The following is a 55,947-nucleotide window of genomic DNA, read 5'->3' on the forward strand; positions in this document are numbered from 1 at the left end:
CAGTTAAGCTCTTCAGCGCCGATGGTAGTTGGGTTCGCCCTGCGAGAGTAGGACGCTGCCAGGCAAGATGAAAACTCCTGATAGGTTAATCTATCAGGAGTTTTTTGCATGTCTTGCTTTATACTTCTGGTAATTGGGGAATATAAATATTTCATATTAACATGACAATATTCATATACTGCATAGAGAAAGAAGGGAAGCATAAATGGAGCAATATTTCGATGAGCAATTTCTAACAGTCATGTTAAAAATTATAATAGCTATATTTTTGTCAGGGGCCATCGGGATGGAACGGGGTATGGGTAACCATCATGCTGGTTTGCGGACACATATCCTGGTTGGTGTAGGCTCTTGTCTTATGATGATCTTATCTTTATATGGTTTTACAGAATTCAGTGAAGAGCATGACTATGTGCAGTTCGACCCGGCTCGTATACCCTCTTACGTTATCAGTGGTATCGGTTTTCTGGGGGCGGGCACGATTCTGGTGAATGGCACTACGGTCAGGGGACTGACAACAGCAGCTTCTGTTTGGACCGTAGCAGGTCTTGGACTTGTAATTGGAGCAGGGATGTATATGGAAGCTGTATTCACTACCATCATCATCCTTTTGATTCTTATTTTCCTGAATAATTTTGAGAAGTTGTTTTTTTCTAGTAAGAAACAGAAATCATATCGCCTTGATATCGAATTGGATAATGAAGAAAGCGTCTCTCCCATCATGGAAATCCTCGAACGCCATCATTTGGCACTGACGAATATGCAAATGAAAAAGCATCATCATGAAAGCAGGATACTGCATGTCGAACTGGAAACACGTCATGCCATAAAGGAAATGGAGCTTTTTGAAGAACTGACGCAACTGACAAATATCAGATCTGTCAGTACCGGTAAAAGTTAAAACCCTTTTGAAGGGTTTTTTTCTGTTTTTGGAGGCTATGCTAGAGAGGAAGTGCTTTGCATTCCTCCTTTAAAATGTATATAATAAAGTCAAAGATAGTCAAAGTCAAAAGAAGGGAGGCAGCTTTGTGTGAGCAACAATATATCTGACATAATCGAGGCATATCTCAAGCAGATTCTCCAATCCAACGAAACGCAGGAAGTGGAAATAAAGCGCAGCGAGGTAGCTAATCGCTTTCAATGCGTACCCTCTCAGATCAATTACGTCATAAAAACCAGATTTACCGTCGAGAAGGGGTATCTGGTGGAGAGTAAGCGCGGTGGCGGCGGTTATATTCGTATAATTCGGGTAAAGCATCATACAGAAGCAAGCTTGATAGATGACGTGATTGAAATGGTGCAGCCGCATGTTTCACAGCAGACTGCCAACAGTGTGATTCAGAGACTGGCTGAAGAGGGGATCCTGACAGATCGGGAAGCAAAGATCATGCTGAGGGCCACCAGTCGGGAAACGCTGGCTTTCCCTCTTCCGATTCGGGATGAGGTCAGATCCCGTATCCTGGTTTCAATGCTGACTGCTATCAAGTATTAGTCGGATAAGGAGGCGTTAGCATGGAATGTCAAGAATGTCATATCAGACCAGCAACATTGCATTTGACGAATGTCGTCAATGGACAGAAAACAGAAATGCATGTTTGCGAACAATGTGCGAAAGAGAACGGATATGTTTCCTACGGCCAACAAGGTTATTCCCTGCATAATTTATTATCTGGTCTTTTTCATATGAATCCTTCGTCTGTTCAAGGACACAAACAATTCTCGCAAGCTCCAGCAACTCTTGCGTGTCAAAAATGCGGACTCACATATAATGAATTCACCCGATTGGGGAAATTCGGATGTGCTTCCTGCTATGAAACTTTTGAAGAAAATCTGGATCCCATCTTCCGTCGTGTGCACAGCGGCAATACGAAACATGAAGGCAAGATTCCAAAGCGTATGGGCAGTGGAATCGAGAAGAAACGGAAGATTGCTGCGTATCGGGAAAGCATGCAGCAATTCATACAGGCTGAAGAGTTTGAAAAAGCAGCAGAGCTCCGGGACAAGATACGATCTTTGGAACAGCAATCCGACGGACAGGAAGAGGGTGGGAGCTAATGTCACTTGAGAAATTCATGAGTGATGCAATCAGCCCTTGGATGAAAGAAAATGGTCCTGACTGTGATATAGTCATGAGCAGTCGTATCCGGTTGGCCAGGAACTTCGAGAATCGGACGTTTCCCTTGATTGCAAAGGCTGAGGACCTGGATGATGTGCTGAACTTTTTCCAGGAAAGTTTCCAGGATGCTTCATTCAACGATCGAGTGGATATGCAGTTCATACGCATTGCAGATCTCACACCGATCGAAAAGAAAGTGTTTGTGGAAAAACACTTGATCAGTCCGCATTTAGCAGAACATGCGGAGGAAGCAGGAGTTTTACTATCCGAAAGCGAACAAGTCTCTATCATGGTAAATGAAGAAGACCATCTGCGCATCCAGCTGTATCTACCAGGCTTCCAACTGCAAAAGGCTTTGCAGGAAGCCTTCGAAGTGGATGATTGGCTGGAGCAGAAGATAACATATGCTTTCGATGAAGAAAGAGGTTATCTGACGACCTGCCCGACGAATGTCGGAACTGGATTAAGAGCCTCGGTGATGATGCATTTGCCTGCTTTGACCATGACGCATCAAATGAACCGTTTGACACCGGCAATCAACCAGCTGGGACTTGTTGTGCGTGGTATATATGGAGAAGGCAGTGAGGCACAAGGCAATATCTATCAGATTTCCAATCAGATCACCTTGGGAAAATCGGAGCAGGATATCGTCGAGGATCTGGAGAGTGTTGTAAGCCAGTTGATCGAGCAGGAAAGGCAAGCTCGCGAAACACTGACAGAAGAGCTGAGCATCCAGCTGGAAGATAGGATTTTCCGTTCATACGGTACGCTGCATTACAGCCGGATCATTGAATCCAAAGAAGCAGCTACTTGTTTATCGGATGTTAGATTAGGCATTGATATTGGGTATATACAAGATATGCCTCAATCCATACTTAATGAATTAATGGTATTGATACAGCCAGGCTTCCTGCAGCACTATGCGAAAAGAAGCTTATCTGGCAGAGAACGAGATGCGTTACGTGCATCCCTCATCAGAGAGCGGATGCATTTAGAAAATAACTGATCGACCAAGGAGGAATTCCTATGATGTTTGGACGTTTCACGGAAAGAGCACAAAAGGTCCTTGCACTGGCACAAGAAGAAGCAGTGCGTCTTGGACATAACAATATTGGTACAGAACACATACTATTGGGTCTGGTGAGCGAAGGCGAAGGAATCGCCGCAAAAGCTCTGACGACGCTGGGATTGGAAACAGAGCGTATCCAGGAAGAGGTCGAGCAGCTTATCGGGCGCGGCCAGAAGATCACTGGTACACCTTATTACACACCACGTGCGAAGAAAGTAATCGAGCTTTCCTTGGACGAAGCGAGAAAGCTTGGGCATTCCTATGTCGGTACCGAGCATATCCTTCTTGGTTTGATCCGCGAAGGTGAAGGTGTCGCGGCACGTGTGCTGAATAACCTTGGTGTCAGCTTGAATAAAGCCCGCCAGCAAGTGCTTCAGCTTTTGGGCAGCAATGAGTCTTCTGCTGGCAAACAGCGCGGCAGTCAGTCTGCCAGAGCGAATACGCCTACATTAGACAGCTTGGCGAGAGATCTTACGGCAATTGCCAAAGAAGGCAATATCGACCCGGTCATCGGCCGTGAGAAAGAAATCGAGCGTGTCATCCAAGTCCTTAGCCGCCGTACCAAGAACAACCCTGTCTTGATCGGGGAGCCTGGTGTCGGTAAAACAGCAGTTGCTGAAGGCCTTGCACAGCAGATCATCAACAATGAGATACCGGAAATATTGCGTGATAAGCGTGTCATGACACTTGATATGGGTACTGTCGTGGCTGGTACGAAATATCGCGGGGAATTTGAAGATCGCTTGAAAAAAGTGATGGAGGAGATTCGCCAAGCAGGCAATATCATCCTCTTCATCGATGAATTGCATACACTTATCGGTGCTGGCGGAGCAGAAGGAGCGATTGATGCTTCCAATATCCTGAAGCCATCCCTTGCCCGCGGTGAACTGCAGTGTATCGGTGCCACTACACTTGATGAGTATCGCAAATACATCGAAAAAGATGCAGCGCTTGAGCGTCGTTTCCAGCCGATCCAAGTCGATGAGCCATCTGTCGAGGAATCCGTGCAGATCCTGACAGGGTTGCGTGACAGATATGAAGCCCATCACCGTGTAACGATCACGGATGAAGCCATCCGTGCAGCAGCAGAGTTCTCTGATCGTTATATCACAGATCGTTTCCTTCCAGATAAGGCGATCGACTTGATTGACGAGGCAGCTTCCAAAGTAAGACTTCGTTCTTACACAGCTCCGCCGAACTTGAAGGAGCTTGAACAGAAGCTTGAAGAAGTACGCAAAGAGAAGGATGCAGCTGTACAGAGCCAGGAATTCGAAAAAGCGGCTTCCTTGCGTGATACCGAACAGCGACTGCGTGATCAGCTCGATCAGACGAAAGATCAATGGAAAGAGAAGCAAGGCCAGGAAAGCAGTGAAGTCACTGTGGAAGACATCGCATCTGTTGTTTCCATCTGGACCGGCGTACCGGTTGCCAAGCTGACAAAAGATGAATCAGAGCGGTTGCTGAATATGGAGCAGACATTGCATGGACGTGTCATCGGACAAGAGGAAGCTGTTGTGGCTATCTCCAAAGCAATACGCCGTGCGCGTGCTGGTCTTAAGGATCCGAAACGTCCGATTGGTTCCTTCATTTTCCTAGGTCCTACTGGTGTCGGTAAAACAGAATTAGCGCGAGCTTTGGCTGATTCCATGTTCGGTGATGAAGATGCGATGATCCGTATCGACATGTCGGAATACATGGAACGTCATTCCACTGCACGTCTTGTCGGTTCTCCTCCAGGATATGTGGGGTATGAAGAGGGCGGACAGCTTACTGAGAAGGTACGTCGTAAACCTTACTCTGTTGTATTGCTTGATGAGGTGGAAAAAGCGCACCCTGAAGTATTCAATATCTTGCTTCAAGTTTTGGAAGATGGCCGTTTGACGGATTCCAAGGGTCGATTGGTCGATTTCCGCAACACGATTCTGATCATGACTTCCAATGTCGGTGCAAGTGAACTGAAACGCAGCAAATCACTTGGTTTCACAATGGATAGTGAGGATCAAAACTTCAAGGATATGAAAGCGAAAGTGACAGAAGAGCTGAAAAAAGCTTTCCGTCCGGAGTTCCTGAACCGTATTGATGAAACGATCGTCTTCCATCCGCTTGAGAAGAAACATATGAAGGATATCGTGACATTGATGGCAGATCAGCTCAAGAAGCGTCTTGCACAGCAGGATATTGAATTCACACTGACTGATGCTGTCATTGAGAAAATCGCTAATGATGGCTTCGATGCCGAATATGGTGCCCGTCCACTACGTCGTGCCATCCAGAAAAACATCGAAGATCTATTATCGGAAGAACTTTTGCGTGAGAATATCCGTAAAGGACAACAAGTGAATATCGATGTGGATAAAGAAGGTAAGTATGTCGTAACAGGCAAATGAGAATAGGGAGGTGTTCGCGCCTCCCTTTTTGCTATTATTTGTGTAATTATTTCTATAATAAAGATTTTGTTTGATATATTTCTGTAACTTTTATGCCGTAATTATCGTATAAAATGATGGAGAGGGATTTGATAGGTTTGGCAAAGAGAAAGACGAAGTATGTTTGTCAGGAATGCGGATATGAGTCCGCGAAATGGATGGGCAAATGCCCAAGCTGCAATAACTGGAATACCTTTACGGAAGAAGTCGTCACACCGGCTGGCAGCGGGGCTTTCCGTCATTCGAATACAACGACAGCTGCAAAGCCTCAGGCTATCACGGCCATTCAATCCGAAAAGGAACCCCGTGTTACCACGAACCTTCCGGAATTCAACAGGGTGCTCGGCGGCGGTATCGTTGCAGGGTCATTGGTGCTTATCGGTGGCGACCCTGGTATCGGTAAATCGACTTTGCTCCTGCAGGTCAGTGCCCAGCTGGCAGAAAAGGATTTGCCGGTATTGTATATATCAGGAGAGGAATCAGCTCGGCAGACGAAACTGCGTGCAGACCGCCTTGGTGTAAAAGCTGATCAGCTTTATGTACTATCGGAGACCAATCTGCAGGATATCACGCGGCATATCGAAGAATTGAAACCGGCATTTGTCGTTGTCGACTCTATCCAGACTGTTTACCGGGAAGAAGTCACCAGTGCACCTGGAAGCGTGTCACAGGTACGGGAATGTACAAGTGAGCTGATGCGGGTCGCCAAGACGAATGGCATACCGATCTTCCTTGTTGGCCACGTGACGAAGGAAGGTGCGATTGCCGGTCCCAGACTTTTGGAACATATGGTGGATGCCGTTTTATACTTCGAAGGGGAACGTCATCATACATTCCGGATTCTGCGAAGTGTAAAGAACCGGTTCGGAAGTACAAATGAAATGGGTATTTTCGAGATGAAGGAAGAAGGACTGAGGGAAGTGACGAATCCTTCTGAGATTTTCTTGGAGGAAAGATCCCAGGGTGCGGCAGGGTCCACGGTCGTAGCGTCCATGGAAGGGACGCGTCCTGTCCTCGTCGAAATCCAAGCGCTGATCTCTCCTACCAGCTTCGGAAATCCGCGCCGTATGGCCACGGGGACAGATCATAACCGAGTACCATTATTGATGGCGGTGCTGGAGAAGCGTGTCGGGCTGATGCTGCAGAACCAGGATGCATATGTGAAAATAGCGGGCGGAATGCGACTGGACGAGCCGGCAATCGACCTTGCTGTTGCGGCCAGTATCGCATCCAGTTTCAAGGACAAGCCGACCAAGCCGGATGATATCATGATAGGCGAGGTGGGTCTGACCGGTGAGGTAAGACGTGTCTCCCGGATAGAGCAGCGTGTCCAGGAAGCAGCCAAGCTTGGATTCAAGCGGGCGATTGTACCGAAGAAGAACCTCGATGGCTGGACCATTCCATCGAGTATCAAGGTCATTGGAGTCAACTCGGTGAGTGAAGCACTGCGGATTGTTTTGGGAGAGGATTGACCTCTCCTGAAATTGGTAATATTTTTTGACATTTCATCTATATTTATGCTACCATGTAAGATTTCCTAAATTGACGGGATTTCTAAAACATGCTACGGTTAAACTGCAATTATTTATTTTTACGTCTAATTTATTTTGTTTCAGGTAATACTTTCTGCTAGGAGGTGACAGTAATGTTAAAGCGAATCGTGCAATTATTTATTATCGTTGCAGGTGGTATGGTCGGGTTTCTCTACATTCCAAAATTGATGGATCTAGCGAACTTCACTAACATTGGTTGGCTTAATTCCCCGATCGTCGGATTGATTGGCGGAGCTATTCTATTATTCTTATTACTGTTTTGGGTGGTTGATTATATCGTCGGCTTCATCCATTGGGTCGAGGATTCACTAGTCAAGACACCTGCTGCTGATTTATTCTTTGGCAGCATCGGGCTTATCATCGGATTGGTCGTTGCGTATTTGATAACGATCCCTGTCCGCGGTATCGGTTTTGTGCTTGTATCGGAAGTGCTGCCGTTGTTTGTGACAATCTGCCTTGGATACATCGGATTTCAGGTCGGCTTCAAGCGTCGGGATGAGTTCCTGAATATGATGACACTGGCGAAAAAAGATAAGAAAAAAGCAGCGGATGAGCAAGAAGCCAGTGAAGATAAAGCAATGGCTGTCCAGCCAAAATCCAAACTGCTGGACACGAGTGTCATCATCGATGGACGTATCGCGGACATTTGTGAAACGAATTTCCTGGAAGGTACAATCGTGATTCCGCAATTCGTGTTGAATGAGCTGCAGCATATCGCAGATTCATCTGACGCATTGAAGCGTAACCGCGGCCGCCGCGGTCTTGATGTCCTGAATAGGATACAAAAAGAGATGCCGGGTGTGAAGGTCGAGTTTTATGAAGGTGACTTTGAGGATATCCCTGAAGTGGATTCCAAACTAGTCAAATTGGCCAAAGTCATCGACGGTATCGTCGTCACCAATGATTTCAATTTGAACAAAGTATGTGAGTTCCAAAATGTCCCGGTCCTGAACATCAATGATTTAGCAAATGCGGTGAAGCCGGTCGTCATTCCGGGTGAGGAATTGACAGTCCAGGTGATCAAAGATGGTAAGGAACATAATCAAGGTGTTGCTTATTTGGATGACGGTACAATGATCGTTGTCGAAGAAGGCAAGAATTACATCGGCAAGACGATCGAGGTGCTCATAACAAGTGTATTGCAGACTTCTGCCGGCCGAATGATCTTCGCAAAGCCGAAATTACTTGAAAAAGCATTGTGAAAAAGTATAACATGATAGAAGTAGACAAAAGTGATAACATGGGATGTTATCGCTTTTGTTTGGATTCGACATAATATAAGGCGGTAAAATAGATGTACTATCAAGCTATCGTGTTAGCTGCCGGGCAAGGGAAGCGGATGCAAGCCGGCCATAATAAGCAATTTCTTACAATTGGACAGAAACCGCTCATTGTCCACACGCTGACAGTTTTTGATAAAGATCCTTGGTGTACGTCCATCACGCTCGTCGTGAGCGAAGCAGATCATGACTTGATGCAGCAGCTGCTTGAGGCCCAAGTTTGGTCCACACCGATCAATCTGACAGAAGGCGGTGGCGAGCGGCAGGAAAGTGTCCTGATGGGTCTGGAAGCATTGCCGAATAAGTCCGGTATGATATTCATACACGATGGCGCACGGCCGTTTGTCACCATTGACAGGCTCCATGCGCTGGCGGAAGCATGCCAAGAGCACCGTGCTGCAATACTTGCGGTTCCTGTCACCGACACAATCAAGCTTCGCCGGGGCAATCGGCTGGAAACGATGGATCGCGGACTTCTGTGGGCTGCACAGACTCCGCAGGCTTTTGATTATCAGCTTATCTATGATGCACATGTGTCAGCTAAAGTCGAGGGTATGCTCGGAACGGATGATGCATCGCTGGTGGAACGGATCGACCAGGATGTTTTCATTGTGGAAGGCAGCTACGACAATATGAAGCTTACGACACCAGAGGATTTATACAAAGCAGAAGCATTTCTAAATGGCAAATAAAGTGAGGTCACATTATGTTTCGAATTGGACAAGGATTTGATGTACATGCATTTGCAGAGGGCAGACCTTGTATCATCGGCGGAATCACGATCCCCCATGAACTAGGATTGCTCGGTCACTCAGATGCGGATGTACTATTACATACAGTGGCGGATGCCTGTCTTGGCGCTCTGGCACTGGGAGATATCGGCAAGCATTTCCCGGATACCGATCCTGCCTTCAAGGATGCAGACTCGGAAGTATTGCTGCGGCATGTATGGCAGCTAGTGAAAGAAAAAGGATATAAACTAGGTAACCTGGATTGTACAGTAATTGCGCAAGCACCGAAGATGGCGCCATATATCGATCAGATCCGCGAGAATATAGCGGGGATGCTTGAAGCAGAACCTAGTCAGATCAATGTAAAAGCAACGACAACGGAACAGCTTGGCTTTACTGGCCGAAAAGAAGGAATCGCTGCCCAAGCAGTCGTCCTTTTGCAGCAAGCCTAACATAATTGAAGGGGAGTTATTTTTATGTCAAAACCTGTACGCGTACGCTATGCTCCAAGTCCGACTGGACATTTGCATATCGGAAACGCAAGAACAGCATTATTCAACTATTTGTACGCCCGTCATCATGATGGTAAGTTCATCGTTCGTACAGAAGATACAGATGAAAAGCGAAATGTGGAAGGCGGAGAGGAAAGCCAGTTCAGCTATTTGAAATGGCTTGGCATCAAGTGGGATGAAGGTGCCGATATCGGCGGGGAATATGGACCGTACCGTCAGCTCGAGCGTCTTGATATTTACAAGAAATATGTAAATGAATTGCTTGACCGCGGTTTGGCATACAAATGCTACGTAACGGAAGAGGAATTGGAAAAAGAGCGCGAAGAACAAAAAGCAAACGGACAAGTGCCTAAGTATTCTGGTGCCCACCGTGATCTGACGCCGGAGCAAGAAAAACAATTTGAAGCAGAAGGCAGACAGCCGAGCATCCGTTTCCGTGTGCCGGAAAACAAAACTTATAAGTTCAATGATATCGTACGTGATGAAATCAGCTTCGAGTCCAGCGATTTCGGTGACTGGGTCATCGTGAAGAAGAACGGTATTCCAACGTATAACTTCGCAGTTGCAGTCGATGATCATTTGATGGAGATTTCCCATATCCTTCGAGGTGAAGAGCATATCTCCAACACACCGAAACAGCTTATGATTTATGAAGCATTCGGCTGGGAGCCGCCGCAATTCGGACATATGACATTGATTTTGAATGAAAACCGCAAAAAGCTTTCCAAGCGTGATGAGCATATCTTGCAGTTCATCGAGCAATATAAGAACTTAGGATACTTGCCGGAAGCGATGTTCAACTTCATCAGCTTGCTTGGCTGGTCACCAGTCGGCGAAGAAGAAATCTTCACGAAAGATGAAATCATCAAGATCTTTGATCCGAATCGCCTATCCACTTCTGCTGCCATTTTCGATCCGCAGAAGCTAAAATGGATGAATAACCAATACATCAAAGCAGAAGATGCTGGCCGCATCGAGAAATTGACGCTGCCGCATTTGATTCAATCCGGCAAACTTCCTGAAAACATGGAAGATTCCCGTCGCGATTGGGCTGCTGAGCTTATTGCGCTTTACAAGGAACAATTGAATTATGGCGCGGAGATTGTCGAGCTGACAGAACTATTCTTCCAAGATGAGATTTCATATGATGAAGAAGCGATGAACGTGCTTCAAGATGAGCAAGTGCCGGAAGTATTGAAGGCATTCTCTGAACAGCTTACAGCATTGGAAGCATTCGAACCGGATGCAATCAAAGGTGCGATCAAAGCGACACAGAAACAAACTGGTCAAAAAGGCAAGAAGCTCTTTATGCCTATCCGCGTAGCAACAACAGGTGTCACACATGGTCCGGAACTACCGAACTCGATTCACCTGTTAGGTGAAACTGTTGTGCAGAATCGCCTGCGTGCAGCAATCGAACAGCTGACAAAGTAAAACATTCACATTTTCACTGAAATATAATATAGTAGTACTACACATTTGAACGTAGAAGAGGAGAAGTACGCATCCGCCTTTCCATGCAGAGAGAGCCGCATACGCTGCGAGTGGCTTTGGAGAGCTTATGCTGAAATGCACCTCGGAGTCTTTTGCCGAACTTATAGTAGGCAAAAGCGGTTCTCGCCGTTATCTGAGTCAAGCTGGGGAATGCCATGGGCTTTCCTAAATAGAGTGGAACCGCGCAAAAAGCGTCTCTGTCATTGTACAGTGACGCTTTTTTTCGTGAAACGATAGCAGCGGAAAGGGAGGAGAAAATGGGATTTTTCAAGATGCTGAAAGAAGATGTCATGGTTGTATTCGACCAAGATCCTGCCGCGCGGACATATTTGGAAGTCATCCTTACGTATTCCGGCGTGCATGCTGTTTGGGCACATCGGTTCGCTCACCAATTGTATAAGCATAAATTCTACTTCCTTGCCCGCACTGTTTCACAAGTGAGTCGTTTTTTCACCGGTATTGAGATACATCCGGGAGCAACCATTGGCAGGCGTTTCTTCATCGATCACGGTATGGGTGTCGTCATCGGGGAAACATGCGAAATCGGCAACAATGTTACGATCTTCCAAGGTGTGACTTTGGGAGGCACAGGGAAGGAAAAAGGCAAACGGCATCCGACTGTCAAAGATAATGCGCTCATTGCAACAGGTGCAAAAGTGTTGGGTTCGATCACGATCGGAGCCAATTCGAAGATAGGTGCAGGGTCGGTCGTCTTGCATGATGTTCCGGAATGTTCGACAGTCGTCGGCATCCCTGGGCGTGTCGTCATCAAAGATGGGGAGCGTATCAGAAGAGACCTCAATCATCAGGATTTGCCAGATCCAGTTGCGGAGAAACTAAGGAAAATGGAAGAAGAAATAAAAGAACTGCAGCGGGAACTAGCCGCTGCCAAAGGAGAGACGCAGCATGTCGGTAAAAATTTATAATACATTGAGCCGGAAAAAGGAACCATTCGTTCCGATTGAAGAAGGTAAGGTAAGCATGTACGTATGCGGACCTACTGTATATAACTACATTCATATCGGGAACGCAAGGCCGCCGATTGTATTCGATACCGTGCGCCGTTACTTGGAATACCGCGGATATGATGTGAATTACGTGATGAACTTCACCGATGTGGATGACAAAATCATCAATGCGGCAAAAGAAATGGGTGAAGATGTATATGCGGTAGCAGAGAAATTCATCCAAGCCTATAAGGAAGATACATCTGCGCTGGGAGTGAAGGAAGGAGCACTTCACCCGCGCGTTACGGATAGTATGGGAGAGATCATCGATTTCGTCCAAGGGCTGATCGACAAAGGCTATGCCTATGTATCGGAAGGTGACGTTTATTTCCGTACAAGAGCTTTTGATGGATATGGTAAGTTATCTCACCAGTCCATCGATGAATTGCGTTCAGGTGCCCGCATTCGTGTCGGCGAGCAAAAGGATGATCCACTTGATTTCGCTTTATGGAAAAATGCGAAGCCAGGTGAAATCTCTTGGGAAACACCATGGGGTGAAGGACGCCCGGGCTGGCATATCGAATGCTCGGCTATGGTGAAGAAGCACCTTGGTGATACGATCGATATCCATGCTGGCGGAACAGATCTCACTTTCCCGCATCATGAAAATGAGATAGCGCAATCTGAAGCACTTAATGGTAAGTCTTTTGCGAACTATTGGATGCATAACGGACACATCAATATCGATAACGAGAAAATGTCCAAATCACTTGGCAACTTCATCCTGGCGCATGACTTGATCAAGCAGCATGATCCGCAAGTATTGCGATTCTTCATGCTGAGCGTACATTACCGCAACCCGATCAATTTCACGGATGAATTGCTGGAGAGTGCAAAAACAGGATTGGCACGAATCAAGAATGCCTATGATAACTTGCAGCATCGAAAAGCTGCCAGCACGAACCAAGATGGTAATGCGAATGATGTGACAGCGACGATCCAAGGGCTCACAGCCCGATTTGAAGAAGAGATGGATGATGATTTCAACACAGCCAATGCTGTATCCGTCTTGTTTGATTTAGCGAAGGAAGCGAACGTCTACTTGCAGCAGGAACAAACATCCGAACAAGTCATCGAATCCTTCACCAAAGCATTCGAAGAACTCGGCGGCGTGCTCGGTATCACTTTTGCTGCTGAAACAGAATTATTGGATGATGAAATTGAAGATTTGCTCACGCAGCGAGTGGAAGCCCGCAAAAATCGCGATTTCCAGGAAGCGGACCGTATTCGCGATCTGCTTAAGGAGAAAAACATCATCCTGGAGGATACATCGCAAGGTACGCGCTGGAAAAGAGGCTAAAACATGGACGTGAAACAAATGAAAAGTCTGGCGCTTGCTTATATGGGGGACGCTGTATATGAGATCTATGTCCGCAGACATCTTCTGCAAAAGGGAGAAGTCAAACCAAACCAGCTGCATCACGCAGCAGTCACCTTCGTTTCTGCCAAGTCGCAAGCGAAGGTGATGCATGATTGGCTTGAGAAGGACATGCTGTCGGAGGAAGAACAGGCAGTCTTTCGGAGAGGGCGTAATGCCAAATCAGGTACGGTCCCTAAAAATACGGATGTGCAGACTTACAGATATAGTACAGGCTTTGAAGCGCTTATAGGGTATCATTATTTGCTGGAAGATACAGATCGTCTCGAGGCCCTTATAGAAGCGGCTATCACACATGTGGAAGAAAGGAGTCAACAGCATGGCAGATGAATGGATAATCGGGAAGAACCCAGTCACGGAAGCATTGCGGTCCGGCCGTTCAATCAATAAAATCATGGTTTCAGAGCATCTTCAGCCAAAAACATGGCAGTCGATTCAGGAACTGGCGAAAGCAAGCGGTACAATCGTCCAGAAAGTACCGAAAAGAAAATTGGATCAATTAATCGAGGGGGCGCACCAAGGGATTGTTGCTTCGGTTGCAGCTTATGAGTACAGCACGGTGGATGACTTATTCCGCGTAGCAAAGGAGCGTGGGGAGGAGCCGTTTTTCATCATCCTTGATGAAATGGAAGACCCGCACAACCTTGGGTCCATCCTGCGAACTGCAGATGCAGTCGGCGCCCATGGTGTCATCATACCGAAACGTCGTTCAGTCAGCTTGACTGCTACAGTTGCCAAGACTTCCGCCGGGGCAATCGAATATATCCCGGTGGCACGCGTGACGAACCTGGCACAAACGATCGATCATTTGAAGGAGCGGAATGTATGGGTTGCTGGTACAGCGGCAGAAGGTGCGATTGATTATCGCCGTCTTGATGCAGTGGGAGCGATCGCCCTCGTCATCGGAAATGAAGGCAAGGGCATCAGCCGGCTTGTCCGGGAGAAGTGCGACTGGACAGTCTCATTGCCGATGACTGGTAAAGTAACTTCCCTCAATGCTAGTGTCGCGGCTAGCCTGCTTATGTATGAAGTCAATCGTCAGCGTCATCCGCTGGGAGAATAAACATGGTCATATTGGTGGTCGATGGCTATAACGTCATCGGGGCATGGGAAGAACTGCATGCACTCCGCGACACGGATTTTGAACAGTCACGCCGGCTGCTGATCGAAAAGCTGGCTGAGTATCAAGCTTACACAGGTCACCGCGTCATCATCGTGTTTGATGCGTACCATGTAAGAGGTTTAGAAAAAAAATACGAAAACTTTAAAGTTGAAGTTGTTTATACGAAAGAAAAAGAGACGGCGGATGACCGTATCGAAAAATTGATTAAAACGTTGAAAAATGTAAAAACACAAGTCTACGTCGCAACAAGCGATTATGCCGAGCAGCGCACTATATTTGGGCAAGGTGCACTCCGTAAATCGTCCAGGGAACTATATCTGGAAATCAAGCAGATCGAGCGGGAGATCGACGAGGAAATCGAAGGATACAATAGTCGACAATTTCAGCCAAAAATCCCCCTGAAACCGGAAGTGCGGGATATGCTCGAAGCATGGCGCAGAAGGAAGAAATAGCCAAAGTAGTATATTGACGGTTATTTGGACCGCCTGTATAATGACCCTATAAATTCGCGGTATATATGGTCAGGGGGATTCCTTAAGTGACAATCGTCAAACAGCGGATAGAAGACCAGGATTACGCAGTGATGGAAGATAGTGTTCTTGTAGATTTAGTTAAAGCAGGTCATGTTGATGCCCTAGATTTTCTGATTAACAAGTATCGAAATTTTGTCAGGGCGAAAGCTCGTACGTATTTTCTGATTGGAGCCGACCGGGAAGACATTGTCCAGGAAGGGATGATCGGCCTTTATAAGGCCATTCGTGATTTTAACGGGGAGAAGCTTGCTTCTTTCAAAGCATTCGCCGAACTCTGTGTGACAAGGCAAATCATCACAGCGATCAAGACAGCGACCAGACAGAAGCATATTCCGCTCAATTCTTATGTTTCGCTGGACAAGCCTATCTATGACGAGGAATCCGACAGGACACTGCTCGATATCATCGTCAGTTCAAAAGCGGGAGATCCGCAAGATGTCCTGATCAACCAGGAGCGCTTCCTCGACATGGAGGAGAAAATGGCGCAGCTGCTCAGTGAATTGGAGAGACAAGTATTGGCTCTTTATCTGGACGGCAGATCTTATCAAGAGATTTCTGAGGAATTGAAGCGGCATGTCAAATCTATCGATAACGCTTTGCAGCGAGTGAAGCGAAAGCTCGAGCGATATCTTGAGATCAGCGAAGTGACGTTATAGCTGCGTTGACAACCCATTTCATGCGTGCTACAGTAAAATTGTGTCAAAATACCCGAGAGGGTGGAGATTTTTGCGTAAAACTATTACTTTGGCGTGCTCGGAATGCTTGAGCCGCAACTATTCCACTGCTAAAAGTGGAAATCAATCACAGCGCTTAGAGACTAGGAAATTCTGCAAACGATGCGACAAGCATACAGTGCATCGGGAGACAAAATAGACAACAATGCCTGTCGGCGAAAGTTTGGGGGTAGTACCATGAATCCTGTTACATTTTTGAAGAATGTCTCTAAAGAGATGAAGAAAGTTAGCTGGCCAACTGGTAAAGAGCTATATCGATATACAGTGGTAACAGTTTTGACTGTCGTGTTTGCTGCTATATTCTTCGGTTTAGTTGATTTAGGGATCTCTGAGATTTTAAATTTATTCTTTTGAATAATGCCCGCTGATATATGCTATAATGATATTAAATATTGCTCGTAGAAAAAACCCGTTTCGTACGGGTTTTTTAAATTGGTCTTTTTGCCCAGTATCGACAATAACTAAACCAAAGGGAGGGAAGGACAAGCGTTTGTCCTGACAGCATGGAAAAAAGATGGTATGTCGTACACACCTATTCTGGATATGAAAATAAAGTAAAAGCCAACCTTGAGAAAAGACTCGATTCCATGGGAATGGAAGATAAGATCTTCCGCGTCGTCGTTCCAGAGGACGAAGAGACGGAAATCAAGAACGGTAAACGTAAAACAGCGATGAAGAAAGTCTTCCCTGGTTACGTGTTGACAGAAATGGTCATGACCGATGATTCTTGGTATGTGGTTCGAAACACACCAGGCGTAACTGGTTTCGTCGGATCCACTGGTTCAGGATCCAAACCCACACCGCTTTTGGAGGAAGAAGTCGAAGTGATCCTCAAACGGATGGGTATGGAAGAGACACTGACAGAATTCGATTTCGAAGAGAAGGAAAGTGTCCGCGTCACGGATGGACCGTTCAATGACTTTACCGGAACGATTGAAAATATCGATATGGATAAACAGAAAGTCAAAGTCCATGTGAATATGTTCGGTCGGGAAACACCTGTAGAGCTTGATTTCTCCCAAATCGAGAAATTATAATTCCGCATCCGGAATTTATCTGGAAGCCCCTTGCATTGTTTGAAAATAAATGCTAGAATCTTAATGTTAATGACTATAGCCTATAATATATAGCTATACAGACATGTTGAGTGGGAGGGTGAGAAACCCTATTACCACATCACGGACTTAAGGAGGTGTGTCTCGTGGCTAAAAAAGTAATCAAAGTTGTAAAATTGCAGATCCCTGCAGCTAAAGCGAATCCAGCTCCACCAGTTGGACCGGCACTAGGTCAAGCAGGTGTGAACATCATGGGATTCTGTAAGGAATTTAACGCCCGCACGCAAGAGCAAGCTGGCTTGATCATTCCAGTTGAAATCACGGTATTCGAAGACCGTTCATTTACATTCATCACTAAAACTCCGCCTGCTGCAGTCTTGCTTAAGAAAGCAGCTGGTATCGAATCAGGTTCAGGCGAACCGAACCGTAACAAAGTTGCTACAGTTAAACGCGATGTAGTAAAAGAGATTGCGGAATCCAAAATGCCTGACTTGAATGCTGCAAACGTTGAATCAGCAATGCGTATGGTTGAAGGTACTGCTCGCAGTATGGGAATTGTCATCGAAGACTAATCCTGATTCAATCATAGAAACTGACGAGGTTGCGTGAATGGAGTATACCATTTCGCAGCCTTTTTAAAAGCCGGCATTTCCCGGCTGTCAGCGGACGCTCGTCCGCTCCGCTTTAACAAGTGGGAGGTCCTACCGTTAAAACCACAATCCGAGGAGGAAAAGGAAATGGCTGTAAAAAGCAAAAAGAAACAAGAAGCACTTAAGCTTGTTGATCGTACTGCATTGTACGAAGTAAAAGAAGCTGTTGAGCTTGTCAAAAAGACTGCTACTGCTAAATTTGACGAAACAATCGAAGCGGCTTTCCGTTTGGGAGTAGACCCTAAGAAAGCTGACCAGCAAATCCGTGGCGCAATGGTATTGCCGCACGGTACTGGTAAATCCCAACGTGTATTGGTGTTCGCTAAAGGCGATAAAGCAAAAGAAGCGGAAGCTGCTGGTGCTGACTTCGTTGGCGAACAAGATCTAATCGCGAAAATCAACGGAGGCTGGTTCGATTTCGACGTTATCGTCGCAACTCCGGACATGATGGCTGAAGTTGGTAAATTGGGCCGTGTGCTAGGACCAAAAGGTCTTATGCCGAACCCGAAAACCGGAACTGTTACATTCGACGTAGAAAAAGCTATCCAGGAAATCAAAGCTGGTAAAGTTGAATACCGCGTTGACAAACAGTCCAACGTTCATGTACCAATCGGTAAGGCTTCCTTCTCTGAAGAGAAATTGGAAGAAAACCTTGTTGCATTGATCGAACAACTTATTAAAGTTAAACCGCAAGCTTCCAAAGGCCTTTACATGAAGAACGTAGCAATCGCTTCTACTATGGGTCCTGGAATCAAAGTTGACGTAGCACCATTCCGTTAATTGTCTGTTGACATCTAATTGGAAACACTATATAATCAACTGTGGTTAAAACCTAATAAACGTTATACCTAAGACAGCAGGTGCCCACCAGGGCTTAATCTCCTGCCGAGGTGTGTGAGATATAAAGGCAGTCTGTTCCGACTGTTCCTTGTGATCATGCCTCCATGTCGAATGGAGGCATTTTTCATGTTAACTCCAGGTATAATGGTGAACAAGCTAACAGGAGGTGGAACATATGTCCAAGATCATCGAACAAAAGCAACAGGTTGTAACGGAAATCGCTGAGAAATTCCAAGCGAGCCAATCTACAATCGTAGTAGACTACCGCGGTCTTACTGTTTCTGAGGTAACTGAACTTCGTAAACAGCTTCGTGAAGCTGGTGTGGATTTCAAAGTTTACAAAAACACATTGACTCGCCGTGCTACTGAAGTTGCTGGTTTGACAGAATTAGACGAGAACTTGACAGGCCCGACTGCTATTGCATTCTCTAACGAAGATGTAATCGCTCCTGCTAAGATCTTGAACGACTTCGCGAAAAAGAACGAAGCGCTAGAAATCAAAGCTGGTGTCATCCAAGGCAACGTGGCTTCTGTAGAGCAAATCAAAGAACTTGCAGATCTACCGAACTACGAAGGTTTGCTTTCTATGTTGCTTAGCGTGCTTCAAGCACCAGTTCGCAACTTCGCATACGCTGCGAAAGCAATCGCAGAACAAAAAGAAGAGCAAGGCGCTTAAGGCAGCCTGAGACTTCCAAACAAAATAAAACATTCCCCAAGGAGGAAATATCATGTCTAAAGAGACAATCATTGAAGAGATTAAAGGTATGTCCGTTCTAGAATTGAACGATCTTGTTAAAGCTATCGAAGAAGAATTCGGCGTTACTGCTGCAGCTCCTGTAGCTGTTGCAGGTGGCGGAGCTGCTGAAGCTGCTGAAGAGAAAACTGAATTTGACGTTGTTCTTACAAGCGCTGGCGCTTCTAAAATCAAAGTTGTTAAAGCTGTACGCGAAGCAACTGGCCTAGGTCTTAAAGACGCTAAAGATCTTGTAGATAACGCTCCTGGAAACATCAAAGAAGGCGTTTCTAAAGCTGATGCTGAAGAACTTAAAGCTAAACTTGAAGAAGCTGGAGCTTCTGTAGAAGTTAAGTAATAACAAGAAAGCTCGCCCTCGGGCGAGCTTTCCTTTTATCTATTTCTCCAAAGGCAATCGTGGATGGATCTCGAAAAAAAGAAGGTGACCAATTATGTCGGATCATTATTATACCAATCAGCCGCAATCCAAAAGTGCTCCTGCTACATGGCGATTCACTTTGAAAGGCCATGAACTTGTATTCACATCGGATAGCGGGGTATTTTCCAAAAAAGAAGTGGATTTCGGGTCCAGGGTTTTGATTGATATCTTCAGGGAACCAGAAATAGAAGGAGATATACTGGATCTTGGCTGTGGATATGGACCGATAGGTATATCATTTGCAAAAGCATTCACGGAGCGTAGTATTTTGATGAGTGATGTCAATGAACGGGCTGTATCACTAGCAAAGCAGAATGCGGAAGCAAATGGAGCTGATAACACACAATTTTATGTGAGTGATCGCTTAACCGCTTTTTCGGACCGCAAATTCGCGGCAATTGTCACCAACCCTCCAATCCGGGCAGGCAAGAAGGTTGTACATCAGATTTTTGAAGAGAGCTATCAGGCGCTGCTTCCTCAAGGAGAGCTCTGGGTTGTCATTCAAAAGAAACAAGGTGCCCCATCTGCTCAGGAAAAATTGAATCAGCTCTTTGGTTCATGTGAAATCGTGAAAAAAGAAAAAGGCTATTATATTCTGCTGGCCAAAAAAGATTGACTCGCATAAAAGCTTGTGGTAGTATTGTAAAATGCCAATAGATAACGATACTCGGAGAGGATTCTAATTTTCTTGGAGAATCGTGTTTAAACTGTCGGCCGTTTGGCAAGACTGCTATCAATATTATGTTTTGTCTTCGTCGATATTATCTAAATATGTATGATCAGGGTTTTGTCGCCATTCGGAGGAGCTAGCAAGCTGAATTTTTAACGGTTTTTATGAAAAAACCTTTTTCGCTTTTAGCTTATAGGCGGCGCAGGAAGGACAGCCGAGATGTCATGCTGTTGAATCTATACCACTTTCTGATTTTTGTTAAACAGGAAGGAAAGCCCGTTTCATTACAACATTCACATTACATTCGTATTTATGCGAATGCTTTTCTATGTAAACAGAAGATGTGAACAATGCAAATATTGCGGCGATTCATTTATGTTAGCTACAATATATAATTTATTGCTTGGAAAGTCAATCGGATTTCCGGCAATTAAGGCAGACCTTCATCCGAAAAGGTCGGTCGAAAATGTGGATCACAGCAGGGTAATTCTGCTGCAGGATGTTGATTTACTGCAGTCTCCAAGATTGCAGCTTGAATACATTACTAATGTTTGATTTGAGGGGTGAAGCTGTTGACAGGTCAAGTAGTTCAGTATGGACGACACCGCCAGCGCAGAAGCTATGCACGTATTAGTGAAGTGCTAGAGTTACCGAATCTTATCGAGATTCAAACCGCTTCTTATGAATGGTTCTTAGAAGAAGGATTACGAGAGATGTTCCAGGATATTTCCCCGATCGAGGATTTCGCGGGTAATTTATCGCTGGAATTTGTCGACTATAGCCTTGGCGAACCGAAATATCCAGTAGATGAAGCGAAAGAAAGAGACGTTACCTATAACGCTCCGCTTCGCGTGAAAGTCCGCTTGTTGAACAATGAGACAGGCGAAGTGAAAGAACAAGAAGTATTCATGGGTGACTTCCCATTGATGACAGATACAGGTACGTTCATCATCAACGGTGCTGAACGCGTTATCGTATCACAGCTTGTTCGCTCCCCTAGTGTTTATTTCAGTGAAAAAGTTGACAAAAACGGAAAACGCGGCCACACAGCGACTGTTATTCCTAACCGTGGCGCATGGCTTGAATTTGAAACGGATGCTAAGGATGTAGTCCATGTCCGTATCGACCGTACGCGTAAACTTCCTATCACTGTGCTGCTTCGTGCACTTGGTTTCGGAAGTGATCAGGAAATCATCGACCTTGTAGGTGAGAATGAGTACCTGCGCAACACATTGGAAAAAGATAACACGGAAACTACCGAGAAAGCATTGCTTGAAATCTATGAGCGTCTTCGTCCGGGCGAGCCGCCTACAGTGGAGAATGCGAAGAGCTTGCTTGTTTCCCGCTTCTTCGATCCAAAACGTTATGACTTGGCGCATGTAGGCCGTTATAAAATGAACAAGAAACTTCATATCAAAAACCGTCTGTTCAACCAGACATTGGCGCAGCCAATCGTCGATGAAGAGACTGGCGAAGTACTTGCACAAAAAGGCGATAAGCTAGATCGCCGTCTGCTTGATAAGATCCTTCCTCATCTTGACGGTACAAATGGCAAGTTCGGTGAGAACATCCTTGAACCGCATGATGGTGTAGTGCAAGATCCAATCATGGTTCAGACAATCAAAATCGTCGACCCGACTGATCCAGAAGGCGAACGTACGTTGAACGTCACTGGTAACGCTACAGTCGACGACAGCGTGAAGAACCTTGATCCTGCTGACATCGTGGCAGCAGTAAGTTACTTCTTCAACTTATTGTATGAAGTTGGCGACACAGATGACATCGATCACTTGGGTAACAGAAGATTGCGTTCTGTCGGTGAATTGCTGCAAAACCAATTCCGTATTGGTCTTTCCCGTATGGAACGTGTTGTGCGCGAGCGTATGTCCATTCAGGATACATCCGCCATCACACCGCAGCAGCTGATCAATATCCGTCCAGTGATTGCATCCATCAAAGAGTTCTTCGGAAGCTCTCAGCTTTCCCAGTTCATGGACCAGACAAACCCGCTTGGTGAATTGACGCACAAACGTCGTCTTTCTGCTTTGGGACCTGGTGGTTTGACTCGGGAACGTGCTGGTTTCGAAGTTCGTGACGTACACTATTCCCACTATGGAAGAATGTGTCCGATCGAAACACCAGAGGGTCCGAACATCGGTTTGATCAACTCCCTTTCCACTTATGCGAAAGTGAATAAATTCGGCTTCATCGAGACGCCTTACCGTCGTGTCGATCCGGAGACAAACCTTGTAACGGAACATATCGATTACCTTACTGCCGATGAGCAGGATAACTATGTCATCGCACAGGCAAACTCTCCGCTGACAGAAGATGGCGGCTTCGTAAACGAAGAAGTCGTTGCTCGTTTCCGTGAAGAGAACACAATCGTATCCCGTGAACGTATCGACTATATGGACGTATCACCGAAACAGGTTGTTTCTGCTGCGACAGCATGTATCCCGTTCTTGGAAAATGATGACTCCAACCGCGCACTGATGGGTGCGAACATGCAGCGACAAGCAGTACCGTTGATGCAGCCTGAAGCACCGATCGTAGGTACTGGTATGGAATATGTATCCGGTAAAGACTCCGGTGCAGCTGTCATTTGCCGTGCTGAAGGTATCGTGGAGCGCGTTGAAGCGAAAGAAATCATCGTGCGCCGTGTAACGGAAGTCGGCGGCAGTGAAGTGAAAGGCGATACTGATCGCTATCGTTTACAGAAATTCAATCGTTCCAACCAAGGAACTTGCTATAACCAGCGTCCGATCGTAAGTGTCGGCGACCGTGTGACTAAAGGCGAAATCCTTGCTGATGGACCTTCCATGCAGGACGGAGAGCTTGCGCTTGGCCGTAACGTACTTGTTGCCTTCATGACATGGGAAGGTTACAACTACGAGGATGCCATCATCATGAGTGAGCGTCTTGTGAAGGACGATGTGTACACATCCATCCATATCGAGGAATATGAGTCTGAAGCACGTGATACGAAGCTTGGACCAGAAGAAATCACACGCGATATCCCGAACGTAGGGGAAGACGCACTGAAGAACCTTGATGAACGCGGAATCATCCGTGTTGGTGCCGAGGTTTCCGATGGTGATCTGCTAGTTGGTAAAGTGACGCCTAAAGGTGTGACGGAACTATCTGCAGAAGAACGTCTATTGCATGCGATCTTCGGTGAGAAAGCTCGTGAAGTTCGTGATACATCCCTTCGTGTACCTCACGGTGCTGGCGGTATTGTATTGGATGTCAAGATCTTCAACCGTGAAGATGGCGATGAGTTACCTCCAGGTGTAAACCAGCTTGTACGTGCTTATATCGTTCAGAAACGTAAGATTTCTGAAGGGGATAAGATGGCCGGACGTCACGGTAACAAAGGTGTTATCTCTAAGATCCTTCCAGAAGAGGATATGCCGTTCATGCCGGATGGCACACCAGTCGATATCATGCTTAACCCACTAGGGGTACCATCTCGTATGAACATCGGACAGGTGTTTGAGCTTCACTTGGGTATGGCAGCTCGTGCATTGGGTATCCACGTTGCAACACCAGTATTTGATGGTGCGCGTGAAGAAGATGTATGGGAAACGCTTGAAGAAGCGGGTATGCCTCGTGATGCGAAAACGATCCTTTATGATGGAAGATCCGGTGAACCTTTCGATAACCGCGTTTCTGTCGGTGTATCGTACATGATCAAGCTTGCGCACATGGTTGATGACAAGCTGCATGCACGTTCTACAGGTCCTTATTCACTTGTTACGCAGCAGCCGCTTGGTGGTAAAGCACAATTCGGTGGACAGCGTTTCGGTGAGATGGAGGTTTGGGCACTTGAAGCATACGGTGCAGCATATACCCTGCAAGAGATTCTTACAGTTAAATCCGATGACGTGGTTGGACGTGTTAAAACATATGAATCCATCGTCAAAGGTGATAACGTACCAGAACCTGGTGTACCAGAATCATTCAAAGTATTGATTAAAGAGCTTCAGAGTCTTGGTATGGATGTTAAGATCCTAAACGGCGACGAAGAAGAAGTAGAAATGCGTGAACTTGAAGATGAAGACGAGACGCAAGCACCTGACCGCATCAACCTTGATGTACAGGAAGGCTAAGCGCCCAAACATCGACTGCAGGGCAGTAACGGGATACTAAAAGGGAGGTAGGCCCCTTGATAGATGTAAATAATTTTGAGTTTATGAAAATAGGTTTGGCTTCACCTGATAAGATTCGATCTTGGTCTTATGGAGAAGTTAAAAAGCCGGAAACGATTAACTATCGTACGTTGAAGCCTGAAAAAGATGGTTTGTTCTGCGAGCGCATCTTCGGTCCTCAAAAGGACTGGGAATGTCATTGCGGTAAATACAAACGCGTCCGTTATAAAGGCGTCGTATGTGATCGCTGCGGCGTGGAAGTCACCAAAGCCAAAGTACGCCGTGAGCGTATGGGACACATCGAGCTAGCAGCTCCTGTGTCTCACATTTGGTACTTCAAAGGTATTCCAAGCCGTATGGGTCTTGTATTGGATATGTCTCCTCGTGCACTGGAAGAAGTCATTTACTTCGCAGCGTACATCGTGACAGATGCTGGTGATACAGCACTTGAGAAGAAGCAGCTTCTTTCTGAGAAAGAATACCGCCTCTATCGTGAAAAATACGGTAATACATTCCAAGCTCAAATGGGTGCAGAAGCGATTCGCAAGCTTCTTTCCGACATCGACTTGGAAAAAGAAGTGGAAGCACTTCGCGAAGAATTGAAAACAGCACAGGGTCAGCGCAGAACACGTGCGATCAAACGCTTGGAAGTAATGGAAGCATTCCGTCATTCCGGTAACGAACCTTCTTGGATGGTATTGGATGTACTTCCGATCATCCCTCCAGAGCTTCGTCCGATGGTACAGCTTGATGGCGGACGTTTCGCTACATCTGACTTGAACGACCTTTATCGCCGTGTTATCAACCGTAACAACCGTCTGAAGCGTCTTTTGGACCTTGGTGCGCCTAGCATCATCGTTCAAAACGAAAAACGCATGCTGCAGGAAGCGGTTGATGCGTTGATCGATAACGGACGCCGCGGTCGTCCTGTCACAGGTCCTGGTAACCGTCCATTGAAATCTCTTTCTCATATGCTGAAGGGTAAACAAGGACGTTTCCGTCAGAACTTGCTTGGTAAACGGGTAGACTATTCCGGACGTTCCGTAATCGTCGTAGGTCCGCATCTGAAGATGTATCAGTGTGGTCTTCCGAAAGAAATGGCACTTGAGCTATTCAAACCATTCATCATGAAAGAATTGGTTGAAAAAGGTCTTGCGCATAATATCAAATCTGCAAAACGGAAAATCGAACGTTTGCATCCGGAAGTATGGGATGTACTCGAAGAAGTTATCCGTGAGCATCCAGTACTCTTAAACCGTGCACCTACGCTTCACCGACTGGGTATCCAGGCATTCGAACCGACATTGGTAGAAGGCCGTGCGATCCGTCTTCACCCGCTAGTATGTACAGCATACAACGCTGACTTCGATGGTGACCAGATGGCAGTCCACGTACCTTTATCCGCTGAAGCTCAAGCAGAGGCACGTATCCTTATGCTTGCTGCGCAGAACATCTTGAACCCGAAAGATGGTAAACCAGTCGTAACACCATCCCAGGATATGGTACTAGGTAACTACTACCTTACTCTTGAGCGTGAAGATGCGATTGGCGAAGGTAAAGTCTTCAAAGATGTCAACGAAGCAATGCTTGCTTACCAGAACGGCTATGTACACTTGCACACTCGTGTAGCAGTGGATGCCGGTTCATTGAACAACGAAACATTCACTGAAGAGCAAAACAATCAAATCCTGCTTACAACAGTAGGTAAACTTATCTTCAATACAATCTTGCCGAGCTCGTTCCCATACATGAACGAACCAACTCGCGAGAACTTGGAAGAAAAAACACCTGCACACTACTTCGTCGAGAAGGGTGCGAATATCAAAGAGGAGATCGCAAAACGCGATATTATCTCCCCGTTCAAAAAAGGCTTCCTGGGCGATATCATTGCCGAAGTGTTCAAACGCTTCAAAATCAGTGAAACGTCTAAAATGCTTGACCGCATGAAGGACCTTGGATTCAGTTATTCGACTAAAGCAGGTATCACGGTTGGTATCTCCGATATCGTCGTATTGAAAGAGAAAACGGAAATCCTTGATGAAGCACAATCCCGTGTGGATAAAGTGCTGAAACAGTTCCGTCGTGGTTTGATCACGGAAGAAGAACGTTATGACCGTGTCATTTCCATCTGGTCCAAAGCGAAGGATGACATCCAGGAGCGCCTGATGAAATCCTTGAGCAACCGCAACCCGATCTTCATGATGAGTGACTCTGGTGCCCGTGGTAACGCATCTAACTTCACGCAGCTTGCTGGTATGCGTGGTTTGATGGCCAACCCGGCCGGACGGATCATCGAGTTGCCGATCAAATCCAGTTTCCGTGAAGGTCTGACAGTACTAGAGTACTTCATCTCTACACACGGTGCGCGTAAAGGTCTAGCCGATACAGCACTGAAAACTGCTGATTCCGGTTACTTGACTCGTCGTCTTGTTGACGTGGCGCAGGATGTTATCATCCGTGAAGAGGATTGCGGAACGGACCGCAGCTTGAGAGTCCGTGCGCTTACTGAGGGAACTGAAATGATCGAACCGTTGTATGACCGCCTTGTAGGCCGTACTGCGTTCGAAGATGTGAAGCATCCTGAAACAAGCAACGTGATCATCGCTAAAAACGAATTGATCGATGAAGATACAGCAAGACAGATCGTAGATGCAGGCATCGAAGAAGTTGCCATCCGTACTGTATTCACATGTAACACGAAACATGGTGCATGTAAGAAATGTTACGGCCGCAACCTTGCAACTGGCAGTGACGTGGAAGTTGGCGAAGCAGTCGGTATCATCGCAGCACAATCCATCGGTGAGCCTGGAACACAGCTTACAATGCGTACGTTCCACACAGGTGGGGTAGCCGGTGATGATATCACACAAGGTTTGCCGCGTATCCAGGAGTTGTTCGAAGCCCGTAATCCTAAGGGTCAGGCTGTCATCTCTGAAATCAAGGGTACAGTCATCGAGGTCAATGATGTAAAAGAAAAACAAGAAGTAACGATTCAAGGTACGGTCGAAACGAAGACTTACACAGCTCCATATGGTGCACGTTTACGTGTAGCTGAAGGTGACGCGATCGAAGCTGGGCAGGAACTCACAGAGGGTTCTGTCGACCCGAAAGAACTGCTTCGTGTCCGCGGTGTAGCCGGCGTTCAACAGTATCTATTGAAAGAAGTGCAGAAAGTATACCGTATGCAAGGGGTAGAAATCGGCGATAAACACGTGGAAGTAATGGTTCGCCAGATGCTTCGCAAAGTACGCGTCATCGATTCTGGTCAAACGGATGTATTGCCAGGATCACTTCTTGAGATCCATCAGTTCAAAGAAGCAAACCGTGAAGTCTTGCGAGAAGGTTTCCAGCCAGCGAGCGGTAAACCAGTATTGCTTGGTATCACGAAAGCTTCCCTTGAAACGGATTCCTTCTTGTCTGCTGCTTCCTTCCAGGAAACAACACGTGTCCTTACCGATGCAGCGATCAAAGGTAAGCGTGATGAGCTTCTCGGCTTGAAAGAGAATGTCATCATCGGTAAACTTGTCCCAGCCGGTACAGGTATGCCGCAATACCGTAAGATCAAAGCGAAGCTTGACACACCTGAAGAAATGACAGAAGGCCAGGAAATCGAATCTGTAACACCGTAACGGTGCCCTAATACACAAGGAAACTAAATAAATATCGGAAGCACCGTAAATCTCTCATGAAGGTGATTGACATCAGCTGATATGAGTGATACTATATTCAAGGTGCTTCCGATTCTCCTTGTTTACTTTGGAGGATATGAATATGTCTTATGAAAAAGTAGCGCAAGCTAATGCGGGAATCGTTATCGGAACCAAACAAACACTTAAGGCTATGAAGCAAGGCCAAGTGAATTCAGTTGTCATTGCAGATGACGCTGCCGAGCATATTACCAGCCAGGTGAGAAAGCTGGCAGAAGAATTAGGCATACCAGCGATCCAAGTCGATTCCATGAAGCGACTAGGTGAAGCTTGTGGCATAGATGTAGGGACAGCTACTGTGGCGATTAAGAAATAGTTTTGACGCAGCTGATGCTAGCTCAGCTCGTGAAAGCTTTGTTTTTTGCCCAAAAATGAACCACCTGGATGTGTGGTATTACAAAAAGCTTTGAAAGGAGGAAAAAACATGCCTACTATTAACCAATTAGTACGCAAAGGTCGCGTAAGCAAAACAAAGAAATCTGACTCTCCAGCATTGAACAGAGGGTACAACAGTTTCAAGAAATCATTGACTAACCAGTCTTCTCCACAAAAACGTGGTGTTTGTACTCGTGTTGGTACAATGACTCCGAAGAAACCGAACTCCGCATTGCGTAAATATGCACGTGTGCGTTTGACAAACGGAATCGAGGTTACTGCCTACATTCCTGGTATCGGACACAACTTGCAAGAGCACAGTGTTGTTTTGATCCGCGGCGGACGTGTAAAAGACTTACCGGGTGTACGTTACCATATCGTACGTGGTGCGCTTGATACTTCAGGTGTTGACGGCCGCGCACAAGGTCGTTCCAAATATGGTACGAAACGCCCTAAAAAATAAGACTCAACTAATATAACCATCATCGGAAAGGAGGAGAACATATGCCAAGAAAAGGTCCTGTTGCTAAACGTGACGTGTTGCCAGATCCATTGTACAACTCTAAATTGGTAACTCGTTTGATCAACCAAATCATGGTTGACGGACAACGCGGTAAAGCACAAAAGATTCTTTATGCAGCATTTGAACTAGTTAAAGAACGTAGTGGAAACGAACCAATGGAGGTTTTCGAACAATCCATGAAAAACGTCATGCCTGTACTTGAAGTACGTGCGCGTCGAGTAGGTGGTTCCAACTACCAAGTTCCTGTTGAAGTACGCCCAGAGCGTCGTCAAGCACTAGGTCTTCGTTACATTGTTAACTACTCCCGTCTACGCGGCGAGAAAACAATGGAAGAGCGTCTTGCTAACGAAATTCTTGATGCTTCCAACAACACAGGTGCTTCAGTTAAAAAACGTGAAGATATGCATAAAATGGCGGAAGCGAACAAAGCGTTTGCTCACTACCGCTGGTAAGATATATCTGAATTTCACTCTAGGAAGGAGAAATACCACATGGCTAGAGAGTTCTCCTTAGAAAATACGCGTAATATCGGTATCATGGCTCACATTGATGCCGGTAAGACAACTGCAACAGAGCGTATTCTATTCTATACAGGACGTATCCATAAAATCGGAGAAACTCATGAAGGTGCTTCTCAGATGGACTGGATGGAGCAGGAGCAGGAGCGTGGTATCACTATCACATCCGCTGCAACAACTGCTCAATGGAAAAACCACCGTATCAACATCATCGATACACCAGGACACGTAGACTTCACAGTTGAAGTAGAACGTTCCCTGCGCGTACTTGATGGTGCGGTAGCAGTACTTGATGCACAATCCGGTGTTGAGCCGCAAACTGAAACAGTTTGGCGTCAAGCTACAACTTACGGTGTACCACGTATCGTGTTCGTTAACAAAATGGATAAAACAGGTGCAGACTTCCTTTACTCCGTTAAAACGATGCATGAACGTTTGGGTGCGAATGCACACCCGATTCAACTTCCAATCGGTGCAGAAGATGATTTCGAAGGAATCATCGACCTTATCACTTTGGAAGCTCATTTCTACCTTGACGATCTTGGACAAAATTACGAGACTCGTGAAATCCCTGCTGACATGCAAGATCTTGTGGATGAATATCGCACAAGCTTGATCGAAGCAGTAGCGGAACAAGATGAAGATCTTATGGAACGCTACCTTGAAGGGGAAGAGATCTCTAACGAAGAGCTTAAACAAGCTGTTCGTAAAGCGACTCTATCTGTTGAATTCTACCCAGTATTCTGTGGTTCAGCATTCAAAAACAAAGGTGTTCAGCTTCTGATCGACGGTGTTGTCGATTACTTGCCTGCACCAACTGACGTACCAGCTATCGAAGGTATCGTTCCTGGTACTGAAGAGAAGATCGTACGTAAATCCAGCGACAGCGAGCCATTCAGTGCACTTGCTTTCAAAGTTGCAACTGACCCGTTCGTTGGTAAACTTACTTTCTTCCGTGTGTACTCCGGTACATTGGAAGCAGGTTCTTACGTGAGAAACTCTACGAAGGACAAGCGTGAGCGCGTAGGCCGTATCCTGCAAATGCACGCTAACACTCGTGAAGAGATCTCCAAAGTTTACGCTGGTGATATCGCAGGAGCAGTTGGTTTGAAAGATACTACGACTGGTGATACGCTATGTGATGAAAAATCTCTAGTTATCCTTGAGTCAATGGTATTCCCAGAACCAGTTATCTCTGTTGCGATCGAACCTAAAACAAAAGCGGACCAAGATAAAATGTCCGTTGCCCTTGGTAAACTTGCTGAGGAAGACCCTACATTCAGAACTGAAACAAACCCTGAAACTGGTCAGACTATCATCTCCGGTATGGGTGAGCTTCACTTGGATATCATCGTTGACCGTATGCGTCGCGAGTTCAAAGTAGAAGCAAATGTAGGTGCTCCACAGGTGGCTTACCGCGAAACATTCCGTGCAGCTGCTGAAGTCGAAGGTAAATTCGTACGTCAGTCCGGTGGTCGCGGTCAGTTCGGACACGTTTGGATCAAATTCGAGCCAAACGAAGAAGGCGCTGGTTTCGAGTTCGAAAACAAAATCGTTGGTGGTGTCGTTCCTCGTGAATACATCCCATCTGTTGAAGCTGGTATCAAAGAAGCGATGGAAAACGGTGTATTGGCTGGTTATCCGCTAATCGACGTAAAAGCATCCCTATTTGATGGAAGCTACCACGATGTCGATTCCAACGAGATGGCCTTTAAAGTTGCAGCTTCCATGGCGCTTAAAAACGCTAAGAACAAATGTAACCCAGTCATCTTGGAACCACTTGTAAAAGTGGAAGTTGTCATCCCAGAAGAATACATGGGAGACATCATGGGAGACATCACTTCCCGTCGCGGACGTGTAGAAGGTATGGATACACGTGGGCCTGCTCAAGTAGTTAATGCATTCGTGCCGCTTGCTGAAATGTTCGGTTACGCAACAGCGTTGCGTTCCAACACACAAGGTCGCGGAACTTACACAATGACATTCGACCACTATGAAGAAGTGCCGAAAAGCGTTGGAGAAGAAATTATCAAGAAAAACGCTGGTCAATAATTGATTTTTTGACAGTAATCAAGTATAACTTGTATTGGAAGCATGCGTGCGCGTGCGCATGTTTCCGGTATACAAGAAACATACTATCTATTACATGAGATATTTCCATATTTAAGGAGGAATTACTAATGGGTAAAGAAAAATTCGACCGCTCCAAATCCCACGTTAACGTTGGTACAATCGGACACGTTGACCATGGTAAAACAACACTAACTGCAGCAATCACAACTGTACTTCACAAGAAATCCGGTTCTGGTCAAGCTATGGCTTACGATCAAATCGATGGTGCTCCAGAAGAAAGAGAACGTGGAATCACAATCTCTACAGCACACGTTGAGTACGAAACTGAGTCCCGCCACTATGCACACGTTGACTGCCCAGGTCACGCTGACTATGTTAAAAACATGATCACTGGTGCTGCACAAATGGACGGAGCTATCCTAGTAGTTTCTGCTGCTGATGGCCCAATGCCACAAACTCGTGAGCACATCCTACTTTCCCGTAACGTAGGTGTACCTGCGATCGTTGTATTCCTTAACAAATGTGATATGGTTGACGACGAAGAGCTTCTTGAGCTTGTTGAAATGGAAGTTCGCGATCTTCTAAGCGAATATGACTTCCCTGGTGACGATGTACCAGTTATCAAAGGTTCTGCTCTTAGAGCGCTAGAAGGCGACGCTGATTACGAAGCGAAAATCTTCGAACTTATGGATGCGGTTGATGAGTACATCCCAACTCCAGAACGCGACAAAGAAAAACCATTCATGATGCCAGTTGAGGATGTATTCTCCATCACTGGTCGTGGTACAGTAGCTACTGGCCGTGTTGAGCGCGGTGAAGTAAGAGTCGGTGACGAAGTTGACATCATCGGTCTTAACGAAGCTCCTAAGAAAACAACTGTTACAGGTGTAGAAATGTTCCGTAAGCTTCTTGATTACGCTGAAGCTGGTGACAACATCGGTGCGCTACTTCGTGGTGTATCACGTGATGACATCAACCGTGGACAAGTACTTGCAAAGCCAGGTACAATCACTCCACACACAAAGTTCAAAGCTGAAGTTTATGTTCTTTCTAAAGAAGAAGGTGGACGTCACACTCCATTCTTCACTAACTACCGCCCACAGTTCTACTTCCGTACAACTGACGTAACTGGCGTAGTTCACCTTCCAGAAGGTACTGAAATGGTAATGCCTGGCGATAACACAGAGATGTCTGTTGAGCTTATCTCTCCAATCGCTATCGAAGATGGTACTCGTTTCTCTATCCGTGAGGGTGGACGTACTGTTGGATCAGGCGTTGTATCTGTTATCGAAGCGTAAGCTGATATAACAATATAGAAGAAACAGACAGCAGACGTGCTGTCTGTTTTTTTTATGCATACAAGCAGACCAAACATTGGCAGCACCAGTTAAATGTAAAAAATGCTGAAATCACTTGAAAACCTTATGCTGGGTATGTATAATACATAAAGTGTCATCTTATGGGGGATTGCAGTTTAATAGGCTGTAAACTTAGATAAGACTTGCATTGACCGCGTTTTTTCTATATAATTATAATGTTGGTCATTTAAAGGCGATGATGCGGGAGGTTGTTGGCACACCAGGCCCCTTTGCCATGGCAGGGTGGTCAAGTTAATTTCCGCTGAGAATGTCCTAAATAATAAGGGCGATAAAGGAGGGAAAATAATGGCAAAAGAGAAAATCAGAATCCGTTTGAAAGCATACGATCACAGAATCCTGGATCAGTCTGCAGAAAAAATCGTAGATACAGCGAAACGCTCTGGTGCGAACGTATCAGGTCCGATCCCGCTTCCTACAGAGAAATCTGTATACACAATTCTACGTGCGGTGCACAAATACAAAGACTCTCGTGAGCAGTTCGAAATGCGTACTCACAAACGTCTTATCGATATCGTTAGTCCTACACCGCAAACAGTCGATTCTTTGATGAGACTTGACTTACCGTCCGGTGTGGACATCGAAATTAAACTATAATTTTACACAAAATAGGAGGTGTAACGGATGACGAAAGGAATCTTGGGACGCAAGATCGGCATGACACAGCTTTTCACTGAATCTGGTGAACTTCAGGCTGTAACAGTTATCCAAGCTGAACCAAACGTAATTCTTCAAAAGAAAACTGTTGAAACTGACGGTTACAACGCATTGCAACTAGGTTTTGCTGATCAGAAAGCAAACAACTCAAACAAACCTGCAAAGGGCCATGCTGAAAAAGCAAACACAACACCTAAGCGCTACATTCGTGAATTCCGTGACGCTGCTCTTGACGAACACGAAGTTGGGCAAGAGGTTAGCGTAGAGATTTTCGCAGCTGGAGACGTTGTAGATGTAACAGGTACTTCTAAAGGTAAAGGATTCCAAGGTGCGATCAAGCGCCATAACCAATCCCGCGGACCTATGTCACACGGTTCCCGCTACCACAGAAGACCAGGTTCAATGGGTGTTATTGACCCAATGCGCGTTTTCAAAGGTAAAGCACTACCAGGACAAATGGGCGGAGAGCAAGTTACTGTTCAAAACCTTGAAATCGTTAAAGTTGACGCTGAGCGCAACCTTATCCTTGTTAAAGGTAACGTGCCTGGTGCGAAAAAATCTTACGTGAAAGTATCAAGTGCCGTTAAAGGTAACTAATTCACAATACGAAGGGAGGATATATCATGCCTAAAGTAGCATTATTCAACCAGAGCGGGTCTCAAGTCGGTGAAATCGAATTGAACGATTCCGTTTTCGGTATCGAGCCACACACACATGTATTACACGAAGCAGTACTAATGCAGCGTGCTTCCATGCGTCAAGGTACGCATAAAGTAAAAGGACGTTCTGAAGTACGAGGCGGCGGAAGAAAACCATGGCGTCAAAAAGGTACTGGCCGTGCACGTCAAGGATCCATCCGTTCACCACAATGGGTTGGCGGTGGAACAGTCTTCGGACCGACACCACGCAGCTACAGCTACAAACTACCTAAAAAAGTTCGTCGTCTAGCGCTTAAATCAGCACTATCTTCTAAAGTACAAGAAGAAAACATCGTAGTATTGGAGAGCCTTGCATTCGACGCTCCTAAAACGAAAGATGTCGTTGCTATGCTTAATGCACTTAACGTTGATAAAAAGGTATTGATCGTTACTGCAGACAGAGACGAAACTGTCACACGTTCTGCTAACAACCTTAAAAACGTTAAAGTGTTGAAACAAAGCGAAGTTAACGTTCTTGACTTGCTTACGCATGATAAGCTGATCTTGACGAAAGAGGCAGCTGAAAAAGCAGGGGAGGTGCTTGCATAATGAGAGAACCACGTGATATTATTAAGCGCCCTGTAATTACGGAACATTCTTCCGACCTAATGGTCGATAAGAAATACACTTTCGAAGTTGACAAACGTGCCAACAAAATCGAAATCAAACAAGCGGTTGAAGTAATCTTTGGTGTTAAAGTGGAACAAGTGAACACTCAAAACCTTAAAGGTAAATTCAAACGTCAAGGTCGTTACGGCGGATACCGTCCAGACCGTAAAAAAGCAGTAGTGACACTATCTGAAGACAGTAAAGAAATCGACTTCTTCGAAGGTGTTTAAGAAATAATAGAGAAGGAGGGAAACAACGATGGCGATTAAAAAGTATAAACCGACCACTAACGGACGTCGTAATATGTCTGTTTCGGATTTTGCTGAAATTACAACTGACAAGCCTGAGAAATCATTGCTTGCACCGCTTCACAAACGTGGCGGACGTAACAACCAAGGTAAATTGACAGTACGTCACCAAGGCGGCGGACACAAACGTCAATACCGTATCATCGACTTCAAACGCGACAAAGATGGAATACCAGGACGCGTTGCTACAATCGAGTACGATCCAAACCGTACTGCGAATATTGCTCTAATTCACTATGTAGATGGTGAAAAACGCTACATCCTTGCTCCAAAAGGCTTGGAAGTAGGAACGGAGATCCTTTCTGGAGAAGGTGCTGACTTCAAAGTAGGTAATGCTATGCAGCTAGCTACTATCCCAGTTGGTACGATCATCCACAACATCGAATTGAAACCAGGCCGCGGTGCTCAGCTAGCTCGTTCTGCTGGTGCACAAGCTCAAATCCTTGGCCGTGAAGGTAAATATGTCCTTGTACGCCTAACTTCTGGTGAAGTACGCCTAGTACTAGGTACTTGCCGTGCTACAATCGGTCAGGTTGGTAACTTGGAACATGAACTAATCGTAGTTGGTAAAGCAGGACGTTCTCGCTGGTTAGGCAAACGCCCTACAGTTCGCGGATCTGTAATGAACCCGAATGATCACCCACACGGTGGTGGTGAAGGACGCGCTCCAATCGGACGTAAATCACCAATGTCTCCTTGGGGTAAACCGACACTTGGTTATAAAACACGTAAACGTAACAAGCAGTCCGATAAATTTATCGTACGTAAGCGTAAAAAATAATGTGGTAGCAAGGCGGGGATTCTCACCCGTCTCCATATCGCAAAGGGAGGTTTATGTATGGGTCGCAGTTTGAAAAAAGGACCTTTCGCAGATGACCATTTGCTAAAGAAAGTCGACAAATTGAACGAAGACGACAAGAAACAAGTTATCAGAACTTGGTCCCGTCGTTCCACTATTTTCCCAACATTCGTTGGACACACAATCGCTGTGTATGATGGCCGCAAACACGTACCTGTTTATGTTACTGAAGATATGGTAGGTCATAAACTTGGTGAATTCGCGCCAACTCGCACGTACAGAGGACACGCAGCCGACGACAAGAAAACAAAACGCTAAGAGGGGAGGCAATCCTAAATGCAAGCAAAAGCTATGGCAAAATCAGTACGCATTGCTCCTCGTAAGGTCCGCTTAGTCGTTGATTTAATTCGAGGAAAAAATGTCGGAGAAGCTATTGCAATCCTGCGTCACACTCAGCGTGGTGCATCATTGGCAGTAGAGAAAGTACTTCGTTCTGCAGTTGCTAACGCAGAACACAATTATGAAATGGACACGGATAACCTTGTTATCTCTGAAGCATTCGTTAACGAAGGTGCTACATTGAAACGTTTCCGTCCACGCGCTCAAGGCCGCGCAAGCCAAATCAACAAACGTACTAGCCACATCACAGTGGTTGTTACAGAAAAGAAGGAGGGTTAAGCAGTGGGTCAAAAAGTACATCCGATAGGTCTTCGCGTCGGCGTCATCCGTGACTGGGAATCCAAATGGTACGGTGGCAAAGATTACGCTGATTTGCTACATGAAGACATCAGAATTCGTGATTATCTAGAACAACGTTTGAAAGATGCTGCACTTTCTAAAGTGGAAATCGAACGTGCTGCTAACCGTGTAAATATCTCTATTCATACTGGTAAACCTGGTATGGTAATCGGTAAAGGCGGTTCTGAAGTAGAAGCACTTCGTAAAGCATTGAACAGCCTGACTGGCAAACGTGTTCACATCAACATCGTAGAAGTGAAACGTGTAGATCTTGATGCTAAATTGGTAGCAGACAACATCGCTCGTCAACTTGAAAACCGTATCTCATTCCGTCGTGCTCAGAAACAAACATTGCAACGCGCAATGCGTGCTGGTGCCAAAGGTATCCGTACACAAGTTTCCGGTCGTCTAGGCGGAGCAGATATCGCTCGTGCAGAATCTTACAGCGAAGGAACAGTTCCACTTCATACTCTACGTGCTGACATCGACTACGGCACAGCTGAAGCTGATACAACTTATGGTAAGCTTGGCGTTAAAGTATGGATCTATCGTGGCGAAGTCCTTCCAACTAAAAACAACCGATAAGGAAGGGGGAAAAGCATTATGTTAATGCCTAAACGCGTAAAATATCGTAGACAACACCGTGGTAAATTGAATGGCCGTGCAAAAGGCGGTACTGAAGTCGCTTTTGGTGAATATGGTTTACAAGCTCTTGATCCAGCTTGGATCACTAGCCGTCAAATCGAATCTGCCCGTATCGCTATGACTCGTTACATGAAACGTGGCGGTAAAGTATGGATCAAAATCTTCCCGGATAAGCCATACACTAAAAAACCTCTAGAGGTCCGAATGGGTTCCGGTAAAGGTTCTCCTGAAGGCTGGGTAGCTGTAACTAAACCTGGTAAGATCATGTTCGAAATTGCTGGAGTATCTGAAGAGGTGGCTCGCGAAGCATTGCGTCTTGCTTCTCATAAACTGCCAGTAAGAACTAAGATCGTAAAACGTGAAGAAATTGGTGGTGAAATCAATGAAGGCTAATGAAATCAAAGAACTGACCACTGCCGAAATTGAACAAAAAGTTAAGTCTCTTAAAGAAGAACTTTTCAACCTGCGCTTCCAATTAGCTACTGGACAGCTTGAGAATACTGCACGTATTCGCACAGTCCGTAAAACAATTGCTCGCATGAAGACAGTTGTTCGTGAAAGAGAATTAAGCGTAAATAACTAAATTCCGAGAGGAGGTTCGCGACATGAGTGAACGTAACAATCGTAAAGTCTACGTTGGACGTGTTGTATCCGATAAAATGGATAAAACAATCACTGTTCTTGTTGAAACCTACAAAACTCACAAGCTGTACGGCAAGCGCGTTAAGTATTCTAAAAAACTAAAAGCGCATGATGAAAACGGTACAGCAAAAACTGGTGACTTGGTTCGTATCATGGAAACTCGTCCATTATCCGCAACGAAACGTTTCCGTTTGGTTGAAGTAGTAGAAGAAGCAGTAATTATCTAATTAAAGATCGCTCGGAATGATTCCGAAGGGAGGTAACACTCGTATGATTCAACAAGAGACTCGTTTGAAAGTCGCTGATAACTCTGGTGCTCGTGAAGTCCTAACTATTAAAGTTCTAGGCGGATCTGGCCGTAAAACAGCTAACATTGGTGACGTAATCGTTTGTACGGTGAAACAAGCAACACCTGGTGGCGTTGTCAAAAAAGGTGAAGTTGTGAAAGCAGTAATCGTACGTACGAAAAGCGGCGTTCGTCGTAAAGATGGTTCTTACATCAAATTCGATGAGAACGCAGCTGTTATCATCAGAGATGACAAGAGCCCAAGAGGAACTCGTATCTTCGGACCTGTTGCACGTGAATTGCGTGACTCTAAGTTCATGAAGATCGTATCCCTTGCTCCTGAAGTATTGTAAAACACTTAATGCCTTGTTAAGGAGGTGCAGTACACATGCATGTTAAAAAAGGTGACAAAGTTAAAGTAATCACTGGTAAAGATCGTGGTAAAGAAGGTACCATCCTTGAAGCTTATCCGAAGAAAGACCGTGTTCTTGTCGAAGGCGTAAACATCGTCAAAAAACACGCGAAACCTTCCCAGGATAACCCGCAAGGCGGAATCCTTGAAATCGAAGCAGCCATTCACGTTTCTAACGTAATGCTGATCGATCCGAAAACTGGAGAGCCGACTCGCGTAGGCTACGAAGTGAAAGACGGCAAAAAAGTCCGTGTCGCTAAGAAATCCGGTCAAGCTATCGATAAATAATTTCTTCTGAAAGGAGGGCTACTCGATGAATGAATTGAAACAAAGATACCAAGGTGAAATTTCTCCATCCCTAATGGAAAAATTCAGCTATAAATCTGTTATGCAAGTACCAAAGATCGAAAAGATCGTTGTAAATATGGGTGTCGGTGACGCCGTTCAAAACTCAAAAGCACTTGATTCTGCAGTAGAGGAATTGGCTTTGCTTGCTGGTCAGCAGCCAATCATCACGAAAGCGAAGAAATCCATCGCTGGATTCCGTCTTCGTGAAGGTATGCCAATCGGAGCGAAAGTTACATTGCGCGGAGAGCGTATGTACGAATTCCTTCAAAAGCTAATCGCAGTTTCCCTTCCACGTGTACGTGACTTCCGTGGTATCTCAAACAAAGCGTTTGACGGTCGTGGAAACTACACGCTAGGTGTTAAAGAACAGCTAATCTTCCCAGAAATCAATTACGATAAAGTAAGCAAAGTACGTGGAATGGACATCGTTATCGTAACTACAGCCAACACTGACGAAGAAGCTCGTGAGCTACTTACTCAGCTAGGCATGCCTTTCCAAAAATAAAGGTAAAAAGGAGGGAATATTGTGGCTAAAAAATCTATGATCGCGAAACAACAGCGCCCACAGAAATTTAAAGTACAAGAGTATACACGCTGCGAACGTTGCGGACGTCCACACTCTGTACTACGTAAATTCAAACTATGCCGTATTTGTTTCCGTGAACTAGCCTATAAAGGTCAAATTCCTGGCGTCAAAAAAGCAAGCTGGTAATCCCCTAAATCAGGGAAGGAGGTAATGATTAATGGTTATGACAGATCCTATCGCAGATATGCTAACTCGTATTCGTAATGCAAATACTGTTCGTCATGAAAAACTGGAGCTTCCTGCGTCCAAGTTGAAAAAGGATGTTGCTGATATCCTTAAACGTGAAGGCTTTATTCGTGACTACGAATTCGTAGAAGATGACAAACAAGGTGTTCTACGCATCTTTTTGAAATATGGTAAAAACGACGAGCGTGTTATCACTGGTATCAAACGTATCAGTAAACCTGGTCTTCGTGTTTACGCAAAATCAACTGAGATCCCACGCGTTCTTAACGGACTTGGTATCGCAGTAGTATCAACTTCCAAAGGCGTATTGTCTGATAAAGAAGCACGTGAGCAAGCCGTTGGCGGCGAAGTGCTAGCATACGTTTGGTAATCCATAACATTAAGTAAGGAGGTGCACATATGTCCCGCGTAGGTAAAAAGATTCTTGAAATCCCTGCAGGTGTTGAAATCAAAAACGATAACAACACATTGACTATCAAAGGTCCTAAAGGTGAATTGACTCGTACTTTCCACCAAGATATGGTGATTAAAATCGAAGAGAACGTTCTTACTGTTGAACGCCCATCTGACAGCAAAGAACACCGTGCTCTTCACGGTACTACTCGTGCCGTTATCGGAAACATGGTGCAAGGCGTACACACTGGTTATGAGAAAGCTCTTGAAATCATTGGTGTAGGTTACCGTGCTACAAAACAAGGCAACAAAGTCGTGATCAACGCTGGTTATTCCCACCCAGTTGAAGTTGAACACCGTGATGGTATTGAAATCGAAGTTCCTGCTAACACTCGCGTAGTTGTTAAAGGTATCGATAAGGAAGCAGTTGGCGCAGTTGCTGCTAACATCCGTGCAATCCGTCCTCCAGAGCCTTACAAAGGTAAAGGAATCCGTTACGAAGGCGAATTCGTACGTCGTAAAGAAGGTAAAACAGCGAAATAAGGCATTTCGTTAAACCAGAAAGGAGTGACCTGAATGATTACAAAAGTTGCAAAAAACGAAACGCGTAAAAGAAGACATAATCGTGTTCGTAAAAGCATTTCAGGAACATCTGAGCGTCCTCGTTTGAACGTTTTCCGTTCTAACAAGCACATTTACGCACAGTTGATCGATGATACAACTGGTAAAACACTTGCGAGTGCTTCTACTAAGGATGCTAGCCTTAGCCTAGAATCCACTAGCAACTTGGAAGCAGCTCAAAAGGTCGGAGAAGCAGTTGCGAACCGTGCTAAAGAAGCTGGCGTAACAACTATCGTATTTGACCGCGGAGGCTACCTTTACCACGGACGTGTTAAAGCATTGGCTGACGCAGCTCGTGAAGCTGGTCTTAAATTCTAATCTAAAAAGGAGGGACACAACTTGCGTACAACAATTGACCCGAACAAACTTGATCTTGAAGAACGCGTAGTAACGGTTAACCGTGTTGCTAAAGTAGTAAAAGGTGGTCGTCGTTTCCGTTTCGCTGCTCTTGTAGTAGTAGGCGACAAAAACGGCCATGTAGGTTTCGGTACTGGTAAAGCACAAGAAGTACCAGAAGCGATCCGTAAAGCTATCGAAGACGCGAAGAAAAATCTTATTACTATACCTATCGTTGGTACAACTATTCCACATGAAATCATCGGTGAATTCGGCGCCGGCAACATCTTGATGAAGCCTGCTGCAGAAGGTACTGGAGTTATCGCCGGTGGACCTGTACGTGCGGTACTTGAGCTTGGTGGTATCGGAGATATCCTTTCTAAATCACTTGGTTCTAACACACCAATCAACATGGTTCGTGCAACACTTAACGGCCTTAGCAGATTGAAACGTGCAGAAGAAGTTGCGAAACTTCGTGGAAAGTCTGTAGAAGAACTGTTAGGATAAGGAGGGAAAGCACATGGCTAACAAATTAGAAATCACCCTCACGCGCAGTACGATCGGAAGACTAGAAAAACAGCGCAAAACTGTTCAAGCTCTAGGCCTTAGAAAGATTCGTCAGTCAGTTGTTTTGGAAGACAATCCAACTGTTCGCGGCATGATCAACAGAGTTTCTCATCTAGTATCAGTTAAAGAAGTATAATGATTTAAATGTTAAAGAGGAGGTGCCATTATGAAACTTCATGAATTGAAGTCAGCAGAAGGATCACGTAAAACTCGCAATCGTGTAGGTCGCGGTATGTCTTCAGGTAACGGTAAAACATCCGGCCGTGGACATAAAGGACAAAATGCACGCTCTGGCGGCGGTGTACGTCTAGGTTTCGAAGGTGGCCAAATGCCACTATTCCAACGTCTTCCTAAACGTGGATTCACAAACATCCATCGTACTGAGTACTCAATTGTCAACCTTGAAACCCTTAACCGTTTCGAAGAGGGAACAGAGGTAACTCCAGAGCTTCTACTTGAAAGCGGAGTTGTAAGCAAATTGAGAGCCGGTATCAAAGTTCTAGGTAACGGGAATATCGAAAAGAAACTTACTGTTAAAGCTCACAAGTTCTCTGCTTCTGCTAAAGAAGCGATCGAGGCAGCGGGCGGTCAAACAGAGGTGATCTAATGTTTCGTACAATCTCCAATTTTATGCGTGTAAAAGATATACGAAATAAAATCATCTTCACATTGCTAATGTTGATCATCTTCAGAATCGGTACGTTCATACCTGTTCCATTTACCGATCGTTCCGCGATCGACTTCATGAACCAGCAGAACGTATTCGGATTTCTGAATACATTTGGCGGAGGTGCGTTGCAGAACTTCTCCATCCTCGCGATGGGTATCATGCCATACATCACTGCCTCGATCATCATGCAGCTTCTGCAAATGGATGTCATCCCGACATTCAGTGAGTGGAAAAAGCAAGGCGAGATGGGACGTCGTAAGTTGGCACAGGTGACGCGTTATGCGACTATCGTGCTAGCGTTAATACAGGCGGTAGGTATGTCCATCGGATTCAACCAATTATCCGGCGGCATGCTCATTTCCGATCCAAGTTTTTATAAGTTCGCTGTCATTACTATCGTATTGACTGCGGGAACAGCATTCTTGATGTGGTTAGGAGAACAGATCACTGCCCATGGTGTAGGTAATGGTATTTCCATTATCATCTTCGCAGGTATCGCTGCTGCAATCCCTAATGGTTTGAACCAGATTTGGGAGCAGTACTTCAGCAATCCTGGGGATGATTTATTCCTGAACGTCGTGATCGTTGCAATCATCGCTATCGTGATCATTGCCGTAATTGTTGGTGTGATTTATATTACACAGGCACTTCGTAAAATTCCGATCCAGTATTCCAAGCGTACTTCCAATCGTTCTCAAGTAGGCGGCCAGTCCACCCACTTACCGATTAAAGTAAACGCCGCTGGAGTAATCCCTGTAATTTTCGCAGTTTCCTTTATCTATGCTCCGCGTACAATCGCGAGTTTCTTTGAAGGAAATGTAGCAACTACGATCGAGAACGTATTCGATTATACGCAACCAATTGGGATGGTAATCTATGTAGTCCTGATTCTTGCGTTTAGTTATTTCTACACATTTGTTCAGGTCAATCCGGAACAAATGGCAGAGAACTTAAACAAGCAAGGTGGCTACATCCCGGGTATTCGCCCAGGAAAAAGCACGGAAACGTACCTCACCAGTGTGATGTATCGTTTAACCTTCGTTGGGTCTCTCTTCTTGGCTGCTATAGCTGTATTGCCTATTATCCTAGGCTCTATTGCTAACTTGCCGACTTCTGTCCAAATCGGAGGAACGAGCCTGCTGATCGTGGTAGGGGTAGCGTTACAGACGATGAAGCAGTTAGAAAGCCAGTTAGTGAAGCGTCATTACCGAGGCTTCATGAAATAGAGAACAGTCTATAAACAGACGAGAGCGAGGGGAATTTCGTTGAACTTGATTCTTATGGGTTTGCCAGGTGCCGGTAAAGGTACGCAGGCAGATAAGATTGTTGATAAATATAGCATCCCTCATATCTCAACAGGAGATATGTTCCGAGCTGCAATAAAAGAAGGAACGGAGCTTGGACATGAAGCGAAAAGCTACATGGACCAGGGGAAACTAGTTCCGGATGAAGTAACGATTGGTATAGTCCGCGACCGTTTGGGCAAGGATGACACCAAAAACGGATTTTTACTTGACGGTTTTCCTCGTACGCTTGCTCAGGCAGAAGCGCTTGACGCATTGCTGGACGAATTGAATGCTAATGTAGATTACGTCTTACATGTAGAGGTTCCGCAGGAGAAATTGGTGGAGCGTTTATCTGGCAGATGGGTTTGTCCGACATGCGGCACTACGTATCATACTGTTTTCAATCCTCCGAAAGAAGAAGGGGTTTGTGACAAGGATGGTACTGCGCTGATCCAGCGAGACGACGATAAGCCGGAAACGGTGAAAAAACGTCTAGAAGTCAATATCGATCAGCAAAAGCCGATATTGGACTTTTACAACGATAAGGGCTATCTTGTAACAGTGAACGGTGACCAAGCAATCGATCAGGTCTTCCACGACATCGATCAGCGCTTGCATAATCTTCGCTGATACAGGTGTGCAAACTATACTCTTTTAGTACGGGTGGAATTGCTCTTTAGGCTCGGGGTAGCGTAAGGATGCATTCTATCCCTTGATAGAGTATAATAGACCTCGTGGTAGAGTTGAAACGATTTTGCGTTTGCAATTCGTTCAAGCTTCCATCATCGGAACCGTGCCTTACTGATATCCTGACGCTAATTGACAAGGCTGAATATGAACAATCATGAAACAAATTGTGATTCAATTTGTGGACTTAATATAGATTCCCTAACATGCAGCTTTTCTAACCTGGACTTCCAGGCAGAAAAGTGGTAGAATATGCTCCTTGTTTGCAGCATATGATGCTAACTTACGCACAGCTTCGAATAAGCTATGATGAAGGTGATCATGTTTGAGCGAAACGGATGCAAGTCCACGGATCGGTCAGGTTGTTCGTATCGCACATGGGCGAGAAGCAGGTAAGCTTGCGATTGTCATTCGAATAATTGACAGTCGTTTTGTGTTGCTTGCCGACGGAGAGAAACGACGATTCGATTCACCTAAGCGCAGGAGCTTTGCGCCATGTGGATCCTTGAGACTTATGTATCCCCGGACGTCCGCTGCAGCCTTCTAGAAGCTGGTCGCGTAACCAATGGTAAACTGCGATTTGCGATATCTACTTATGTCAATCATACCGTGAAGAGATTTGAAGAAGGGAGATAGACCGATGGCGAAAGATGATGCAATTGAAGTAGAAGGAACTGTCACCGATACATTGCCTAATGCGCAATTCAAGGTGGAGTTAGAGAATGGCCACACCGTTTTAGCACATGTTTCCGGTAAAATTCGTATGCACTTCATTCGAATTCTTCCTGGAGATAAAGTAACGGTAGAGCTTTCCCCTTACGACTTAACTAAAGGACGTATTACGTACCGTTATAAATAATTTGACTAGCTCCGATACTAAAGGAGGAATAGATGATGAAGGTAAGACCATCTGTAAAGCCAATTTGCGAAAAATGTAAAGTCATTCGTCGTAAAGGCAAAGTAATGGTAATCTGTGAAAATCCTAAGCATAAGCAAAAACAAGGATAATACAAGGAGGTGCACGTAGCTAATGGCACGTATAGCAGGTATTGATATTCCACGCGACAAACGCGTTGTTATTTCCCTAACATACATCTATGGTATTGGTAAAAACACAGCGCAAAACGTATTGAAAGAAGCTGGTGTTTCTGAAGATACACGCGTTCGCGATCTTACAGAAGACGAACTATCCAGAATCCGTCAAGCAATCGATGGCTACACTACTGAAGGTGATCTTCGCCGTGAAGTTTCCCTAAACATCAAACGTTTGATCGAAATCGGTTCTTATCGTGGTCTTCGCCACCGTCGCGGATTGCCGGTTCGTGGTCAGAAAACGAAGAACAACTCTCGTACTCGTAAAGGCCCACGCCGCACAATCGCTAACAAGAAAAAATAAGTAAGGAGGTAAGTGAACATGGCTCGTAAACAACAAACTCGTAAACGTCGTGTGAAAAAGAATATCGAAACTGGTATTGCTCACATTCGTTCTACTTTCAACAACACAATCGTTACGATTACTGATGTACAAGGTAACGTAATCAGCTGGAGCAGTTCAGGTTCCCTTGGTTTCAAAGGTTCCCGTAAATCTACTCCATTCGCTTCACAGATGGCTGCTGAAGCTGCTGCTAAAGGTGCTGTAGAAAACGGCATGAAGACTTTGGAAGTAACAGTTAAAGGCCCTGGTGCTGGTCGTGAAGCTGCGATTCGTTCCCTTCAGGCTGCAGGTCTTGAAGTAACAGCGATCCGTGACGTTACTCCAGTTCCACATAACGGCTGCCGTCCGCCAAAACGTCGTCGCGTATAAGTTTTTCCTGCTTGCTGTATAGAATTTGTATCCCTGTCTATAATGGGTTATGATAGCTTAAAAGCGATCACGTCATACAGTAAGAACCGTATCGTCTAGATGCAGAAACGGGAACCGCAATATGGGGAATTTCGGTTAGGAGCAATTCTAACCGGGGTTTCGACGTTTTAAAGGAGGGCTTTATAAATGATCGAAATTGAAAAACCAAAGATTGAAACGGTTGAGATCAGCGATGATGCTACATTTGGAAAGTTCGTTGTAGAACCGCTTGAGCGTGGATATGGTACTACACTAGGAAACTCCTTGCGTCGTATCCTATTATCCTCACTTCCTGGCGCTGCTGTAACATCCATTCAAATTGATGGCGTGCTACATGAATTCTCTACGATTGAAGGCGTAGTAGAAGACGTGACATCCATCATTTTGAACTTGAAGAAACTGGCTCTCAAAATCTACTCTGATGAAGAAAAAACATTGGAGATCGATGTACAAGGTGAAGGGAAAGTAACTGCTGCTGACATCACTTTCGATAGTGATGTAGAAGTACTGAATCCGGATCTTCATATCGCGACATTGGGCAAGAATGCTCACTTCCATATGAAGCTTACGGCAGAACGCGGCCGCGGCTACCGTCCAGCTGATCAGAATAAACATGAAGATCAGCCGATTGGTGTCATTCCGATCGATTCCATCTTTACGCCAGTTTCAAAAGTGACGTATCAAGTGGAGAACACACGCGTTGGCCAGTTGGCTAACTTCGATAAACTGACGTTGGATGTATTTACTGACGGCAGTATCCGCCCTGAAGAGGCAGTGTCTCTTGGTGCTAAGATTTATACGGAGCATTTGAACATCTTCGTAGGTCTTACTGACGAAGCACAAAATGCTGAAATCATGGTGGAAAAAGAAGAAGACCAAAAAGAAAAAGTTCTTGAGATGACTATTGAAGAATTGGACTTGTCTGTTCGTTCTTACAACTGTTTGAAACGTGCTGGTATCAACACGGTACAAGAGCTTGCTAATAAATCTGAAGAAGATATGATGAAAGTGCGTAACCTAGGACGTAAATCATTAGAAGAAGTTAAAAAGAAACTAATCGATTTAGGACTTGGCCTTCGTAAAGAAGACTGATCCTGCCTAGCGGAGCATTTGACACCAGGAAAGGGAGGGATAACCTATGGCTAGAAAGTTAGGACGTACTACTGATGCTCGTATGGCACTTTTGCGTAACCTTGCAACTGATCTTATCGTTCACGAAAGATTGGAAACAACGGAGGCGAAAGCGAAGGAGCTTCGTTCTGTAGTAGAAAAAATGATCACTCTTGGCAAACGTGGAGATCTTCACGCTCGTCGTCAAGCTGCTTCTTTCTTGTACGGTACGAAAGCAGACGAGAACCAAGATGCAGTACAAAAACTATTCAGCGATATCGCCGGACGTTACGAAGAGCGTCAAGGAGGTTACACACGCGTGTTGAAACTTGGACAGCGTCGTGGTGACGGTGCCGCTATGGCAATCATTGAATTAGTATAATGTAATAACAAGGGCAGGAAAATCTCTACCACGAGGTGTATTCCGGCCCTTTTTCTTTTTGCATACAAAGCAAGCGCTGACGCCAGCGCTTGCTTTTCTTTTTTGTCTGGATTCTTTATACTAACTATAGAAATGACAGGAACGGACAAAGACGTTTGAGTATTTCCCCGGAAATAGTCGGGTAATGATGAAGGAGCACGAATTACATGTACGCGATTGAATTCAAGAATGTTTCTTTCCGCTATGAGGAAGAGCAGCCATATGTACTTCGCAATGTCAGCTTTCAAGTGGAAGCTGGTGAATGGTTGGCGATCATCGGCCACAATGGCTCGGGTAAGTCGACGATTGCCAAGCTGATGAATGGATTATTATTTCCCACTGAAGGGGAAATCCTGATCAATGGCTTACCGCTTAAAGAAGAGAATATTTGGGAGATAAGGCGACAGGTAGGCATGGTATTCCAAAACCCGGATAACCAATTCGTCGGTACGACCGTTCGTGATGATGTGGCCTTCGGCTTGGAAAACCGCGGTGTTCCCCGTGCCGAAATGATGGAGCGGATCAACTCCTCCCTGGAGCAAGTCCGCATGGCGGATTATCTGCTGCACGAACCGCATCGTCTATCCGGCGGTCAGAAGCAGCGCGTTGCAATCGCGGGTGTACTGGCCATCTCTCCAAGTGTCATCATTCTGGATGAAGCAACGGCGATGCTCGATCCTCTCGGCCGCAAAGAGATACTTGATACAGTCCATCATGTGCAAGCTGCTCAGCAGCTGGGGCTGATAACAATCACGCATGATTTGAATGAAGTGATGCAAGCGCATCGTGTGCTGGTCATGAACAACGGGGAAATATGGACGACTGAGGTACCAAGGGAATTAGTGAAGAAGCAGGGTGAGCTGCAGCAGATCGGCTTGGATGTGCCATTTGTCACGCAGCTGACGAATGCTTTGCAAAAACAAGGTGTCAGCCTGGCTGAACAGCCGATCGATCACGAGGAGTTGCTGGATGCATTATGGACATTACATTTGAACAAGTAGATTATACGTATCAAGCCAACTCCCCGTTTGAACATAAGGCGCTGAAGGGCTTATCCTTCCACCTGCCAAGCGGAAGCTTCACAAGCATTGTTGGACACACCGGCAGCGGTAAATCGACGCTCCTTCAGCATCTGAATGGCTTAGTCAGACCCACTGGCGGAAGTGTCCGGATCGGTGAGCATACGCTTGAACCGAATAAAAAGCCAAAACAAGCTAAACTGCTTCGCCAGCAAGTCGGAGTGGTATTCCAGTATCCGGAGCATCAGTTGTTTGAAGAAACGGTGGAGAAAGATATCGCCTTCGGCCCGCGCAACTTCGGGGTATCGGAAAGGGAAATCCAAAAACGCGTAAAAGAAAGTGCAGAGGCAGTAGGTTTAGATCTATCGTTACTTAGCAGATCTCCATTTGAGCTGAGCGGAGGTCAAATGCGCCGTGTCGCAATTGCGGGTGTGCTTGCTGTGCGGCCGCGAGTGCTGGTGCTGGATGAACCTACCGCAGGCTTGGATCCCCGGGGCCAAAAGGAAATCATGGACATGTTCCATCGGCTGCATCATGAGCAGCAGCTGACCACGATCTTGGTGACACACAGCATGGAAGATGCCTTACGATATGCTGACCATATGCTAGTGCTTGATAAAGGGGAGAAGTACATGGAAGGCTCTCCTGTGGAAGTATTTCAAAAACGGCAAGCTCTCCAGCAAGTCCAGCTTGATGTGCCGGAAATATTCCAGTTCCTTCAGAAAGCATCTGAACGTTTTGGCAAGCCGGCAGTTTATGAAGGGGAAGATATGGACAGGCTTGCAAGGCAGCTGGCAGATATGGCAGGTGATAATGCATGAATAATCTGCTGATCGTCGGACAGTATGTGCCGACTAATAGCATCGTTCACCGGATGGATCCGAGGATCAAGATGCTGATCATCTTCTTTTATGTCATCTTCATCTTCTTTGCCAATAACGTTGTCAGTTATGCATTGTTCACGGTTTTCGCAGTCGGAGGGACGCTTTTGACGAAAGTGCCATGGCGCTTCATAGCCAAAGGACTGACACCGATATGGTTCTTGATTATCTTTACGTTCGTCCTGCACTTATTCGTAACAAAGGAAGGCACTGTATTGGTGCACATATTCGGATGGCCGATCTATAGCGGAGCACTGGAACAAGGAGCTGTAATTTCTCTGCGTTTCTTTTTGCTCATCTTGCTGACATCCCTTTTGACGTTGACGACAACGCCGATCGAAATAACTGACGGCGTCGAGTCCTTGCTCGGTCCGCTGCGCCGATTCAAGTTCCCGGTTCATGAACTTGCGCTGATGATGTCCATTTCACTGCGATTCATTCCTACCTTACTGCAGGAAACAGAAAAGATATCGAATGCACAAGCATCCAGGGGCGTGGATTTCCGCACAGGGCCATTCAGGGAGCGTGTGCGGGCTGTAATCCCACTGCTGGTGCCTTTGTTTGTCAGCGCCTTTAAACGGGCAGAGGAGCTTGCTATGGCGATGGAGGCTAGAGGTTACCGCGGCGGGGAAGGACGGACGAAGCTTCGGGAACTGCGTGTGATGAAGCGGGATGTTGCGGCACTCGTCATTTTCATTATAATCACGGCTGCAGCCTTGTTAACGAGAGATTATAGTTAGGTTAGGAGTTACAAAGATGACGCAACAACGAATGAAGGCGACTGTCAGCTATGATGGTACGCATTTTTCAGGCTTCCAAGTGCAGGAGAAAAATCGCACGGTCCAAGGCGAGCTCGAAAAGGCGCTTATGAAGATACACAAGGGACAGCCTATCAGGATCCAGGCATCGGGCCGCACAGATGCAGGTGTACATGCCAGAGGGCAAGTCATCCATTTCGATACAGAACTGCGCATGGGGGATTACAACTGGCGCAAGGCACTCAATACCTTGCTGCCTGATGATGTGCGCATCACGGATATAACAGAAGCCGAAGAAGGATTCCATGCACGTTACACAGCAAAGAAGAAGCAATACAAGTACTTTGTGCACAACGCTCCTGAACAAGACGTGTTCAAACGTCATTATGTACATCACGTACCTTATCAACTGGAGCTTGGCAGGATGCAGCGGGCAATCAAAGCAATCGAGGGGACACATGATTTCAGTGCTTTTTGCTCCAGCCGTACAGGGGTCAAAGGTGATAAAATCCGGACCATCTATGAAGCAACATGTGAAAAGCGGGATGATATGCTTGTCTTCACCTTCACAGGCAGCGGTTTTCTGTATAATATGGTGCGAATCTTGGCGGGTACCCTCATCGATATCGGAAACGGGCGCAAAGAGCCTGAGGACATGGCTGGAATCATAGAATCCAAGGATCGGCATCAAGCCAGCAAAACGGCTGCTGCCAGCGGTCTGTGCCTCTGGAAAGTAGATTACTGAAAACTTTTTTGTAAAACAACGCATTCGGGTGTTACATGCCCTTGACATGTAGGTCTGTGATGATATACTATGGTTTATGGCATTTTATTTCTATACCACGATTAGCCCCGGAAGACTAATTGTGTAGAATAATAAATGAACGATTCAATCGAAAAAATGGAGGAAATGACATGCGTACAACATTCATGGCGAACGAAAGCAATATCGAACGCAAATGGCTTGTTGTGGATGCAGAAGGCCAAACTCTTGGTCGTCTTGCAAGTGAAGTTGCTGCTATCCTACGTGGTAAGCACAAACCAACTTACACTCCACATGCCGACACTGGTGATAACGTAATCATCATCAACGCTGAGAAAATCGAACTTACAGGTAACAAACTTGCTGACAAGATCTACTACCGTCACTCTAACCACCCAGGTGGTTTGAAACAACGTACAGCTGATGAAATGCGTACAAAATACCCTGAGCAAATGCTTGAGCTTGCTATCAAAGGCATGCTTCCAAAGGGTCCACTTGCACGTAAAATGATCAAAAAGCTTCACGTATACCGTGGCGCTGAACACAAACACCAAGCACAACAACCAGAAGTTTACACACTTCGCGGTTAATAAAAAAGGAGGTAAACGATAGTGGCACAAGTACAATACTACGGCACCGGTCGCCGTAAAAGCTCTACTGCCCGCGTACGTCTAGTACCAGGCACAGGTCAAGTAACAGTAAACAACCGTAGTGCGGAAGATTACTTCCCATACGAAACACTTCGTACAATCATCAACCAACCTCTAGTTGCAACAGAAACTGCTGGCAACTACGATGTCCTTGTAACTGTACAAGGTGGTGGATTCACAGGACAAGCAGGTGCTATCCGTCACGGTGTTTCCCGTGCGCTTCTTGAAGCGGATCCGGAATACCGCGGAACACTTAAAAAAGCTGGCTTCCTAACTCGTGACGCACGTATGAAAGAACGTAAAAAATACGGTCTTAAAGGTGCACGTCGCGCTCCACAGTTCTCAAAACGTTAATTTTGGAATATGGACGAAAGACTCTCAACCATTTGGTTGGGAGTCTTTTTTTGTGTTTATCGCAGCTCAGTGGATTGTTCCTTCTCACTTCGAAACTTTTTTCACCAAAAGCCGTAGATGTAATGAAAGGAGGTATGGATGTGCATTTTTTACCAAAGAAAGACAAGCTCATCGGATGTCTAATATGGGTACCTGTCATCTATGTGTTAATCATTATAGTCATCGAAGTAATATCTTCAATAATTAAGGGGGAGTTCGAGCCCAACCTAATCCTGTTTATCATAGCCTATGTACTTATGGGAGCTTTATTATCATCCATCTGGTTTCATACATACTATACAATCACAGGGTCACTTCTGAAAATGAGGTACGGTATCTTTAAGAAGACGATCAGAATTCATGAAATAAAGGCTATCAGTGCAGCGAGAATCGCCACAAGACCGCCAGCATTATCCTTCGACAAGATTGTTCTTCACTATGGAAGGCTTGGGATCACAACAGTTTCCCCACTCGAAAAGACCGAATTTGTCAGACAGCTGGTGGAAATCAATAAGGATATGGAAGTAAGGATAAAATTGAAAGACCTATAGAGATGGAGATAATTTCAAAATGTCGGCAGTGTGTTAACTTTGGCGCGCATGCTTTCATCATTCAGTCAGCATTCGGTTACATAAGGCCATGCAAAAGCCTTGAATCATATAACGCCTGATAATTTCCCTGCCATCAATGATAATGCTGTTGTCTTGAAGCAGTTTATTGAAGTCGGTGATGGACAGCTGTGAAGAGGCATGGTAAGTTTTCTCGGGAAAATGCTGATGCATCAGTTCCGCTAACTGTTTCTCATTCAAGAAACCTTGTTGATGTGCAGCTTGATTTGCTATTACTGTCTCGATAAAGTCAATATCTGATAAACAAAGTCCCTGAGCTTGCAGCCATTCAGATGCAGTCATTGCAATTCCTCCTTTACTAGCAACATAACATAACTTATTTAGAAGACAAGGAGTTTTATATGAGCTTTTCAACCGAACAATTGGACTTATTAAACCTTGATTCCGTCATTTATTTTCAGGCGCCAGCTTCCCATCGGCTGCGTATAGCAACTTCACATTTTGAGAAACATACCAACCTGCTTATTCTTAGGGAATTTATTCGTTCTGTATTTCCTGAACATGTAAGTATATCGATGACAGGCATTGTTAGTTATCATATCGGATCAAAACGGGTTCGGGAGATGCAGTATTTAAAGAATACTATCAAGCTGTCCAATTGGAAGGAAAAATACGTGTTAAATGATGAAGGAACAAAAATTGTCTTCACGACTGTGAAAAACATAACTACAAATGATGTGTATGCGTTGTGTAAACAAACTGCTCAAGGCCGGAAGTGCTCCAATCTTATGTTCTATACGGAAGATCGGGTGTTATACATCAGTGCTGATGTATTTGATTTGGTCATGACAGATACAAAGGAATTGGAGCAACTCTGTACAAAGTTCCACCCATGGATTGATACATATTATCCCAATATCAAATCAGTATAAAGTTCTTGTTTCAGTTTTAAGAACATCTGGTAACTTGAATGGGAGATACTTAATCCAAGGGATGAGAAAAGAGAGCTAAAGGGACAAATCAAAACTAGTGATTTACTCCTTATTTTTTGCTTAAATGTTTAGCTTCATGCTGAGGTGATATAGAGATAAACGATCATTGCAGTAATGAAGGGAGTTTTATCTATGAAGACGGTTGCGACGGTAGGGGGAGTATTTGGTATCATCGCTTCACTTTTAGCTATGCTGTTCACTTTGATCGACGATTCATATACTGTCGGCAATTTTGGTTTGCTTGGAATTGCTGCTGGTATTCTTGGTATCGTCGGTGCAGTATTGCTAAATAAGAAACCGAAACTTGCAGGAGCGCTGCTGATTGTAGCGGCGGCAGTTGGGATTTACGGAGTGCTATTATACTTTCTTGTGCCTGGGGCATTGATGCTTATCGCGGCATTTGTGAAAATGAGCGGCAGAAGGGAAAGTTACTGAAGAAGGCATACCGATTGGGGTATGCCTTCTTTTGGTTATGTATTTGCTTGTCGCTTAATTTCAGCTTTCAATCTTTTTTCAGGTGCGAAATCTCTTTCCCAGTTTTCCGGTTTGATTATTTTCCCGTCACTTTCCCGATACTTGGCAACACCGTTATGCAGCTTACCCATATTCGCTTCATGGACAATATCAAACAGCGGCTCCGGCTCAATGCCAAGAATGGCAAAGGACCCATTGTTAAAATAGGCTTCATCAATCAATGCATCGGCCTGGGCGACAAGGATGTCATCTACAGGCTTCTTTGCATCACTTATTTTGGATTTGGCACTCTCTAATCCTGTTAGGAATTGTTCATAGAGCTTTTCGAACTCAGTTATGCTTCCACCCGCAGAGGCATATAGAAATTCAATTAATTCCTCTCCCGACCATACTGTACGATTCAATGCATTCTCCTTGCTCATGGGAGTTGGTTTGTCGTTATGTAAATGATTGAAAGCTTTATGAAACTCTTTCACTTGGTTGTATTGTTTTGTCATCTTGTTTCATTTCCTTTCTGCATTTTGCGTATTCTTTCTTTTTCTACATATGTAATCAATAAGCTATATTCCTCTTTATATTATCATCTAGTAAAAAGAAGGGAAGCAGCTTTGCCTAAAGAAAGATAGCAAAAGAGGGAGAGCAATCCTCCCTCTTCTATATTAATATCCGTATCCGTAGTTGTAATAAGGGTATGGATAAGGGTAGTACGGATAAGGATAGTATGGGTAAGGGCGAGGGCGGTTGTAATAAGGCGGATAAAGAAAGCTGCTGCCGATGAGTCCGCCTACAACGCCGCCAAGAAATGGTGCGCCGTAGCCATAACCGAAACCAGGGCGGCCATAGCCGAATCCGGGACGGCCGAAGCCACCGAAACCAGACCCAGGGCGGCGTCGGTATTCATCCGTGTAAACTGGATAGGAATAGGCAACTTGCTCGTCACCTTGATATGGTACAAGAGTTTGATTTTGTTCTTGCATGAAAAACACCTTCCTTTCTGTGCCAGTGTATGACGGGCAAGAGCGGAAGGCGCAGGACAGGAGCCTAGAATATGTGCGTTTTTTTAATTGCTGAGCATGGCTACGATTGGAATGAGTAATGCAAGCATCGGAACGAAAGCCCATATCCAGCTGTGGCTGGATCCTTTGTTTTCTTCCTTCAGTTTTTCCACTTCCAGTTCGAGTAGTCGAATACGCTGTTCCAAATCTTCGTTCATTCTCCATCCTCCTTTGGCTTGTCTGTCGCTTCCCCATAAAAAGGGCCTCTGTTACCATTGTAGTAAATCAGAGGCTTTTTATGCTTAAGCGATCACAGCGGTTGTAACGGCACCGTATCCGTTTCCGCTGCCAGCATTCTGGATGGATCGTTTATAAGATGTATAGGAAATGTAAAGAGCTATTGTTGCTCCGATCAAGGACAAAATCAATCCTATATAAGATATGACGGTTGCGATGAACTCATATCTTTCCTCTTCGATAATGACATTGTTATCATTGTTCAACTGATCATCGCTCCTTTCTCACGCTAGCTTATGCAT

The 55,947-nt window shown here is 45.4% G+C and carries 73 protein-coding genes, 1 pseudogene and 2 other annotated features; of the genes and pseudogenes, 69 read left to right on the top strand and 5 right to left on the bottom strand.

Translation table 11 applies throughout. The annotated features are described in order from the left end of the window. Positions 1-286 precede the first annotated feature (286 nt). The 67 genes and pseudogenes from SFC66_RS16300 (at position 287) to SFC66_RS16630 (ending at position 52,929) form a co-directional block, all read left to right on the top strand. Complete coding sequence (locus tag SFC66_RS16300) at positions 287-901, top strand: MgtC/SapB family protein (protein WP_411219788.1); 615 nt, start codon at positions 287-289, stop codon at positions 899-901. Positions 902-1,030: 129 nt separating this feature from the next. Then, entirely contained in the window at positions 1,031-1,492 is a 462-nt protein-coding gene (locus SFC66_RS16305) for a CtsR family transcriptional regulator (protein ID WP_411219789.1), read from the top strand. A 20-nt stretch (positions 1,493-1,512) separates the two neighbouring features. Further along, positions 1,513-2,055 (top strand): protein-arginine kinase activator protein McsA, encoded by a 543-nt coding sequence (gene mcsA, locus SFC66_RS16310; protein WP_411219790.1) that lies wholly within the window; start codon positions 1,513-1,515, stop codon positions 2,053-2,055. Beyond that, on the top strand, positions 2,055-3,122 hold the full coding sequence (gene mcsB, locus SFC66_RS16315) for a protein-arginine kinase McsB (protein WP_411219791.1): 1,068 nt from the start codon (positions 2,055-2,057) through the stop codon (positions 3,120-3,122). Before mcsA ends, mcsB begins: the two co-directional genes overlap by 1 nt. A 20-nt stretch (positions 3,123-3,142) precedes the next feature. Continuing rightward, complete coding sequence (gene clpC, locus SFC66_RS16320; RefSeq protein ID WP_411216370.1) at positions 3,143-5,572, top strand: ATP-dependent protease ATP-binding subunit ClpC; 2,430 nt, start codon at positions 3,143-3,145, stop codon at positions 5,570-5,572. A gap of 137 nt (positions 5,573-5,709) precedes the next feature. Beyond that, on the top strand, positions 5,710-7,083 hold the full coding sequence (radA, locus tag SFC66_RS16325) for a DNA repair protein RadA (RefSeq protein ID WP_411219792.1): 1,374 nt from the start codon (positions 5,710-5,712) through the stop codon (positions 7,081-7,083). Between the two features lie 173 nt (positions 7,084-7,256). Next, positions 7,257-8,366, top strand: coding sequence for a PIN/TRAM domain-containing protein (locus SFC66_RS16330; RefSeq protein ID WP_411219793.1), 1,110 nt, complete (start codon positions 7,257-7,259; stop codon positions 8,364-8,366). A 92-nt stretch (positions 8,367-8,458) separates the two neighbouring features. Further along, the gene (gene ispD, locus SFC66_RS16335) at positions 8,459-9,136 is read left to right on the top strand and encodes a 2-C-methyl-D-erythritol 4-phosphate cytidylyltransferase (protein ID WP_411219794.1); all 678 of its coding nucleotides are present in this window, start codon (positions 8,459-8,461) and stop codon (positions 9,134-9,136) included. 14 nt (positions 9,137-9,150) lie between these two features. Then, a complete protein-coding gene (gene ispF / locus SFC66_RS16340; protein ID WP_411219795.1) occupies positions 9,151-9,627 on the top strand; it encodes a 2-C-methyl-D-erythritol 2,4-cyclodiphosphate synthase in 477 nt (158 codons plus the stop codon). A 24-nt stretch (positions 9,628-9,651) separates the two neighbouring features. Next, entirely contained in the window at positions 9,652-11,121 is a 1,470-nt protein-coding gene (gltX, locus tag SFC66_RS16345) for a glutamate--tRNA ligase (RefSeq protein ID WP_411219796.1), read from the top strand. 43 nt (positions 11,122-11,164) lie between these two features. Further along, positions 11,165-11,383: a binding site (T-box leader), on the top strand. Next, complete coding sequence (gene cysE, locus SFC66_RS16350; RefSeq protein WP_486388644.1) at positions 11,379-12,107, top strand: serine O-acetyltransferase; 729 nt, start codon at positions 11,379-11,381, stop codon at positions 12,105-12,107. It overlaps the preceding feature by 5 nt. Continuing rightward, positions 12,088-13,488: a cysteine--tRNA ligase gene (gene cysS, locus SFC66_RS16355; RefSeq protein WP_411219797.1), complete on the top strand. Its 1,401-nt coding sequence runs from the start codon at positions 12,088-12,090 to the stop codon at positions 13,486-13,488. The genes cysE and cysS overlap by 20 nt, the downstream gene beginning before the upstream one ends. Before the next feature lie 3 nt (positions 13,489-13,491). Further along, positions 13,492-13,896: a Mini-ribonuclease 3 gene (locus SFC66_RS16360; RefSeq protein WP_411219798.1), complete on the top strand. Its 405-nt coding sequence runs from the start codon at positions 13,492-13,494 to the stop codon at positions 13,894-13,896. Then, positions 13,886-14,629 carry a 23S rRNA (guanosine(2251)-2'-O)-methyltransferase RlmB gene (rlmB, locus tag SFC66_RS16365; protein WP_411219799.1) on the top strand — a complete coding sequence of 248 codons (744 nt, stop codon included), beginning with the start codon at positions 13,886-13,888 and terminating at the stop codon, positions 14,627-14,629. The genes SFC66_RS16360 and rlmB overlap by 11 nt, the downstream gene beginning before the upstream one ends. A gap of 2 nt (positions 14,630-14,631) precedes the next feature. Next, positions 14,632-15,141 (top strand): NYN domain-containing protein, encoded by a 510-nt coding sequence (locus SFC66_RS16370; protein WP_411219800.1) that lies wholly within the window; start codon positions 14,632-14,634, stop codon positions 15,139-15,141. Between the two features lie 86 nt (positions 15,142-15,227). Continuing rightward, positions 15,228-15,878, top strand: coding sequence for an RNA polymerase sporulation sigma factor SigH (gene sigH / locus SFC66_RS16375; protein ID WP_411219801.1), 651 nt, complete (start codon positions 15,228-15,230; stop codon positions 15,876-15,878). A 70-nt stretch (positions 15,879-15,948) separates the two neighbouring features. Next, entirely contained in the window at positions 15,949-16,095 is a 147-nt protein-coding gene (rpmG, locus tag SFC66_RS16380) for a 50S ribosomal protein L33 (RefSeq protein WP_095224630.1), read from the top strand. Positions 16,096-16,133: 38 nt separating this feature from the next. Continuing rightward, positions 16,134-16,310 (top strand): preprotein translocase subunit SecE, encoded by a 177-nt coding sequence (secE, locus tag SFC66_RS16385; protein ID WP_411219802.1) that lies wholly within the window; start codon positions 16,134-16,136, stop codon positions 16,308-16,310. A 149-nt stretch (positions 16,311-16,459) separates the two neighbouring features. Then, a complete protein-coding gene (gene nusG / locus SFC66_RS16390) occupies positions 16,460-16,993 on the top strand; it encodes a transcription termination/antitermination protein NusG (protein ID WP_038565138.1) in 534 nt (177 codons plus the stop codon). A gap of 164 nt (positions 16,994-17,157) precedes the next feature. Continuing rightward, positions 17,158-17,583, top strand: coding sequence for a 50S ribosomal protein L11 (gene rplK / locus SFC66_RS16395; protein WP_038565141.1), 426 nt, complete (start codon positions 17,158-17,160; stop codon positions 17,581-17,583). Positions 17,584-17,748: 165 nt separating this feature from the next. Next, complete coding sequence (gene rplA / locus SFC66_RS16400; RefSeq protein ID WP_095224633.1) at positions 17,749-18,441, top strand: 50S ribosomal protein L1; 693 nt, start codon at positions 17,749-17,751, stop codon at positions 18,439-18,441. A gap of 49 nt (positions 18,442-18,490) precedes the next feature. Further along, positions 18,491-18,637 (top strand) — a sequence feature (ribosomal protein L10 leader region). Positions 18,638-18,676: 39 nt separating this feature from the next. Next, on the top strand, positions 18,677-19,177 hold the full coding sequence (rplJ, locus tag SFC66_RS16405) for a 50S ribosomal protein L10 (RefSeq protein ID WP_411219803.1): 501 nt from the start codon (positions 18,677-18,679) through the stop codon (positions 19,175-19,177). A 52-nt stretch (positions 19,178-19,229) separates the two neighbouring features. Beyond that, entirely contained in the window at positions 19,230-19,592 is a 363-nt protein-coding gene (gene rplL / locus SFC66_RS16410; protein WP_411219804.1) for a 50S ribosomal protein L7/L12, read from the top strand. A gap of 94 nt (positions 19,593-19,686) precedes the next feature. Next, positions 19,687-20,289: a class I SAM-dependent methyltransferase gene (locus tag SFC66_RS16415; RefSeq protein WP_411219805.1), complete on the top strand. Its 603-nt coding sequence runs from the start codon at positions 19,687-19,689 to the stop codon at positions 20,287-20,289. Positions 20,290-20,915: 626 nt separating this feature from the next. Then, positions 20,916-24,455, top strand: a complete 3,540-nt coding sequence (rpoB, locus tag SFC66_RS16420) for a DNA-directed RNA polymerase subunit beta (protein ID WP_411219806.1) — start codon at positions 20,916-20,918, stop codon at positions 24,453-24,455. 56 nt (positions 24,456-24,511) lie between these two features. After that, positions 24,512-28,123, top strand: coding sequence for a DNA-directed RNA polymerase subunit beta' (gene rpoC / locus SFC66_RS16425; protein WP_411219807.1), 3,612 nt, complete (start codon positions 24,512-24,514; stop codon positions 28,121-28,123). A 142-nt stretch (positions 28,124-28,265) separates the two neighbouring features. Next, positions 28,266-28,517: a 50S ribosomal protein L7ae-like protein gene (locus SFC66_RS16430; RefSeq protein WP_411219808.1), complete on the top strand. Its 252-nt coding sequence runs from the start codon at positions 28,266-28,268 to the stop codon at positions 28,515-28,517. 108 nt (positions 28,518-28,625) lie between these two features. Beyond that, positions 28,626-29,039: a 30S ribosomal protein S12 gene (rpsL, locus tag SFC66_RS16435; RefSeq protein ID WP_038565163.1), complete on the top strand. Its 414-nt coding sequence runs from the start codon at positions 28,626-28,628 to the stop codon at positions 29,037-29,039. A 41-nt stretch (positions 29,040-29,080) separates the two neighbouring features. Next, the gene (gene rpsG, locus SFC66_RS16440; RefSeq protein ID WP_411219809.1) at positions 29,081-29,551 is read left to right on the top strand and encodes a 30S ribosomal protein S7; all 471 of its coding nucleotides are present in this window, start codon (positions 29,081-29,083) and stop codon (positions 29,549-29,551) included. Positions 29,552-29,590: 39 nt separating this feature from the next. Then, positions 29,591-31,669, top strand: coding sequence for an elongation factor G (fusA, locus tag SFC66_RS16445; protein ID WP_411219810.1), 2,079 nt, complete (start codon positions 29,591-29,593; stop codon positions 31,667-31,669). Between the two features lie 128 nt (positions 31,670-31,797). Further along, positions 31,798-32,988, top strand: a complete 1,191-nt coding sequence (gene tuf, locus SFC66_RS16450) for an elongation factor Tu (protein ID WP_411219811.1) — start codon at positions 31,798-31,800, stop codon at positions 32,986-32,988. A gap of 366 nt (positions 32,989-33,354) precedes the next feature. After that, the gene (gene rpsJ, locus SFC66_RS16455) at positions 33,355-33,663 is read left to right on the top strand and encodes a 30S ribosomal protein S10 (protein WP_038565171.1); all 309 of its coding nucleotides are present in this window, start codon (positions 33,355-33,357) and stop codon (positions 33,661-33,663) included. 27 nt (positions 33,664-33,690) lie between these two features. Continuing rightward, positions 33,691-34,320 (top strand): 50S ribosomal protein L3, encoded by a 630-nt coding sequence (gene rplC, locus SFC66_RS16460; protein WP_411219812.1) that lies wholly within the window; start codon positions 33,691-33,693, stop codon positions 34,318-34,320. A 26-nt stretch (positions 34,321-34,346) separates the two neighbouring features. Then, positions 34,347-34,970, top strand: a complete 624-nt coding sequence (gene rplD, locus SFC66_RS16465; protein ID WP_411219813.1) for a 50S ribosomal protein L4 — start codon at positions 34,347-34,349, stop codon at positions 34,968-34,970. After that, positions 34,970-35,260 (top strand): 50S ribosomal protein L23, encoded by a 291-nt coding sequence (gene rplW / locus SFC66_RS16470; RefSeq protein WP_038565180.1) that lies wholly within the window; start codon positions 34,970-34,972, stop codon positions 35,258-35,260. The genes rplD and rplW overlap by 1 nt, the downstream gene beginning before the upstream one ends. Before the next feature lie 28 nt (positions 35,261-35,288). Next, positions 35,289-36,119 carry a 50S ribosomal protein L2 gene (gene rplB / locus SFC66_RS16475; protein WP_411219814.1) on the top strand — a complete coding sequence of 277 codons (831 nt, stop codon included), beginning with the start codon at positions 35,289-35,291 and terminating at the stop codon, positions 36,117-36,119. A 57-nt stretch (positions 36,120-36,176) separates the two neighbouring features. Further along, entirely contained in the window at positions 36,177-36,455 is a 279-nt protein-coding gene (gene rpsS / locus SFC66_RS16480; protein ID WP_038565186.1) for a 30S ribosomal protein S19, read from the top strand. Positions 36,456-36,473: 18 nt separating this feature from the next. After that, entirely contained in the window at positions 36,474-36,815 is a 342-nt protein-coding gene (gene rplV, locus SFC66_RS16485) for a 50S ribosomal protein L22 (protein ID WP_093728576.1), read from the top strand. A 3-nt stretch (positions 36,816-36,818) separates the two neighbouring features. Beyond that, a pseudogene (rpsC, locus tag SFC66_RS16490) lies at positions 36,819-37,485 on the top strand (30S ribosomal protein S3). After that, positions 37,479-37,913 (top strand): 50S ribosomal protein L16, encoded by a 435-nt coding sequence (gene rplP, locus SFC66_RS16495; RefSeq protein WP_411219815.1) that lies wholly within the window; start codon positions 37,479-37,481, stop codon positions 37,911-37,913. Before rpsC ends, rplP begins: the two are co-directional and overlap by 7 nt. Continuing rightward, on the top strand, positions 37,903-38,103 hold the full coding sequence (gene rpmC / locus SFC66_RS16500) for a 50S ribosomal protein L29 (protein ID WP_038565198.1): 201 nt from the start codon (positions 37,903-37,905) through the stop codon (positions 38,101-38,103). Before rplP ends, rpmC begins: the two co-directional genes overlap by 11 nt. A 22-nt stretch (positions 38,104-38,125) precedes the next feature. Further along, on the top strand, positions 38,126-38,389 hold the full coding sequence (rpsQ, locus tag SFC66_RS16505; RefSeq protein WP_038565201.1) for a 30S ribosomal protein S17: 264 nt from the start codon (positions 38,126-38,128) through the stop codon (positions 38,387-38,389). A 43-nt stretch (positions 38,390-38,432) separates the two neighbouring features. After that, on the top strand, positions 38,433-38,801 hold the full coding sequence (gene rplN / locus SFC66_RS16510; RefSeq protein ID WP_411219816.1) for a 50S ribosomal protein L14: 369 nt from the start codon (positions 38,433-38,435) through the stop codon (positions 38,799-38,801). Positions 38,802-38,836: 35 nt separating this feature from the next. After that, on the top strand, positions 38,837-39,148 hold the full coding sequence (gene rplX / locus SFC66_RS16515) for a 50S ribosomal protein L24 (protein ID WP_411219817.1): 312 nt from the start codon (positions 38,837-38,839) through the stop codon (positions 39,146-39,148). A gap of 25 nt (positions 39,149-39,173) precedes the next feature. Then, the gene (gene rplE, locus SFC66_RS16520; RefSeq protein WP_093728570.1) at positions 39,174-39,713 is read left to right on the top strand and encodes a 50S ribosomal protein L5; all 540 of its coding nucleotides are present in this window, start codon (positions 39,174-39,176) and stop codon (positions 39,711-39,713) included. A gap of 21 nt (positions 39,714-39,734) precedes the next feature. Continuing rightward, positions 39,735-39,920: a 30S ribosomal protein S14 gene (gene rpsN / locus SFC66_RS16525; RefSeq protein ID WP_077304134.1), complete on the top strand. Its 186-nt coding sequence runs from the start codon at positions 39,735-39,737 to the stop codon at positions 39,918-39,920. A 31-nt stretch (positions 39,921-39,951) separates the two neighbouring features. Then, positions 39,952-40,350 (top strand): 30S ribosomal protein S8, encoded by a 399-nt coding sequence (gene rpsH, locus SFC66_RS16530; RefSeq protein ID WP_038565217.1) that lies wholly within the window; start codon positions 39,952-39,954, stop codon positions 40,348-40,350. A gap of 29 nt (positions 40,351-40,379) precedes the next feature. Then, entirely contained in the window at positions 40,380-40,916 is a 537-nt protein-coding gene (rplF, locus tag SFC66_RS16535) for a 50S ribosomal protein L6 (protein ID WP_411219818.1), read from the top strand. Positions 40,917-40,949: 33 nt separating this feature from the next. Then, entirely contained in the window at positions 40,950-41,312 is a 363-nt protein-coding gene (rplR, locus tag SFC66_RS16540) for a 50S ribosomal protein L18 (RefSeq protein ID WP_411219819.1), read from the top strand. Positions 41,313-41,333: 21 nt separating this feature from the next. Beyond that, positions 41,334-41,837 (top strand): 30S ribosomal protein S5, encoded by a 504-nt coding sequence (rpsE, locus tag SFC66_RS16545; protein ID WP_038565226.1) that lies wholly within the window; start codon positions 41,334-41,336, stop codon positions 41,835-41,837. A 13-nt stretch (positions 41,838-41,850) separates the two neighbouring features. Beyond that, positions 41,851-42,033 (top strand): 50S ribosomal protein L30, encoded by a 183-nt coding sequence (rpmD, locus tag SFC66_RS16550; RefSeq protein ID WP_038565229.1) that lies wholly within the window; start codon positions 41,851-41,853, stop codon positions 42,031-42,033. 30 nt (positions 42,034-42,063) lie between these two features. Then, positions 42,064-42,504: a 50S ribosomal protein L15 gene (gene rplO, locus SFC66_RS16555; protein WP_411219820.1), complete on the top strand. Its 441-nt coding sequence runs from the start codon at positions 42,064-42,066 to the stop codon at positions 42,502-42,504. After that, the gene (gene secY / locus SFC66_RS16560; RefSeq protein ID WP_411219821.1) at positions 42,504-43,793 is read left to right on the top strand and encodes a preprotein translocase subunit SecY; all 1,290 of its coding nucleotides are present in this window, start codon (positions 42,504-42,506) and stop codon (positions 43,791-43,793) included. The genes rplO and secY overlap by 1 nt, the downstream gene beginning before the upstream one ends. A 39-nt stretch (positions 43,794-43,832) precedes the next feature. After that, positions 43,833-44,483 (top strand): adenylate kinase, encoded by a 651-nt coding sequence (locus SFC66_RS16565; RefSeq protein ID WP_411219822.1) that lies wholly within the window; start codon positions 43,833-43,835, stop codon positions 44,481-44,483. Positions 44,484-45,180: 697 nt separating this feature from the next. Continuing rightward, on the top strand, positions 45,181-45,399 hold the full coding sequence (infA, locus tag SFC66_RS16570; protein WP_038565240.1) for a translation initiation factor IF-1: 219 nt from the start codon (positions 45,181-45,183) through the stop codon (positions 45,397-45,399). A 35-nt stretch (positions 45,400-45,434) separates the two neighbouring features. Then, positions 45,435-45,548: a 50S ribosomal protein L36 gene (gene rpmJ / locus SFC66_RS16575; protein WP_003156543.1), complete on the top strand. Its 114-nt coding sequence runs from the start codon at positions 45,435-45,437 to the stop codon at positions 45,546-45,548. Between the two features lie 22 nt (positions 45,549-45,570). Further along, the gene (gene rpsM / locus SFC66_RS16580; protein ID WP_411219823.1) at positions 45,571-45,936 is read left to right on the top strand and encodes a 30S ribosomal protein S13; all 366 of its coding nucleotides are present in this window, start codon (positions 45,571-45,573) and stop codon (positions 45,934-45,936) included. Positions 45,937-45,954: 18 nt separating this feature from the next. Then, positions 45,955-46,344, top strand: coding sequence for a 30S ribosomal protein S11 (gene rpsK / locus SFC66_RS16585; RefSeq protein ID WP_411219824.1), 390 nt, complete (start codon positions 45,955-45,957; stop codon positions 46,342-46,344). 186 nt (positions 46,345-46,530) lie between these two features. Further along, on the top strand, positions 46,531-47,475 hold the full coding sequence (locus tag SFC66_RS16590; protein ID WP_411219825.1) for a DNA-directed RNA polymerase subunit alpha: 945 nt from the start codon (positions 46,531-46,533) through the stop codon (positions 47,473-47,475). 46 nt (positions 47,476-47,521) lie between these two features. Then, complete coding sequence (gene rplQ / locus SFC66_RS16595) at positions 47,522-47,875, top strand: 50S ribosomal protein L17 (RefSeq protein ID WP_077304172.1); 354 nt, start codon at positions 47,522-47,524, stop codon at positions 47,873-47,875. Positions 47,876-48,081: 206 nt separating this feature from the next. Beyond that, positions 48,082-48,915, top strand: coding sequence for an energy-coupling factor ABC transporter ATP-binding protein (locus SFC66_RS16600; protein ID WP_411219826.1), 834 nt, complete (start codon positions 48,082-48,084; stop codon positions 48,913-48,915). Beyond that, positions 48,891-49,754 (top strand): energy-coupling factor ABC transporter ATP-binding protein, encoded by an 864-nt coding sequence (locus SFC66_RS16605; RefSeq protein ID WP_411219827.1) that lies wholly within the window; start codon positions 48,891-48,893, stop codon positions 49,752-49,754. Before SFC66_RS16600 ends, SFC66_RS16605 begins: the two co-directional genes overlap by 25 nt. After that, on the top strand, positions 49,751-50,554 hold the full coding sequence (locus SFC66_RS16610; protein WP_411219828.1) for an energy-coupling factor transporter transmembrane component T family protein: 804 nt from the start codon (positions 49,751-49,753) through the stop codon (positions 50,552-50,554). Before SFC66_RS16605 ends, SFC66_RS16610 begins: the two co-directional genes overlap by 4 nt. Before the next feature lie 16 nt (positions 50,555-50,570). Beyond that, entirely contained in the window at positions 50,571-51,317 is a 747-nt protein-coding gene (gene truA / locus SFC66_RS16615) for a tRNA pseudouridine(38-40) synthase TruA (RefSeq protein ID WP_411219829.1), read from the top strand. 170 nt (positions 51,318-51,487) lie between these two features. Then, the gene (gene rplM, locus SFC66_RS16620; RefSeq protein WP_411219830.1) at positions 51,488-51,925 is read left to right on the top strand and encodes a 50S ribosomal protein L13; all 438 of its coding nucleotides are present in this window, start codon (positions 51,488-51,490) and stop codon (positions 51,923-51,925) included. Positions 51,926-51,946: 21 nt separating this feature from the next. Beyond that, on the top strand, positions 51,947-52,339 hold the full coding sequence (rpsI, locus tag SFC66_RS16625; protein WP_411219831.1) for a 30S ribosomal protein S9: 393 nt from the start codon (positions 51,947-51,949) through the stop codon (positions 52,337-52,339). Positions 52,340-52,479: 140 nt separating this feature from the next. Next, the gene (locus SFC66_RS16630) at positions 52,480-52,929 is read left to right on the top strand and encodes a PH domain-containing protein (protein WP_411219832.1); all 450 of its coding nucleotides are present in this window, start codon (positions 52,480-52,482) and stop codon (positions 52,927-52,929) included. Positions 52,930-52,986: 57 nt separating this feature from the next. On the opposite strand, the gene SFC66_RS16635 is transcribed toward SFC66_RS16630, so the two are convergent. After that, complete coding sequence (locus SFC66_RS16635) at positions 52,987-53,289, bottom strand: hypothetical protein (RefSeq protein WP_411219833.1); 303 nt, start codon at positions 53,287-53,289, stop codon at positions 52,987-52,989. Positions 53,290-53,348: 59 nt separating this feature from the next. Here SFC66_RS16635 and SFC66_RS16640 point away from each other — a divergent pair, with 59 nt between their 5' ends. Both SFC66_RS16640 and SFC66_RS16645 read left to right on the top strand, forming a co-directional pair. Beyond that, positions 53,349-53,879 carry a hypothetical protein gene (locus SFC66_RS16640; RefSeq protein WP_411219834.1) on the top strand — a complete coding sequence of 177 codons (531 nt, stop codon included), beginning with the start codon at positions 53,349-53,351 and terminating at the stop codon, positions 53,877-53,879. A 192-nt stretch (positions 53,880-54,071) separates the two neighbouring features. Continuing rightward, complete coding sequence (locus SFC66_RS16645) at positions 54,072-54,374, top strand: hypothetical protein (RefSeq protein ID WP_411219835.1); 303 nt, start codon at positions 54,072-54,074, stop codon at positions 54,372-54,374. A gap of 35 nt (positions 54,375-54,409) precedes the next feature. On the opposite strand, the gene SFC66_RS16650 is transcribed toward SFC66_RS16645, so the two are convergent. The 4 genes from SFC66_RS16650 to SFC66_RS16665 form a co-directional block, all read right to left on the bottom strand. Beyond that, positions 54,410-54,910 (bottom strand): pyrophosphohydrolase domain-containing protein, encoded by a 501-nt coding sequence (locus tag SFC66_RS16650; RefSeq protein ID WP_411219836.1) that lies wholly within the window; start codon positions 54,908-54,910, stop codon positions 54,410-54,412. Positions 54,911-55,072: 162 nt separating this feature from the next. Next, positions 55,073-55,390, bottom strand: coding sequence for a spore coat protein (locus SFC66_RS16655; protein ID WP_411219837.1), 318 nt, complete (start codon positions 55,388-55,390; stop codon positions 55,073-55,075). Positions 55,391-55,473: 83 nt separating this feature from the next. Next, positions 55,474-55,626, bottom strand: coding sequence for a hypothetical protein (locus tag SFC66_RS16660; RefSeq protein ID WP_411219838.1), 153 nt, complete (start codon positions 55,624-55,626; stop codon positions 55,474-55,476). An 84-nt stretch (positions 55,627-55,710) separates the two neighbouring features. Next, positions 55,711-55,911 (bottom strand): hypothetical protein, encoded by a 201-nt coding sequence (locus SFC66_RS16665; RefSeq protein WP_411219839.1) that lies wholly within the window; start codon positions 55,909-55,911, stop codon positions 55,711-55,713. Positions 55,912-55,947: the final 36 nt, after the last annotated feature.

Source organism: Terribacillus saccharophilus (assembly GCF_046592895.1).
GTDB classification, from domain to species: Bacteria; Bacillota; Bacilli; order Bacillales; family Amphibacillaceae; genus Terribacillus; species Terribacillus saccharophilus_D.

Bases quoted from the DNA above. Each gene is read 5' to 3' on its own strand.
- rplC (WP_411219812.1), top strand. From the start codon at position 33,691: ATGACGAAAGGAATCTTGGGACGCAAGATCGGCATGACACAGCTTTTC.
- rplB (WP_411219814.1), top strand. From the start codon at position 35,289: ATGGCGATTAAAAAGTATAAACCGACCACTAACGGACGTCGTAATATG.
- rpmD (WP_038565229.1), top strand. From the start codon at position 41,851: ATGGCTAACAAATTAGAAATCACCCTCACGCGCAGTACGATCGGAAGA.
- fusA (WP_411219810.1), top strand. From the start codon at position 29,591: ATGGCTAGAGAGTTCTCCTTAGAAAATACGCGTAATATCGGTATCATG.
- rpsK (WP_411219824.1), top strand. From the start codon at position 45,955: ATGGCTCGTAAACAACAAACTCGTAAACGTCGTGTGAAAAAGAATATC.
- SFC66_RS16650 (WP_411219836.1), bottom strand. From the start codon at position 54,910: ATGACAAAACAATACAACCAAGTGAAAGAGTTTCATAAAGCTTTCAAT.
- rpmJ (WP_003156543.1), top strand. From the start codon at position 45,435: ATGAAGGTAAGACCATCTGTAAAGCCAATTTGCGAAAAATGTAAAGTC.
- rplR (WP_411219819.1), top strand. From the start codon at position 40,950: ATGATTACAAAAGTTGCAAAAAACGAAACGCGTAAAAGAAGACATAAT.
- SFC66_RS16430 (WP_411219808.1), top strand. From the start codon at position 28,266: ATGTCTTATGAAAAAGTAGCGCAAGCTAATGCGGGAATCGTTATCGGA.
- rplD (WP_411219813.1), top strand. From the start codon at position 34,347: ATGCCTAAAGTAGCATTATTCAACCAGAGCGGGTCTCAAGTCGGTGAA.
- SFC66_RS16590 (WP_411219825.1), top strand. From the start codon at position 46,531: ATGATCGAAATTGAAAAACCAAAGATTGAAACGGTTGAGATCAGCGAT.
- SFC66_RS16330 (WP_411219793.1), top strand. From the start codon at position 7,257: ATGTTAAAGCGAATCGTGCAATTATTTATTATCGTTGCAGGTGGTATG.
- truA (WP_411219829.1), top strand. From the start codon at position 50,571: ATGACGCAACAACGAATGAAGGCGACTGTCAGCTATGATGGTACGCAT.
- rpsJ (WP_038565171.1), top strand. From the start codon at position 33,355: ATGGCAAAAGAGAAAATCAGAATCCGTTTGAAAGCATACGATCACAGA.
- infA (WP_038565240.1), top strand. From the start codon at position 45,181: ATGGCGAAAGATGATGCAATTGAAGTAGAAGGAACTGTCACCGATACA.
- secY (WP_411219821.1), top strand. From the start codon at position 42,504: ATGTTTCGTACAATCTCCAATTTTATGCGTGTAAAAGATATACGAAAT.
- rplJ (WP_411219803.1), top strand. From the start codon at position 18,677: ATGTCCAAGATCATCGAACAAAAGCAACAGGTTGTAACGGAAATCGCT.
- rpsG (WP_411219809.1), top strand. From the start codon at position 29,081: ATGCCAAGAAAAGGTCCTGTTGCTAAACGTGACGTGTTGCCAGATCCA.
- rplL (WP_411219804.1), top strand. From the start codon at position 19,230: ATGTCTAAAGAGACAATCATTGAAGAGATTAAAGGTATGTCCGTTCTA.
- rplE (WP_093728570.1), top strand. From the start codon at position 39,174: ATGAATGAATTGAAACAAAGATACCAAGGTGAAATTTCTCCATCCCTA.
- SFC66_RS16610 (WP_411219828.1), top strand. From the start codon at position 49,751: ATGAATAATCTGCTGATCGTCGGACAGTATGTGCCGACTAATAGCATC.
- rplQ (WP_077304172.1), top strand. From the start codon at position 47,522: ATGGCTAGAAAGTTAGGACGTACTACTGATGCTCGTATGGCACTTTTG.
- rpsQ (WP_038565201.1), top strand. From the start codon at position 38,126: ATGAGTGAACGTAACAATCGTAAAGTCTACGTTGGACGTGTTGTATCC.
- ispF (WP_411219795.1), top strand. From the start codon at position 9,151: ATGTTTCGAATTGGACAAGGATTTGATGTACATGCATTTGCAGAGGGC.
- mcsA (WP_411219790.1), top strand. From the start codon at position 1,513: ATGGAATGTCAAGAATGTCATATCAGACCAGCAACATTGCATTTGACG.
- mcsB (WP_411219791.1), top strand. From the start codon at position 2,055: ATGTCACTTGAGAAATTCATGAGTGATGCAATCAGCCCTTGGATGAAA.
- SFC66_RS16640 (WP_411219834.1), top strand. From the start codon at position 53,349: ATGAGCTTTTCAACCGAACAATTGGACTTATTAAACCTTGATTCCGTC.
- gltX (WP_411219796.1), top strand. From the start codon at position 9,652: ATGTCAAAACCTGTACGCGTACGCTATGCTCCAAGTCCGACTGGACAT.
- SFC66_RS16605 (WP_411219827.1), top strand. From the start codon at position 48,891: ATGGACATTACATTTGAACAAGTAGATTATACGTATCAAGCCAACTCC.
- tuf (WP_411219811.1), top strand. From the start codon at position 31,798: ATGGGTAAAGAAAAATTCGACCGCTCCAAATCCCACGTTAACGTTGGT.
- secE (WP_411219802.1), top strand. From the start codon at position 16,134: ATGAATCCTGTTACATTTTTGAAGAATGTCTCTAAAGAGATGAAGAAA.
- rplO (WP_411219820.1), top strand. From the start codon at position 42,064: ATGAAACTTCATGAATTGAAGTCAGCAGAAGGATCACGTAAAACTCGC.
- SFC66_RS16635 (WP_411219833.1), bottom strand. From the start codon at position 53,289: ATGACTGCATCTGAATGGCTGCAAGCTCAGGGACTTTGTTTATCAGAT.
- SFC66_RS16300 (WP_411219788.1), top strand. From the start codon at position 287: ATGGAACGGGGTATGGGTAACCATCATGCTGGTTTGCGGACACATATC.
- SFC66_RS16415 (WP_411219805.1), top strand. From the start codon at position 19,687: ATGTCGGATCATTATTATACCAATCAGCCGCAATCCAAAAGTGCTCCT.
- rplM (WP_411219830.1), top strand. From the start codon at position 51,488: ATGCGTACAACATTCATGGCGAACGAAAGCAATATCGAACGCAAATGG.
- SFC66_RS16360 (WP_411219798.1), top strand. From the start codon at position 13,492: ATGGACGTGAAACAAATGAAAAGTCTGGCGCTTGCTTATATGGGGGAC.
- rplA (WP_095224633.1), top strand. From the start codon at position 17,749: ATGGCTGTAAAAAGCAAAAAGAAACAAGAAGCACTTAAGCTTGTTGAT.
- ispD (WP_411219794.1), top strand. From the start codon at position 8,459: ATGTACTATCAAGCTATCGTGTTAGCTGCCGGGCAAGGGAAGCGGATG.
- rplP (WP_411219815.1), top strand. From the start codon at position 37,479: ATGTTAATGCCTAAACGCGTAAAATATCGTAGACAACACCGTGGTAAA.
- nusG (WP_038565138.1), top strand. From the start codon at position 16,460: ATGGAAAAAAGATGGTATGTCGTACACACCTATTCTGGATATGAAAAT.
- clpC (WP_411216370.1), top strand. From the start codon at position 3,143: ATGATGTTTGGACGTTTCACGGAAAGAGCACAAAAGGTCCTTGCACTG.
- SFC66_RS16655 (WP_411219837.1), bottom strand. From the start codon at position 55,390: ATGCAAGAACAAAATCAAACTCTTGTACCATATCAAGGTGACGAGCAA.
- rpsL (WP_038565163.1), top strand. From the start codon at position 28,626: ATGCCTACTATTAACCAATTAGTACGCAAAGGTCGCGTAAGCAAAACA.
- rlmB (WP_411219799.1), top strand. From the start codon at position 13,886: ATGGCAGATGAATGGATAATCGGGAAGAACCCAGTCACGGAAGCATTG.
- SFC66_RS16660 (WP_411219838.1), bottom strand. From the start codon at position 55,626: ATGAACGAAGATTTGGAACAGCGTATTCGACTACTCGAACTGGAAGTG.
- rplF (WP_411219818.1), top strand. From the start codon at position 40,380: ATGTCCCGCGTAGGTAAAAAGATTCTTGAAATCCCTGCAGGTGTTGAA.
- rplX (WP_411219817.1), top strand. From the start codon at position 38,837: ATGCATGTTAAAAAAGGTGACAAAGTTAAAGTAATCACTGGTAAAGAT.
- rplV (WP_093728576.1), top strand. From the start codon at position 36,474: ATGCAAGCAAAAGCTATGGCAAAATCAGTACGCATTGCTCCTCGTAAG.
- rpsS (WP_038565186.1), top strand. From the start codon at position 36,177: ATGGGTCGCAGTTTGAAAAAAGGACCTTTCGCAGATGACCATTTGCTA.
- SFC66_RS16370 (WP_411219800.1), top strand. From the start codon at position 14,632: ATGGTCATATTGGTGGTCGATGGCTATAACGTCATCGGGGCATGGGAA.
- cysS (WP_411219797.1), top strand. From the start codon at position 12,088: ATGTCGGTAAAAATTTATAATACATTGAGCCGGAAAAAGGAACCATTC.
- rplN (WP_411219816.1), top strand. From the start codon at position 38,433: ATGATTCAACAAGAGACTCGTTTGAAAGTCGCTGATAACTCTGGTGCT.
- SFC66_RS16645 (WP_411219835.1), top strand. From the start codon at position 54,072: ATGAAGACGGTTGCGACGGTAGGGGGAGTATTTGGTATCATCGCTTCA.
- rpsH (WP_038565217.1), top strand. From the start codon at position 39,952: ATGGTTATGACAGATCCTATCGCAGATATGCTAACTCGTATTCGTAAT.
- SFC66_RS16600 (WP_411219826.1), top strand. From the start codon at position 48,082: ATGTACGCGATTGAATTCAAGAATGTTTCTTTCCGCTATGAGGAAGAG.
- rpsM (WP_411219823.1), top strand. From the start codon at position 45,571: ATGGCACGTATAGCAGGTATTGATATTCCACGCGACAAACGCGTTGTT.
- rpmC (WP_038565198.1), top strand. From the start codon at position 37,903: ATGAAGGCTAATGAAATCAAAGAACTGACCACTGCCGAAATTGAACAA.
- rplW (WP_038565180.1), top strand. From the start codon at position 34,970: ATGAGAGAACCACGTGATATTATTAAGCGCCCTGTAATTACGGAACAT.